We start from the raw sequence: 57,358 nt of genomic DNA, 5'->3' as shown, positions 1-57,358 counted from the left end.
GACCTCCAGCGGCGGCGCCGGCGAAGGCGTACAAGGCGCCGGCGGCCCGGGCGCGATGCCGGCGGGCACCGCGACCTCCGGTTCGTCCGGCACCTCGTCGGGCATGAGCGCCTCGGGCGCGACGGCCACCGGCAACTCGGGCGACAACACGTCGGGCACCGGCGTGCGCTGAGCCAGCCGCGGACGGGCCGGCGCAGGGCGGCCCGGACGTTGTTCGTCTATAATGGCTGCTCGTCCTGACGACCCGACAATAGCACGCGTCAATGCCCTTCGACCTCACCAGACACCTTCCCAAACCCGGAACCCGTTTCGCCCTGCCCCAGCTGCATGGCTCGGCCGATGCCTATGCGCTCGCCGTCGCCGCCCTCGCGCTGAAAGCCAGGAAGCAGATGCTGACCGTGATCGTCGCGAACGCCAGCGACGGCCAGCGCCTGCTCGACGAAATCCCGTGGTTCGCCGAAGGCAAGCTGTCGTGCCACCTGCTGCCCGACTGGGAGACGCTGCCCTACGACGCGTTCTCGCCACACCAGGACCTCGTGTCCGAGCGCCTGGCGACCCTGCACGAAATCCGCAACGGCCAGTGCGACGTGCTCGTCGTCCCGGCGACGACGGCGCTCGTGCGCCTGGCGCCGCCGTCCTTCCTCGCCGCGTACACGTTCTTCTTCCGCCAGGGCGAGCACCTGGACGAGGCGAAGCTCAAGGCCCAGCTGACGCTCGCCGGCTATACCCACGTCACGCAGGTGATGTCGCCGGGCGAATATTCCGTGCGGGGCGGCCTGATCGACCTGTTCCCGATGGGTTCCGCGCTGCCGTACCGCCTCGACCTGTTCGGCGACGAGATCGAGACGATCCGCACGTTCGACGCCGACACCCAGCGCTCGCTGTACCCCGTCAAGGAAGTGCGCCTGCTGCCGGGCCGCGAATTCCCGATGGACGAACAGGCGCGCAGCGCGTTCCGCGGGCGCTGGCGCGAACGCTTCGAAGGCGATCCGTCGCGCTCGACGATCTACCGCGACATCGGCAACGGCATCGCGTCGGCCGGCATCGAATACTATCTGCCGCTGTTCTTCGACGAGACGGCCACCTTGTTCGACTACCTCCCGGACGACGCATCGCTCGCCCTGGTCGGCGACATCGAGGCATCCATCCAGCGCTTCTGGACCGACACGGAGTCGCGCTACAAATTCCTCAAGACCGACCGCGACCGCCCGATCCTGGAGCCGAAGGAGATCTTCCTCGGCACCGAGGACTTCTTCGTGCGGGCCAAGCCGCACGGCCGCTGGGCCATCGCGCGTGACGCGGGCGCGGGCGCATCGGAACTGTCCGCAGCGATCCCCGACATCGCCGTCAACCGCCGCCTCGACGATCCGCTCGCGAACCTGCGCTCGTACCTGATGCAGGCGGCCGGCAAGCGCGTGATGATCTGCGCGGAATCGGCTGGCCGGCGCGAGACGCTGCAGCAGTACTTCAACGAATACAGGCTGGACCTCGCGCCGGTCGAGGGCTTCGACGGCCTGCGCGCGACGGCCGCGCAAGTCGTGCTGGGCGTCGCGCCGCTGCAGGCCGGCTTCGAACTGATGGAAGAAGGCGCCGGTCGCCTCGTGTTCATCACGGAGACGGAGCTGTACGCCGGCTCCGGCCGCCGCGCCGGCAAGAAGAAACAGGAAGCGGGGTCGCAGGTCGAATCGATGGTGCGCGACCTGTCGGAGCTGAAGATCGGCGACGCGGTCGTGCACATCAACCACGGCATCGGCCGCTACATGGGCCTGATGAGCATGGACCTGGGCGAAGGCGAGACGGAATTCCTGCACCTCGAATACGCAAAAGAGTCGAAGCTCTACGTGCCGGTCTCGCAACTGCACGTGATCTCGCGCTATTCGGGCGCCTCGCCGGAAGACGCGCCGCTGCACACGCTCGGCTCCGGCCAGTGGGACAAGGCCAAGCGCAAGGCGGCGGAACAGGTGCGCGACACGGCCGCCGAGCTGCTGAACCTGTACGCCCGCCGCGCCGCGCGCCAGGGCCATTCGTTCGAATATTCGGCCGGCGACTACGAAAACTTCGCCCAGAGCTTCGGCTTCGACGAGACGCCGGACCAGCGCGCGGCCATCGCCGCCGTCATCCAGGACATGACGTCGGGCCGGCCGATGGACCGCCTCGTGTGCGGCGACGTCGGCTTCGGCAAGACCGAAGTCGCGCTGCGCGCCGCGTTCATCGCCGTCATGGGCGGCAAGCAGGTCGCGATCCTCGCGCCGACGACCCTGCTCGCGGAGCAGCACGCGCAGACGTTCTCCGACCGCTTCGCCGACTGGCCCGTGCGCATCGCGGAGCTGTCGCGCTTCCGCACCGGCAAGGAGATCAACAACGCGATCAAGGGCATGGCCGACGGCACCGTCGACATCGTGATCGGCACCCACAAGCTGCTGTCGCCGGACGTGAAGTTCACGCGCTTAGGCCTCGTCATCATCGACGAGGAACACCGCTTCGGCGTGCGCCAGAAGGAAGCGCTGAAGGCGTTGCGGGCCGAAGTGGACGTGCTGACGCTGACCGCGACGCCGATCCCGCGCACCCTGGGCATGGCGCTGGAAGGCCTGCGCGACTTTTCCGTCATCGCGACGGCGCCGCAGAAACGCCTCGCGATCAAGACGTTCGTGCGCGGCGAAGACGGCTCCGTGATCCGCGAAGCCTGCCTGCGCGAACTGAAACGGGGCGGCCAGATCTACTTCCTGCACAACGAGGTCGAGACCATCGAGAACCGCCTCGCCATGCTGCGCGAACTGCTGCCGGAAGCGCGCATCGCCGTCGCGCACGGCCAGATGCACGAGCGCGACCTCGAAAAGGTCATGCGCGATTTCGTCGCCCAGCGCTACAACATCCTGCTGTGCACAACGATCATCGAGACCGGCATCGACGTGCCGACGGCGAACACGATCATCATGCACCGCGCCGACAAGTTCGGCCTCGCCCAGCTGCACCAGTTGCGCGGCCGCGTCGGCCGTTCGCACCACCAGGCCTATGCGTACCTGCTCGTGAACGACGTGCTCGGGTTGTCGAAACAGGCGCAGCGCCGGCTCGACGCCATCCAGGCGATGGAAGAACTGGGCAGCGGCTTCTACCTCGCCATGCACGACCTGGAAATCCGCGGCGCCGGCGAGGTGCTGGGCGAGAACCAGTCGGGCGAGATGCTGGAGATCGGCTTCCAGCTGTATTCCGACATGCTGAACGAAGCCGTGAAGGCGCTCAAGGCCGGCCGCGAACCGGACATGAGCGCGCCGCTGTCGTCGACGACCGAAATCAACCTGCACGTGCCCGCCCTGCTGCCGGCCGATTTCTGCGGCGACGTGCACGAACGCCTGTCGATCTACAAACGCCTCGCGAACTGCGAGGACCAGGGCCGCATCGACGACATGCAGGAAGAACTGATCGACCGCTTCGGCAAGCTCCCGGACGCCGTGAAGGCGCTGATCGAGACGCACCGCCTGCGCATCGCGGCCAAGTCCGTCGGCATCGTCAAGATCGACGCGCACGCGGAAAGCGCCAGCCTGCAGTTCATGGAAAAGCCGCCCATCGATCCGATCAAGATCATCACGCTGATCCAGAAGAACCGCCACGTCAAGCTGGCCGGCCAGGACAAGCTGCGCATCACATCGAACATGCCGGACCTGGCCGCGCGCGTGAACCAGCTCAAGCAGACCATCAAACAACTCCTCGCGTAATCACCCACAAGCAGAACGAATCATGTCCACCAAGCTCGTACTCCAGGGCCCCCAGGCCGACCAGGCCGCGCTCGCGCGCGTCGCCCAACTCGCCCGTCCCGCACGCACCACCGAACTCCACGCACACGCGCTGCGCTGCGACGGTTTCGACGTCACGCCGGAACTCAAGGCGGCCGTCGACGCGGCGGCCCACGCCGCCGGCATCGACGCGACGTTCGTCGATGCCGGCCTGACCCTGGCCGATTTCGGCCTGGTTGCGATGGACATGGATTCGACCCTGATCACCATCGAATGCATCGACGAGATCGCGGACATGCAGGGCCTCAAACCCCAGGTATCGGCGATCACGGAAGCGGCGATGCGCGGCGAACTGGATTTCGCCGAGAGCCTCACGCGCCGCGTCGCGCTGCTGGAAGGCTTGCCGACGTCGGCTTTGGCGCGCGTGTACGAGGAACGCCTGCGCATCTCGCCGGGCGGCGAAGCGATGCTGCTGGGCGTGCAGGCCGCGGGCCTCAAGACGCTGCTCGTATCGGGCGGCTTCACGTTCTTCACCGAGCGCCTCAAGACGCGCCTCGGCCTGGACTACACCCACGCGAACGTGCTGGAGGCGGCGGGCGGCGTGTTGACCGGCAGGGTCGTCGGCGGCATCGTGGACGCCGAGGAAAAGAAACGCACCGTGGAGCGCGTGTGCGCCGAACTGGGCATCGATACGAAGCGGGCGATCGTCATGGGCGACGGCGCCAACGACCTCAGGATGATGGGCGTGTCCGGGCTGTCGGTGGCGTTCCGCGCCAAGCCGGTCGTGCGCGCGCAGGCCGGCGTCGCGCTGAATTTCACCGGACTTGACGGGCTGTTGACCATCCTCGGCTGAACTGGGTGTACAATTAACGCGTGGAAACATTTTAGGAAATCATCATGACTATTTCCTCCCTCACGTCGACGACATCCACGCCGACCTACACGACGCCGAGCCCGCCCTCGACCACGCCGCCGACGCCGACAGCGACGACCAGCGTGGCGATGGCCGCGCTGGCCCAGGAAGCGAGCATCGTGGCGACGCTGGGAAGCGCCCCGTCCGGATTCCAGACGTATGACGCCACCGGCCTGCTGAACCAGGTCGCGGCCGCCAGCAACGCGGCCGCCGGCGCGGCGCCGCAACCGCCCGCCGCGGACGGCACGTCGACCAGCCAGGACGCGTCCACGACCACATCCCCGGCGTCCGACACGTCGGTGTCCGCCGCCGTCCCCGGCGACTGGGGCACGATCCTGAAAGCCAATCCCGCGCTGACGAGCGTCGCGGTCGCCGACGCGGTCGCGCAAGGCATCGTCAATACGATCAACGTCTACGCCTGAGCGGCGCCTGACAGCCTCAAGACACGCCGTCGGCCCCGACGGCGTGCCTACCCACGCCCGCGCGCCGCGCGATCCATCCCCTTCCCCTACTAATCTTTCGAGCAAGATTGTTACATTCCGCGTATATGCATATCCGGAATCCTCATGCTCATCCTGCCCTGTTTCGAGGTCGGCACCTCCGCCATGATGTCCAGAATAGCCGCATTCCGTCTATTTCAACAAGCAAGATTGCCTTGTATGCATCAATTTCACAACAGTATAGACAGGTGACGATTGTGAATACGGTTGAGCGGTCGGTACACTGGCCCACGCCCGGCCAGCACCAAACCGGTGCGGCCGCGTTCGCACAACAACAACCATCGAGAGAATCAGGATGACACAACACCGCGCCGTACCCGCCTTCACCCGCACCTTGCTCGCCTCTTCGCTGTTCCTCGCTTTCGCCCCCGCCTGGTCCCAGAACACGCCCGCCGCGCCGGCCCAGAGCGCCGCCGACGCGGGCATGGCTTCCGTCGTCGTGCTCGGTTCACGCTCGACGGCGCGCACCGCGCTGGATTCGGCCGCGCCCGTCGGCCTGATCAGCGGCAAGGACATGGCGATGGCCGGTCCCGTCGAACTTGGCAAGCTGCTGCAGACGCTCGACCCGTCGTTCAACTTCTCGACCACCTTCATCAGCGACGGCACGGACATCATCCGCCCCGCCACCCTGCGCTCGCTGGGCCCGGACCAGCTGCTCGTGCTCGTGAACGGCAAGCGCCGCCACCAGCAGGCGCTCGTCAACGTGCAGCAGACCATCGGCCGCGGCTCGGCCGGCACGGACATCAACGCGATCCCGATGTCGGCCATCCAGCGCATCGAGGTGCTGCGCGACGGCGCGGCGGCGCAGTACGGCTCGGACGCCATCGCCGGCGTGATCAACATCGTGCTGAAGACCCAGACCAACGAGACGCAGCTGTCCGGCACCGTCGGCGGCACGACCGAAGGCGGCGGCGAGCTGCGCCAGGGCAGCGTCAACAAGGGCTGGACGATCGGCGACGGCGGCTACGTCAACCTGACGGCCGAGGCGCGCTACCGCGGCGAAACGAACCGCGCCGGCGTGGACACGCTGCGCGTCGACCCGCCGCGCGTCACCCAGCGCATCGGCGACAGCCTCGCGAAGGACCAGTATTTCTGGTGGAACTCGGCGATTCCGGTCGCCAGCGACGGCGAAGTCTATGTGTTCGGCGGCGTGTCGCACCGCACCGGCGATTCGTCCGGCTTCTTCCGCTCCGCCGGCGACGGGCGCAACGTGCCGGCCATCTATCCGAACGGCTTCCTGCCGAACATCCGCACGACCGTCAAGGACGCGTCGCTGGCCGTCGGCTACCGCCGCGACCTGCCGAACGACTGGAAGGCCGACGTCTCGATCAACCACGGCCGCAGCGAACTCGATTTCCACGAAAAGGAAACCATCAACGTCAGCTACTGGTACGAACCGAAACCGGGCGGCGGCATCTACGCCGAGTCGCCGCTGGAAGCCGACACCGGCAAGCTGAAATTCAAGCAGACCACGCTCAACGCCGACCTGCGCGGCCCGCTCGACGTGATGGGCCGCAAGGTCAACTTCGCCACCGGCTTTGAATGGCGCCGCGACGGCTATGCGATCGACGCCGGCGATCCGGTCTCGTACCAGTACGGCCGCACGAACAACCCGGCCATCGTCATCAAGGACCAGACGGGCGGCGCGGCCGCATCGGGCACGCAGGGCTTCCCCGGCTACACGCCCGCGACGGCCGTCGACGACGCGCGCCACAACATGGCGCTGTACGCCGACGTCGAACACAACATCACGCCGCAACTGCTGATCGGCGCCGCCGCGCGCTGGGAAAAATACTCGGACTTCGGCAGCACGACGACCGGCAAGCTGTCGCTGCGCTACGACCCGACCCGCCAGGTGGGCTTCCGCGGCACGCTGTCGACGGGCTTCCGCGCGCCGAGCGTGCAGCAGAAGTTCTACAGCTCCGTGTCGACGAACCTGAACAGCGCCGGCGTGCTGACCGAGACCCTGACCGCGCGTGAAGGCAGCGCCGTCACCAAGGCCTTCGGCATCCCGAACCTGAAGCAGGAGACGTCGAAGAACGCGAGCGTGGGCATCGTGCTGCGCCCGGTGTCGAACTTCTCGCTGACGGCCGACCTGTGGCGCATCGACATCGACAACCGCATCGTGTTCTCGTCGAACATCGCGCCGGAATCCGGCGCGTGCGCCACGTCTGCCGCGTGCCCGATCAAGGCGATCCTCGATCCGCTGAAAGTCGGCCAGGCGCAGTTCTTCACGAACGCGATCGACACCGAGACGAAGGGCCTGGACATCGTCGCCGACCACACGACGCGCTGGCCGGGTTCGACCCTGGTGCTGTCCGCGCAGCTGGACTTCAACCGCACGTCGGTGACGGGCCGCCATTCCGATTCGCCGGTGCTGACGGGCACGCAGCTGTTCGACGACTCCCAGGTGACGCTGATCGAACGCGGCCAGCCGCGCCAGCACCACGTCCTGGCGGCCGACTACACGCACGACCAATGGAACGGCAACGTGCGCGCCAACTACTACGGCGAAGTGCAGGGCCAGGGCTTCACGGCCCCGTTCATCCAGACGTGGGACGCCAAGTGGATCGTCGACGCCACCGTGCGCTACAACTTCAGCAAGTCGACCAGCCTGACCGTCGGTGCGAACAACATCTTCAACACGTTCCCGACCAAGTGGGACCCGGTCAAGGCCGCGCCATTCCCGCAGCTGGGCTTCACGTACTGCTGGGAGACCTGCCCGTTCGGCATCAACGGCCGCTCGTGGTCGGCCCGCGTGGACGTCGCGCTGTGACGTCGGCCTGAACCTGCGCGGGTCAGTACGGCCCGCGGATGAAATCGCGCACGTGGGCGCGGTACATGCCGGCGAGCTGCTCGTGCAGCGCCGCCGGCAGCGGCGGCGCTGCAGCCGCGTCCACGTTCGCGCGCACCTGGTCCGGGCGGCTCGCGCCCGGGATCACGACCGACACCTCCGGTTGGTCGAGGACCCAGCGCAGCGCCATCTGCGCCATCGTCATCCCGGCCGGGACCAGCGGCGCCAGCTGCTCGACGGCCGTGATGCCCCGCTCCAGTTCCAGTCCCGCGAACGTTTCTCCCACATTGAACATGGCGCCGTCGCGGTTGAAATGCCGGTGATCGTCGGCGCGGAACGTCGTCGCCCGCGTGATCTTCCCGCCCAGCAGGCCGCTTGCGAGCGGCAGGCGCACGATGATGCCGACCTGTTTATCGGCCGCGCGCGGCAACAGCTCTTCGGCCGGCTTCTGGCGGAAGATGTTGAAGATCACCTGCAGCGACGCCAGTCCTTCCTGCTCCAGGCAGATCATGCCCTCGTCGACGGATTCCACGCTGGCGCCCCAGCGTTTGACGAGACCTTCCTGCTGCAGTTCGCGCAGCCAGTCGAACACGTGGCCCTGGCGCAGCACGTCGGTCGGCACGCAGTGCAGCTGCGTGAGGTCCAGTGCGTCCACCTGCAAGCGCTCCAGCGAGCGCTGGGTCGCTTCGCGCAGCGATGCGCGCGTGTAGCCGTCCGGGTAGATGCCGGCGCGTCCCAGCTTGGTGGCCACGACGATGTCCGAGTCCGTCCCGCCGGCGAGGAAGCGGCCGATCGAGCGCTCGCTGGCGCCGTCGCCGTAGACGTCGGCCGTGTCGATGAAGCGCACGCCGGATTCGATGGCCGTATGCAGCGTCTGCTGCGCCACGTCGTCGTTCCAGTCGTTGCCCCAGCCGCCACCCAGCTGCCAGCATCCCAGGCCGATTTCCGGCACCGTCAGGCCATCCGGGCCCAGTTGTCGTCGTTGCATGGTCTTCCCTCGGTCGTCGTTATCGAGCCGCTACTCTACCCCAGCGCGGCAAACGATGCAGCGTCGTCCAGCGGGAGCGCCATCAGGACCTCGTCGTAAAACGCATCCTTGACGCGCAGCGCGCGCGGCTCGCGGCCGTACGCCGTGAACCCCAGCGATTCGTACAGGGCGAGCGCGCGCGGGTTGTCGGCATTCACCGCCAGGTGCGCCTGCAGCACGCCCTGCGCGCGCGCGTGGGCGCACGCGGCGCTCAGCAGCCGGCGTGCGAGGCCGCCGCGCCGGTGCGCGGGATGCACGTACACGCCCCACAGCGTGGCCTTGTGCGCCACCTGCGCCAGCGGCTCGCGGCGCACCCCGGCGATCGCGACGAGGTCCGTCCCCGCGAACGCGCCGAACACGGCATGCAACGCCGTCGGCGCGATGCGCTCGCGCACCTCGGCCGGCGTGCGCCGCGCCTCTTCCTCGCGCGTGGGCCAGATCGCCAGCGGCGCCTCGACCGTCGCGAGCAGCCGCAATTGCCGGAACGCGGCCCAGTCGTCTTCCTGCAGCAGGCGGACGTCGTGGTTCATAACGGCACCGGCGGTTCGGCATCGGCGGGACGGCGCCGCGCGGCCAGGCTGGCGCTCGTCGCCGCGCCGATCGACGAGGCGACGATGAGGGCGATGGCCAGCCATTGGGCGGCGTCGAGATGCTCGCCGAGCAGCACGAGGCCCATCAGCGCGCCGATGGCCGGTTCCGCGCTGAGCAGCGTGCTGAACGTGTTGGCCGGCAGGCGGCGCAGCGCCACCATCTCGAGCGAATAGGGAATTGCGCTGGACAGCACGGCGACCACGACGCCGACCTCCAGCACCGACGGCGCCAGCAGCGCCGCACCCGCGTGCGCGATGCCGACGGGGGCCGCGATCAGCGCACCGATCGCCGTCCCCCAGCTCGACGCGGCCGGGCCGTAGGCGGCGCTGGCGCGCTTGCCGGCGAGGATGTACACGGCCCAGCAGGCGCCGGCCACGAGCGCGAACGCGATGCCGCGCCAGTCGACGGCCGCCCCGCCGCCGCGCAGCGGCAGCAGCAGCGCGAGGCCGGCACAGGCGACGCCGATCCAGACGTAATCCAGGCGCCGGCGCGACGTCGCCACGGCCACGACGAGCGGCCCCGTGAACTCGACGGCGATGGCGATGCCCAGCGGGACGTACGCGAGCGCCGTGTAGAAGCTGAGGTTCATCGCCCCCAGCGTCAGGCCGTATTGCAGCAGCGCGCGCCTGTCGCCCCGCCCCTTGACGCGCCACGGGCGGAACACGACGGCGAGGATCATGGCGGCGAACGTGAGGCGCATCGCCGTTGCGCCGGCCGCGCCGACGACGGGGAACAACTGCTTGGCCAGCGAGGCGCCCGCCGTCAGCGAGACGAGCGACATCAGGAGGGCGGCGTACGGCACCCAGGCCGACGAGCCGGCCGGCCGCGTACCGGAATGCGTTGAAGAAGACATCGAAAAGCGTAAGCGAGACGGAACCCGACACGATATCATCAAACCGGGCGCGGCTGCCGGCAGGTAAGCTCGGGCTGCGCCAGCGCCACCATTGTTCCGCAAAGTGAACAGGTGTAACAGCCTGTAAATCCGCAGGCGCGCGCCATCCGAATCCGTATAGTTAGCAGGTGAGGAGAACCGCCATGAAAAAGCTCGCCATTATTGCTTCGCTCGCTGCAGCCCTCAGCGGCTGCGCCACGTATTACCCCGCGCCCGCCAACTACGGCACGCGCGCCTACGCCCAGCCGGACGCCAACGGCTGGCAGGTCGTGTCCGTGACGCCGGTCGCGCCCGGCACCGGTGCCGCCGCGGCCGCATCCGGCGACGCCGGCCGCGTGACCTACTCACCGGCCCCGGCCACGGTCGTGACCCAGCCGGTGTACGTCGCGCCGCCCGTCTACGCGCCCGCGCCGGTCTATGCGCCCTACGGGCCCGTGTACGCCGACCCGCTGTGGTATCCGCCGATCTCGATCGGCCTCGGCTTCAGCTGGGGCCACTGGAGCGGCGGCCATCGCGGCGGCTGGGGTCACCGCGGCGGCTGGCACGGCCACCGCTGACACCGGCCCGAATGCCGGTCGGACAAAGGCTGCGCCTCGGCGCGGCCTTTTTTTTATGCGCCCTACCCGCCCTGCCTGACGCTTTCCTTACGCATTTGCATGAATGACGCATGTTGCATCGCGTCACATCAATCGTTTGCCGTTGTTTGATTGCCATTCTACAATCGCCCACGATGGGCCCGGTGCCGATCCTCGGCGTCCCGGCGTAAAACGAGAAGATGACTACGGAGACGGCAATGAATTTCAAAGTGAAGGCATTGGTTGCAGGGGTAGCGCTGGGTTTTTCGACGGCGGGCATGGCGGCGGAGCCGATCAAGATCGGCGTGTCCGGTCCGTTCACGGGCGGCTCGGCGCCGATGGGCGTGTCGATGCGCGACGGCGTCCGCCTCGCCGTGAATGAAATCAATGCCAAGGGCGGCGTGCTGGGCCGCAAGATCGAACTGGTCGAACGCGACGACGAAGCGAAGAACGAACGCGGGGTGCAGGTCGCGCAGGAACTCATCAACAAGGAACACGTCGTCGCCACCGTCGGCTACATCAACACGGGCGTCGCCCTCGCCTCGCAGCGCTTCTACCAGCAGGCCAGGATCCCCGTCATGAACAACGTGGCGACCGGCTCCATCGTCACGAAGCAGTTCGCCAGCCAGCCGGAAAACTACATCTTCCGCAATTCGGCCAACGACACGATCCAGTCCGCGATGATCGTCGAGGAAGCCGTCGCGCGCCGCGGCTTCAAGAAGCCGGCGATCCTCGCCGACTCCACCAACTACGGCCAGCTGGGGCGCGAAGACCTCGAAAAGACGCTCGCGAAAAAGGGCGTGAAGCCGGTCGCCGTCGAGAAGTACAACATCGGCGACGTCGACATGACGGCGCAGCTGCTGCGCGCCAAGCAGGCCGGCGCCGACGTCGTGCTCACCTACGGCATCGGCCCCGAACTGGCGCAGATCGCCAACGGCATGCAGAAGCTGGGCTGGAAAGTGCCCATCGTCGGCAGCTGGACGCTCGCGATGGCCAACTTCATCGACAACGCGGGCAAGAACGGCGACGGCACCCGCATGCCGCAGACCTTCATCCAGAACCCGGACACGCCGAAGCGCAAGGCGTTCATCGACGCCTACGTCAAGGCCTACAACCCGCCGGGCGGCCGCATGCCGTCCGCCGTGTCGGCCGCGCAGGGCTACGATTCCGTGTACCTGCTCGCCGCCGCGATCCAGCAGGCCGGCAGCACGGAGGGACCGAAGATCGCCGCCGCGCTGGAGAACCTGAAGTCGCCGGTGGAGGGCGTCGTCACCACCTACAACAAGCCCTACACGCACACCGACCACGAAGCCATCAACTTCGACAATACCAAGTTCGGCGAAGTGAAGGACGGGCACGTGGTGCAGGCCAAGTAAGCTGCCTGTCGTTCCCGCGCAGGCGGGAACCCAAGTTGCGCGCATCTCGACGGCGCAAGCAAAATTGGGTCCCCGCCTGCGCGGGGACGACGGGGTATGTGTTCACGTATTCATTGACGTATTCATTAACGTAGTCGCGTATTCGTTAGCTGCTTATCCGCGTATTGCCGAACCCTCTGGAGGACTCATGGAGATCCTGCTGCAACTCGTCGTGTCCGGCATCGCGCTCGGCATGATCTACGCCGTGATCGCGTTCGGCTACCAACTGACCTTCGCCACGTCCGGCACCCTCAACTTCGGCCAGGGCGAGGCGCTGATGCTCGGCGCCCTCGTCGGCCTGTCGCTCGTCGGCACCGTCCACGGCGGGCCCTATCTCAGCTACTGGCTGATGATTCCCGTCGTCGTCGCGTTCGGCGCGCTGCAAGGCATGTTCGTCGAATGGATCGCCGTGCGGCCCGCGATCCGCATCAAGTCGGAGTTCGGCTGGATCATGTCGACGATCGCCCTCGCGATCATCTTCAAGAACGTGGCCGAGAACATCTGGGGCAAGGACGTGCTGCCGTTCCCGTCGCCGCTGTCGTCGGAACCGTTCACGGTCATGGGCGCGAACGTGCAGCCGATGCAGGTCGCCGTCGTCGGCGGCGCGCTCGCCATCATGCTGGCCGTCGAAATCTTCAACCGCAAATCCATTTACGGCAAGGCGGTCGTCGCCACCGCCAACGACCGCGACGCGGCGGGCCTCATGGGCATCAACACGAAGATGGTGATCACGTTCTCGTACGCGCTGTCGTCCGCCACCGCGGCCTTCGCGGGCGCCCTGATCGCGCCGCTCACGCTCACGAGCGCCACGATGGGCGCGTCGCTGGGCCTCAAGGCGTTCGCCGTCGCGATCATCGGCGGCCTCACGTCGGGCATGGGCGCCATCGTCGGCGGCATCATCCTCGGCATCGCGGAAACCGCCACGGGCTTCTACCTGTCGACCGGCTACAAGGAAGTGCCGGGCCTCGTCCTGCTGCTGCTCGTGCTCGCGGTGAAGCCGTCCGGCCTGTTCGGCAAGGCCGCGATCAAGAAAGTGTGACGATGGCCACGACAATGAACAAACTGATTCCGGTCGCCGCCGTCGCCGGCATCGCGCTGCTGGCCGCCTTCCCGGTGCTGGTCGCGAACTCGTACTACCTGCACCTCGTCGTGACGATCCTGATCTACGCGATCCTGCTGTTCGGGCTCGACATCGTCGTCGGCTACACGGGCCAGGTGTCGCTGGGCCACGCCGGCCTGTTCGGCGTGGGCTCGTACGTGACGGGCGTGCTGGTGATGAAGCTGGCGGCCGCATGGTGGCTGACGATCCCCGCCAGCATCGCCGGCGCCGCCCTGTTCGGCGCGATCCTCGCCCTGCCCGCGCTGCGCGTGACGGGCCCCTATCTCGCGATGGTGACGCTCGCCTTCGGCACCATCGTGCAAATCCTCATCAACGAGATGACCTTCCTCACCGACGGCCCGATGGGCATCATGCTCACGAAACCCAGCGTGGCCGGCCACGAGCTGACCGAGGTCGAGTTCTACTACGCCGTGGCCGCGCTGATGGTCGTGTCGCTGGTGCTGGTGCACCGGCTCCTGAAGTCGCACATCGGCCGCGCGTTCGAGGCGCTGCGCGACAGCCCCATCGCGTCCGACTGCATGGGCGTCTCGGTCTACCGCTACAAAGTCTACGCGTTCGTCATCAGCGCCGGCTTCGCGGGCCTGGCGGGCAGCCTGTACGCCTACTCCGAGCAGTACATCTCGCCGAACACCTACAACTTCGAGCTGACGATCCTGTTCCTGCTCGCGGTGATCATGGGCGGCCGCAAGACGCGCAGCGGCGCGCTGATCGGCGCCGTGATCGTGGTGATGCTGCCGAGCCTCCTGTCCGACATCGACCTGTTCCGCCAGATTGCGGTCGCCGCCGCGATCCTCGCCGTCGTGGCGGCCGGCCTGCTGCTGGCGCGCCGCAAGACGACCTTCGGCCGCGTCGCCGTGCCCGTGGTGGCCACGCTGGCGATGGCCGTCGTGTCGTACAGACTGGAGAGCATGGTCGACTGGCGCCTGACGATCTTCGGCCTCATGACGCTGTTCGTCGTCTACTATCTGCAGGAAGGCATCGTGGGCTTTTTCCGCGGCCTGCTCGGGCGCGGCCCCGCGCATGCGCAGGCGCTCGCGGACGACGGCGCCGATCCGTTCGCAGGCGTCGCGGCGACGGAAGGCGCGAGTGGCGAACTGCTGCGCGTGCAGCAGGTGCTGATGCAGTTCGGCGGCCTGAAGGCGCTGAACCAGGTCGACCTGACCGTGGCGCGCGGCACCGTGCACGGCCTGATCGGACCGAACGGCTCGGGCAAGAGCACGATGATGAACGTCCTCACCGGCATCTACCGGCCGACGGCCGGCCAGGTCTTCTTTGCCGGCACCGGCATCACGGGCCGCACGCCGGCGCAGATCGCGCTGGGCGGCATCGCCCGCACCTTCCAGAACGTGCAGTTGTTCGGCGAGATGACGGCGACCGAAAACATCCTCGTCGGCCTGCACCACAGCTTCCGCTCGAACGTGTTCGACGCCATGCTGCACACGCCGCGCCGCAAGCGCGAGGAGCTGGCGGCGCGCGCGCGGGCCGCCGCGATCCTGCGCTTCGTCGGCCTCGCCGACCTGGCCGACGAGGAAGCCCGCAACCTCCCCTACGGCAAGCAGCGCCTGCTCGAGATCGGCCGCGCGCTGGCGCTCGATCCGCGCCTGCTGCTGCTGGACGAACCGGCCGCGGGCCTCACGGCGCCCGACATCCGCGAGCTGATGGCCATCATCCGCAAGATCCGCGACCACGGCATCACGATCGTCCTCATCGAGCACCACATGGATGTCGTGATGTCGATCTCGGACACCGTCACCGTGCTCGATTTCGGCCAGAAGATCGCCGAGGGCACGCCGGCGCGCGTGCAGTCCGACCCGCGCGTGATCGAAGCCTACCTGGGCGGCGCGGGCGAGCCGGCGGCGTCCACCACCGCCGCCGTCTGAGGAGACCACATGCTCACCATCGACAACCTGCACGCGGCCTATGGCAAGGTCGAAGTGCTGCACGGGATCTCGCTGGAGGTCCCGAAGGGCCAGCTGGTCACCCTGATCGGCTCCAACGGCGCCGGCAAGACGACGACCATGCGCGCCATCTCCGGCATGCTCAAGCCGCGCGACGGGACGGTGCGCCTCGCCGGCCGCGACATCACCGGCATGGACTCGCACCGCATCGCCCGCGCCGGCCTCGCCCATTCGCCCGAAGGCCGGCGCGTGTTCGCGACGATGACGGTCACGGACAACCTGCTGCTGGGCGCCTTCCCCCGTTTTACCCGCGCCCGGCCCAGGGGCGACATCCAGCGCGACCTGGAGCGCGCGCTGGAACTGTTCCCGCGGCTGAAGGAGCGCCGCACGCAGCTCGCGGGCACCCTGTCCGGCGGCGAGCAGCAGATGCTGGCGATGGCGCGCGCCGTCATGCTGAATCCCGACGTCGTGCTGCTGGACGAACCGTCGATGGGCCTCGCGCCGATCCTCGTCGACGAAGTCTTCCGCATCATCGCGCGGCTGAAGGCGGAAGGCGTCACGATGCTGCTCGTCGAGCAGTTCGCCCAGGCCGCGCTGAACGTGGCGGACTACGGCTATGTGCTGGAGAACGGCAGCATCGCCGTGCACGGGCCGGCCGCGAGCCTCAGGAACGATCCGAAGGTCGTCGCGGCCTACCTGGGCGGCACGCACTGACGGATCGCGTCCGCCAGCACGTCGAGCTCTGCGGGGCTGCTGTACAGGTGCGGCGTGACGCGCACGATCTCGGTGCCGCCGAACTTGCGCACGACGGTGAAGATGCGGTGTTCATCCATCAGGCGCCGTACGACCTCCGCCGCCGGCACGCCGTCGATGCCGAACGCGCCCAGCGCGCAGTGCAGGCGCGGATCGCGCGGCGTGTACAGGGTGACGCCCGGCACGCCGGCCGCCCTGTCCATCCAGCGCCGCGCCAGCCAGCGCAGGCGCGCTTCCTTGTTGCGGGTGCCGATGGCGGCGTGGAACGCGAGCGCGTCCTCGACGGCCATGATGGGCGCGGGCGGCACGGTGCCCACGTGGCCCAGCTTGTCGATGTCGCCGCGCGCGGACGACACGTCGCCGTACAGCGGCGCGATGTCGGCGATGCGGTCGCGCGCGATGTACAGCAGGCCCGTGCCGAGCGGCGCGCCGACCCATTTGTGCAGGTTGTACGCGGCGAACGGCGCGCCGACCTGCGGAATCGTGAAGTCGATCTGCGCGAGCGCATGGGCGCCGTCGACGATGGCGTCGATGCCGCGCCCGCGCGCCAGCGCGGCCAGCCGCGCCACCGGCATGATGCGTCCCGTGCGGTGCACGATATGGGTGAGCAGCAGCACGCGCGTGCGCGGCGTGATCGCCTCCGCGTACAGCGCCAGGACGGCGTCCTCGTCTTCCAGGTCGTGCGGAACGTCGACCTGCATGACGGCCAGGCCACGGCGCCCGGCCAGCATGCGGACGATGTCATGGCTGCTGTCGTAGTCGTGGCGCGCCATCAGGATCGCGTCGCCGGGCGCGAACGGATAGCCCTGCAGCAGGATGTTCAGCGACTCGACGGCGCTGCGCGTGATCAGCAGTTCATCGGGCGCCGCGCCGGTGAAATCGGCCAGCAGCGATTTCACGCGCGCGAGCCGCGCGGGCCAGCGCGTGCGCAGGAAGAACGCGTTCTCGAGGTCGACCTCGTCCTGGTAGCGCCTGAGCGCCGCGCGCACGGGGTTCGCCGGCATGCCGAAGTAGCCGTTTTCGAGGTTGATGAAGTCAGGGGAGCGCGTGTACTGGGCGCGGATGGCGGACCAGTAGGATTCGTCGTCGGGAAGGATGTCGGGCAAGGCGGGCTCTCGGTGTCTGTTCGGGCACTCGTGCCCGCTCGTCACGCCAACATATCACATGCGTCACGCGTTGGCACGGAGTGCCGACGCGAACGCCAACATGCCACTTGCCGCACGCGTGGGCACGGGGTGCCCACCCTACTTCTCGCGGCTGTAGGGTGGGCACAATGTGCCCACGCGTCACGCCGACATACCACTTGCGTTGTACGTGGGCACGGGGTGCCCACCCTACCGCAGGCGCGATCCCAGCGCCAGCGCGGCCGCGAGGTTGCGCGCGGCGCGGCGCAGGTTGTCCTCGGCCGCGGCCAGCGCCTCCGCCACGGAGCACGGCCGCGCGACGGCCGCCACCACCACCTCGATCCCGTGCGCGTGCACGGCATCCGCATCGTTTGCCAGGCTGCCGCCGATGGCGACCACCGGTTTGCCGTGGCGCCGCGCGACCCGCGCCACGCCCATCGGCGTCTTGCCGTTCACGGTCTGGCCGTCGATGCGGCCTTCGCCCGTCACGACGAGGTCGGCGTCGCGCACGGCCGCATCCAGGCCGACGGCCTCCGTGACGATCTCGATGCCGGGCCGCAGCTGCCCGTTCAGGAACACGACCATCGCCGCCGCGATGCCGCCGCCGGCCCCCGCGCCGGGCATCTGCGCGATGTCCTGGCCGAGGTCGCGCTTGACGATGTCCGCGAAGTGCGCGAGCGCGGCGTCGAGCTGCCGCACCATCTCGGGCGACGCGCCCTTCTGCGGCCCGAACACGGCGGACGCGCCGCGCGGGCCGACGAGCGGGTTGTCGACGTCGCACGCGATCCGGAATTCCGCCTCGCGCACGCGCGGATCGAGCCCTGACGCGTCGATGCGGGCCAGCCGTGCCAGCGCCGCGCCGCCCGGGCCGATATCGTGGCCGGCGGCGTCGAGCAGGCGCACGCCGAGCGCCTGCAACATACCGGCGCCGCCGTCGTTCGTCGCGCTGCCGCCCACGCCCAGCACGAAGCGGCGCGCGCCGGCGTCCAGCGCGGCGAGGATGAGTTCCCCCGTGCCGCGGCTCGTGGCCGTGCGTGGATCGCGCAGGTCGGGCGGCACGCCTTCGAGGCCGCTGGCGGCCGCCATCTCGATCACGGCGAGGCCGCCGCCGGCCTCGCCGTAGAACGCGTCGACCGTCTGGCCCAGCGGCCCGGTCACGCGGGCGTCCACGCGCCGGCCGCCGGTCGCGTCGATCATCGCCTGCACGGTGCCCTCACCGCCGTCGGCCACGGGCACCTTCACATAGGTCGCATCGGGCCAGACCTCGCGCATGCCGGCCTCGATGGCGGCGGCCACCTGCAGCGCCGTCAGGCTTTCCTTGAACGAATCGGGGGCGATGACGATCTTCATGGGTTTTCCTTGGTGTCGATGGCCGCAAGGATATACGAGGCCAGGGAAAACCGGCAAAGTATTGCTTCAGCAACAAAAATTCCCCGATGATCCGGTGATCCTCCTGCTGCGCCCGTTCCCGCGCCGGGTGCCCGCGCAACGAGCGAAACCGCCTGTGTCCATGTTCAATGACATCAGTGCGCCGCGCAAGCGATAAGCAGGCTACACGCGGCGAGATCCCCGCCCCCATGAAGCAGCTCGCCAATCATGGCCGTCACGACAACCCGGCTTGCAATATACAGACGCTCGCCACGTACTCGGGACATTTTTTCCTTCAAGGCTTTCGCGGCAAGTTCGCTTTCAAGCTCTTCAATCCGGGTACGCGGCACCGGGTTCCAGTTACGTTGACCATGCTTTTCTTCCAGCTCCCGCGCCTCGTCTTCCAGGCGCATTTCTTCCATTATCTGCGGCAGGATGGACGCGGCGCCCAGCGCTGCAATCCCGGCGCCGCCCCGGTTGACCCAGTGGCCATCTCCGGTGTGCTGGGCAGCAATCAGCGAACATACAATGATCACCACGACCGCGAGCCATAAGAATCGCGCCAGAAAAAGAGCGGGCAATTTATCTGGAACTTTGATCGACATATATGTTCTCCAGATCGATATTCGCTGGATACACTACGCGTTGTTCTTCCTTGCGACGCGCCATTCCGTAATAACGCGCGAAGATCGGGTGAAAACAGTACTCGCCGTCGGTCGCCAGACCGAAACCCGAATCGGCGTTGAAATGGAACTGCCCGTAGCAGTAGCGGCTCTCGTCCATGGGCGGATTGGAAAGATCGCCGCTTTTTGTGGTCGAGCGCCCCAATATACCCATTTCAAACATCGTATCCCAAATGGACACGACGTCGTCTTCAATATTCCTGTTAAAACGGGACTCTATCTTGCGCAAGCTTTGATAGTCACAGATCGGCTCGAGGTCGGGCAATATCTTCCTGGCCTCGGTCAGCAATTTTGGATAAACGTTCCGATACAGTGTCAACATCTGCTCGCCGATGAACCGCTGCGACTCGGTGACCGCCTTCCGCACCAGCTCTCCCTTTACATTTTCGAAAGTCTTATGCTTACGAAATTGCTCGCTGAGGGCCGCGTTAAAAATAAACAATATTTGCCGTGGCAGTAATTGTGTATGACGGATAATGTATGCCAACGCATCCTCGTCATTTCCACATGCATTTCGTATCGTTTCCGGCAGAATAACGCTCAACATTTTATGCAGATCGTCCCGTTTCGAAAAATCCAGGCTCTCCGTCCGCTCATAAAGTGGCCGATCGTGAATCGATGCCGAGGCGCGCAGGCGGTATGCAATCAGATGAACCAGGTCAATTGGTTTCCAGCGCACGCGAAATGACGATGCAAAATCCTTCATCAGATTCGCCGAGCCGGCCGCCATGAAGGACTCGATCTCCTCGGGGACAGAGAAGATAATTTTAATGCGCGAATTATTTGCCTTGATCTTATACATCGCGGGAAACATCCCGCTGAGCGTTTGTGCGAATACGGAATTACGTATGGGATAACGCTCCATGGTGTCGACAAGAAAGAAAAGCTGAGCGTCGCGTTGGTCCAGAAAGCTGACGATCGCGTCCCTGGCATCTTCGGCCATCTGCTGGGCCGCAAGCTTGAGCGGCACGCCCGGAGGGGCTTCCGCATTGATATACCTGTGCACCGGCATTAAATCGGCACGCGTATCATCCTCATGCGCATAATCGTAGAAATAAGTGATAATTTCGTGCCAGAGCGAATCGACCCACAAGTCTCTGTACATCTCGGGCGGAATTAATTCCGGGCTGACTTGCTCTCCCTGCACGTTTCGGCCGACACGGGACACCACCTCGTGAAAATGGGGCCAGGAGTCGATCGCAAGAACGAACTGCGCACCGCGTTGGGGAAGCGGGCGGGCACGGCGCACATCGCCCCGTCGGCTTGCAGCAATCCGTATTTCGGCGAGTGCCGCGGTTTTTCCGGCCCCTTTCCGGCCCAACAACAACATATGGGGTTCGGCCGCGATTTCGCGGAAGGAGCAACCTGATGATCAAGCAGTTTTTCGGCACAGGAATCTTCCATATGCTCCTGTTGAATCGGCCCTAAAGGTTGAGTCAGGTTGAGGACCGCTTGTAGATCGCATACTGGTCTCGGCATTTTCGCCCCCGGATCGTTATCGCATCGGTTCAATCGCGTCATAAAACCTTATGGCCGTTTCATGCTCTCCCCAAGCGCACGCACGTGTCAAGCAACCGCAGGCGACTCCGGATTTTCCCAACGCTCACCCACGATTTGCCGCAATCGGCCGGGAACGAACCCTGAAGAAACGCAAGCGGCGTGTCGACGTTGTTGGCATCGCCGGGCCCATCCGGATCGAAACGATTCGCGGAGGACGCATTCCCATCCGCCGCGCATTCGGAATCGCCGCGCGTCGAATCGCATTGTTTGACGAGGGTTACGAAATGATCGAGGTACCGTGGAATGCGCGCAAAGGCGGCCTGCCTTCAGCCGCCCCGCATCCCGAACAGGTCGTGCGCGTCGAGGATGGCGTACGTGATCTCGGGATGCCGCTCCAGCACCCTGCGCACGGCGGCCGGCACCGACTGGCGCACCTTCTTGCACAGGCCCGGACGGTCTTCCAGCACGATCAGGATGCCGCGCAGGGTGCGCACCTCGTTCGGGCCGGGCGCGATCCGCAGTTCCACCCCGAGGTTGGCGCGGATACGGTCCTGCAGGCGCGTGAGCTCCGCGTAGCTGCCCACGGCGTCGATGCGTTCGAGCAGGCGCTGCTCTTCGCTGCGCGTGAGGCGCAGCGGGCGCAGGTCGGCGTCCGGGTCGGCCAGCAGCACCTCGCGCTCGCAGACGCAGGCGCCAGGGGGACATTCGGTGCGGATGGGTATCGATGCCTGCTGCAACATGGGATCACGCCGTCAACGGATTGCTCGTCCGGGAAAGTAGTGTATATCAATGCGGGCCGTCTTCGGTCCCCGCGGCACAAACGATCGTGTCGAGCACGCCGGCCATGCGCTGCCAGTGCGAGCCTTTCCAGAACACGCCGTGGCAGCGGTCGCACGTGCTGAATTCGTCCCGGGTCGCGGCCACGCGCGGCGGCAGGCGATCGATCACGTCGGCCTTCGCCACGGGACGCAGCGACGCATTGCAGGACAGGCACAGCGTGAACGGGCGCACGCGCTCGGCCAGCCCGAAGCGCTCGACCACTTCCTGCAGCTGCGCTTGCGCCGTCAAGGCGCGCACATAGCAACCGTACTCGATGCCGCGGCGCTTGAGCAGTGCGCGGTCGCGCGTGAGCACGGCACGGCCGTCCTCCAGCGCGATCGCCTCGACCTCCGCGTCATGCAGGGTGTTGCGGTAGATGGTGTCGAACCCCGCCATCCGCAACAGCCGCGCGAGCGCGCCGAGGTGGGCGTCCGCGACGAAGCGCGCGCGGCCCGGCGGGCGCTGGGCGAGGCGCGCCACGTCGGCCACGTCCAGGCTCGTGAAGCGCGGGTAGACGGCGACGCGGTCGCCCTCTTCCAGGATGTCGTCCAGCCCCGCCGGGTCGCCGTTCACGAGGACCAGTTCGACCTCCGTGTGCGGCACGCCCAGCGCCTCGACCATGTGCTTGGTCGTCGCCGCCCGCGCGCACGGGGTCGCGAACGCGTGGCCGCGCCGCTCGCGCGCGAGGAAGTCGTTCAATTCGCCGTAGAAGCGGAACGTCGCGCTGGCCATGGCTCATGCGGCCGCTGAGACATCGACGCCACGCAGCACGTCCAGCGCGTTCGGCACCGAATGGCCCTCGGCCGTGTTGTCGAAGATGCACCAGAGATCCGCGCCCGGCCGCGCCAGCGCCGCGATGCGCTGTTCGACGTCCAGCAGGAAGGCGCGCGGATAGGCCGAGTAGTAGACGCGCGGCGTGCCATGCAGGCGGAGGTAGGACGCGCTCGTCGTCGGCACGTGCGGGCCCGGCTGGCCGGCCGGCGGATCGGCGATCACGCGCGTGACGCCGTGCTCGCGCAGCAGCGTGGTGGCCGCGTCGCCGAACCACGTCGGATGGCGGCCCTCGATCGCGAGCATGCAGGGAAAGCGCGCGCGCAGGCGCGGCAGGAAGTCGGCGACGACCGCCGCATCGAACACGCCGCTGGGCGGCAGCTGGACGAGCACGCAGCCGAGTTTCGGCCCCAGCTCGCCGGCCTCGCGCACGAAACGGTCGAGCAGGTCGTCGGCGTCGACCAGCTTCGCCTCGTGCGTGATCGCCTTCGGCAGCTTGACGGAAAACCGGAAATCCTGCGGCACGCTGGCGGCCCAGCGGGCGTAGGTCTGCGGCTGGTGCGGCCGGTAGAACGACGAATTGATCTCGACGGCCGGGAACACGGCCGCGTAGCGTTCGAGGTGGCTGCCCGCGCCCGGAAAGGCGGCCGCCGCTTCCTTCGGTATGCTCCAGCCGGCGCACCCGATCAGGGGCCGGCCGCTCGCTGTGGATTGCAATTCGCTCATCTGAACCCATGTTGGAGGGCATCCGCCCGGCACCCGATTCTATGCCGAACGAGATGTCCGACGGCGCACGCGCCGCGCCACTACAATATGAACATCACACAGGAGGTACCATGGCCGATTCCCTGCACATCGTCTGTCCGCACTGCGACGCCGTCAACCGCGTGGCGGGCGCGCGCCTGGTCGACCAGCCGGTCTGCGGCAAATGCGCGCAGGCGCTGTTCACGGCCCAGCCCACCGACGTGTCGTCGGCCCGCTTCGACAAGCACGTCGCGCGCAACGACATTCCCGTCCTCGTCGACTTCTGGGCCGCCTGGTGCGGTCCGTGCCGCATGATGGCGCCCGCCTACGCCCAGGCCGCCGGCCGGCTCGAGCCGCGCGTGCGCCTGCTGAAGGTGGACACGGAAGCGTCGCAGGACCTGGCCGCGCGCTACGCCATCCGCAGCATCCCGACCATCGCGCTGTTCGAGAAAGGACGCGAAATCGCGCGCCAGGCGGGGGCGATGGATGCGAACCGCCTGATGGCCTGGGTGCAGCAGTACGCGCGCGTTGCATGACGCGCGGGGCGCGGGGCGCACGCTCGTGCGTTTAATTTACGGTATGTAATTGAACACGACTGGAAGTGTGGCAGCCATGCCGCATTGAGGCATTCACGGCAGATTTTTGTCGCCTTTTTTGCTCATCCTCTCATTGTCCGGCCTAAAATTTTCCACACGGAATTATTTTCCCCCGAGACCCGTACCCTGAGAGTTCCCATGACATCCAGCCCAATGTTGCAGGCGCAGCCTGCCGCGCCGCGCCGCCCGGTTCCAGGCGGCCCGAGTTCCGCTTCCCGCTCCCTGAGCCTGAACGCCAAGATCTGCCTGACCGCGACCGTGCTGGTGATCCTCAGCCTCGCCGCCACGTCGACCGTCACCGGCATCCGCAGCAGCCGCAGCGCCGAGGAATCGAGCATGAAGCTGGCGCGCACGACCGCGCGCGAGGCCGCCGCCGCGGTGCAGGCGCGCATGGGGTCCCACCTGACGACGGTCCTGGGCCTGGCGCGCACCATGCGCACGACCCGCGGCGCCGACATCGCGCTGACCCGCGCCCAGATGAGCGAGATGGTCAAGGCGACGGTACTGGACTCGGAAGACCTGAACGGCTCCACCGTGACCTGGGAGCCCGACGCGCTCGACGGCAAGGATGCCGAGTATGCGGGCAAGGCACCGGAATACGACGCCACCGGCCGGGCCATGCCCTATTACTCGCGCGAAGCGTCGGGCGGCCTGCACGTAGAACCCATCGTGTTCGCGGACAAGCCCCATGCCAACGACTGGTACGACATCCCGAAAAGCACCGGCCGGATCTATATGACCGAACCGCATACCTATCCGATCAACGGCAAGGATGTGGCGATGACGTCCTTCAACGTGCCGATCATGGTCAAGGGCGTATTCAGCGGCGTGGCCAGCGTCGACTTCGGACTGTCGCGGCTGAGCGAAATCCTCGCGTCGCTGAAGGTCATCGACGGCGGCCACCTGGCGCTGGTGTCGAACGGCGGCCTGTACGCCAGCAATCCGGACGCCGCGCGCACCGGCAGGAAGGCCGACGACATCCCGGCTGCCGGCCTGGAGGCCATCCGCCAGGGCCAGACCTATGAATACGCGGATACCCGGGGCGAGGTGCACCTGCTGCAGCCGATCCGGCTGCGGCCCGACATCGCGCCGTGGTCGATCAAGCTCAGCTTCCCGCAGCGCGTGGTGACCGCGGATGCGCGCGACCTGCTCACCTATACGCTGCTGGTGTCGGTGTTGTGCGCCGTGGTGGCGGCGGTCGTGCTGGTGTCCGTGCTGAACCGCCTGACCAAGCCGTTGCGGGTGCTGGGCACGGCGATGGCCGGCCTGGCCGGCGGCAACGCCGACCTCACCGCGCGCCTGGAAGTCAGGGGCAAGGACGAACTGGCCCAGATCGCGGGCGGATTCAACGAATTCGTCGCCAAGCTCCAGCACGTCCTGGCGCGCGTGCGCCACAGTTCGGACAACGTGGCCCTGGCCAGCACCGAAATCAGCCAGGGCAACGCCGACCTGTCGGCCCGCACCGAGCAGCAGGCGGGCGCGCTGGAAGAAACCGCCGCGTCGATGGAGGAACTGACGTCGACGGTGAGGCAGAACGCGGACAACGCACGCCAGGCCAACCAGCTCGCGCAAGGCGCGTCGGAAATCGCCGCCCGCGGCAGCGCCGTCGTCGCCCAGGTGGTGGACACGATGGGCTCGATCAAGGCATCGTCGCAGAAGATCGTCGACATCATCGGCGTGATCGACGGCATCGCCTTCCAGACCAATATCCTGGCGCTGAACGCCGCCGTCGAGGCGGCCCGCGCGGGCGAACAGGGCCGCGGCTTCGCGGTCGTCGCCAGCGAGGTGCGCAACCTGGCGCAGCGCTCGGCCTCGGCGGCCAAGGAGATCAAGGGCCTGATCGGCGACTCGGTCGACAAGGTCGGCGCCGGCAGCACCCTGGTCGGCGAGGCGGGTCATACGATGGAAGAGATCCTCGCGAGCGTGCGGCGCGTCACCGATATCGTCGTCGAGATCAGCGCCGCCAGCGCCGAGCAAAGCAATGGCATCGCGCAGGTCAACCAGGCCATCGCGCAGATGGACGGCACGACCCAGCAGAACGCGGCGCTGGTCGAGCAGGCCGCGGCCGCGTCGGAGAGCCTGCACGACCAGGCGGCACTGCTGGTGTCCCTGGTCGGCGAATTCCGCATCGATGCCGACACCCCGGCGGTTGCCCACGGCAAGCCGCTTCTGTCGCGCCCTGCCAGGAAACAAATCAATGAATAACCGGAAACAAACCGGCGCCGTCATGTTCGCCATCGCCGGCGCCTGCCTCGCATTATCGGCGTCCGGCGCATCCGCGCAGGAAAGCGGCAAGGACCCGCTCAAGTTCGATGGCGCGATCAGGATGTGGGTGGAAGCACTGAGCTGGAACGACCAGCGCAAAGGCACGCCCGAATTCGACACCGCCCGCCTCGGCTTCAAATACGACGACGGCCGCTTCCTGGCGGCGGGACGCGAGCGGTACTACCACTACACGAGCCGTCAGACGGGCGCCAGCAAGGGCGCCGACATGCTGTTCAACGAATATCTGTGGGCCGGCTACCGGTTTGCCGACAAGAGCGAACTGCATGCCGGACAGGAGCGCATGCCGTTCGGCATCCTGCCCTATGCGTCGAATAACTTCTTCGAGTCGATGGCCTGGTATGCCGGCTACGAGGACACGTATGCGATGGGCGTCCAGTATCAGCGCACGATCGGCGGCCTGCACGCCAACGTCGCATTCTTGCCGTCGGACGGCCGCCATCTGCTGTCCTGGACCGACAGCACCGCGGAACTCGACGGGCTGGATTCTGTCCGCTTCAGCAATCACCTGATGCAGAGCTATGGCCGCGAGGAGAAGAATACCTTCGTCGCGCGGCTGGGATATGCCTTCCCGTTCGCCGGCGGGAAAACCGAGCTCGGCGCCTCCGTCCTGGCCGGACAGCTGGCCGCAACGAGCCCGGCGCTCTCCAGCGGCAACCGCCGGGCCGGCGCACTGCATGTGGCCGGCGAATTCGGCAACCTCGGCGTGCAGCTGGAGACGATCAAGTACGACAACGACTTCGATGGGAACGGCTCGCTGGCCGGCAACTGGTACGGCGCCTGCGACAAGGACTGCGTCCTGATCGGTGCGTTCGGCTTCTCGAATCGTCTTGCGGCCAGGGGACACATCGACATCGCGAACCTCACCTATAAAATCCCCGGTTCGATCGGGCCGTTCAGTCAGTTCATGGTCTACAACGACTGGAGCCGGCTCAGGAAATCCGCCGCCGGCTATGCCGACAGCTATCAGAACGTGGCGGGCATTACGTTCGCGTCGGGCGGCTGGGTCATCATCGTCGACGTCGCGAATGCCACGAACCAGCCCTACCTGTCGCCGGGCTTCGGCGACGCCCTCGGCACGGGCGGGGCTGCCAAATCGTCCGGTCATCGGTTCAATGCTAATATCGGCTATTACTTCTGATTTCAGAGGAATAGCATGGCCCAGGAACTCGTCCACGAACGCGGCCTCGAGGATGCCAAGCAGTTCGCGCGCATCCTGTACGTCGCGCACGCGCTCACCTTTTTCTTTTCGCTCGGCACGCTGTCGATCCTGGTGCTGATCGTCAATTACATCCGGCGGCCGGACACTGCCGGGACGATGGTGTACAGCCACCACACGTGGATGATCCGGTCGTTCTGGTTCTATCTGCTGTGGATGGCGGTGGCGGTATGTCTCGCGATCACGCTCGTCGGGATTCCGCTGGCGTGGCTCGTCGGCGCCGGCGCGTGGTTGTGGATGGCGTACCGGATCATCCGGGGCTTTCTCGACCTCAACAACAATCGGGCGATGCCGGTGTGACGGCGGTTACAGCTTGCCGAGCGCCTGCGCGATATCGGCGATGAGATCGTCGGGCGCTTCGAGCCCGATATTGAAACGCACGAGCGCGCCGGCGTCGGCCCAGGCGCGGCGCATCCCCTGCATCCGGTACGGCACGGCGAGGCTGTGCGTCCCGCCCCAGCTGTACCCGATGCCGAACAGGGCCAGGGAATCGACGAACCGGTCGACCTGCTCGCCGCTGTAGCGCGCATCGAAGACGACGGAAAACAGGCCGCCGGCGCCGTTGAAATCGCGCTGCCACACGTCGTGGCCGGGGCAATCCGCGAACGCCGGGTGCAGCACCTTCGCGATCTCCGGACGTCCCTCGAGCCAGCCGGCCACCTTGCGCGCGGCCGCGTCGTGCGCGTCGAAGCGCAGCTTCATCGTTTCCAGGCCGCGCAGCACGAGGTAGGCGTCGTCGGCGCCGACCCCCATCCCCAGGCGCATGTGCGCCATGGCGATGCGTTCGTTGAGGGCCGCGTCGCGCGTGATCACGGCGCCCATCAGCACGTCCGAACCGCCCGACTGGTATTTCGTCAGCGCCTGCATGACGATGTCGGCGCCCACGTCGAAGCCGCGCAGCGCGAGCCCCGCGGCCCACGTGTTGTCCAGCGCGACCGGGATGCCCCTGGCGCGCGCCGCCGCGCAGATCGCGGGCAGGTCCGGCACTTCCATCGACACCGAACCCGGCGCCTCGGTCCAGACCAGCTTCGTGTTCGGCTGGAGCAGGTCCGCGATGCCCGCGCCCACGAGCGGATCATAGAAGCGCGCCGTGACGCCGAAGTCGCTGGCCAGCCAGCGACCCAGCTCGCGCGTGGGGTTGTAGACGTTATCGGGCAGCAGGACGTCGTCGCCCGCTTTCAGCAATGCGAGCAGGATCATCGAGATCGCGGCGAGACCGGACGGCGCCAGCAGGCAGTGCGCGCCGCCTTCGATGGCGGCCAGCCGGGCTTCCAGCGTGAACGTCGTGGGCGTGCCGTGCAGGCCGTAGGTATAGGCCGTCTTGTTGCGCCAGTCGCCCGCGCGCATGCTGGCCACGTCCTTGAACAGGACGGTCGAGGCGTGGTGGATGGCGGTCGGGTAGGCGGCGAAGCCGGCCGGGGGGCGGTAGTCGCTGTGCGTCAGCGTGGTCTGGATGGACAGTTTGGTCACGTCGGGTACTCCACTGCTGTGTTCGTCGTTCCCGCGCAGGCGGAAACCCAGGTTGCAAGCACTGCGGCCGCTCCACCCGTCGTTCCCGCGCAGGCGGGAACCCAAGCAGCATCCAACGCCGCAGCGCCGTATCGATCGCTCAGGCCACGGTCGCCCACAGGTCGTGCGCATCCGCCTTCGTCACGACCACGTCGATGAATTCGCCGACGGCCGGCTTGGCCTTGCCCGGCGCGAGGGCGCGCTTGATGTGCACGACGCCATCGATTTCCGGCGCGTCCGCCGCCGACCTGCCGAGAGCTTCGCGCGGGCCCGCCTCGTCGACGAGCACGCGGATCGTCGTGCCGACCTTCGCCTGCAGGCGCTTGGCCGAGATCTCTTCCTGCAGCAGCATCACGCGCGCGCGGCGCTCTTCCTTGACTTCTTCCGGCACCGGATTCGCGATCGCGTTCGCCGTCGCGCCTTCGACCGGGGAGTAGGCAAAGCAGCCCAGGCGGTCGATCTGCGCTTCCTTCAGGAAGTCCAGCAGGTATTCGAATTCCGCCTCCGTCTCGCCCGGGAAGCCGGCGATGAACGTGGAGCGGATCGTGAGGTCGGGATTCATCTTGCGCCAGGCCTGGATGCGGTCGAGGTTCTTCTCGCCGCTCGCCGGGCGCTTCATGCGCTTCAGGACGTCCGGGTGCGCGTGCTGCAGCGGGATGTCGAGATAAGGCAGGACGTGCTCGCCCATGAACGGGATCACCTGGTCGACGTGCGGGTACGGGTACACGTAGTGCATGCGCACCCACGCGCCGTACTGCCTGGCCAGCTGGCCCAGCGCTTCGGCCAGCTGCGTCATGTGCGTCTTGACCGGGCGGCCGTTCCAGAAGCCGGTGCGGAACTTGACGTCGACGCCATAGGCGCTCGTGTCCTGCGAGATCACCAGCAGTTCCTTGACGCCGGCCTTGAACAGGTTCTCGGCCTCCTGCAGCACGTCGTGGATGGGACGCGACACGAGGTCGCCACGCATCGACGGGATGATGCAGAAGCTGCAGCGGTGGTTGCAGCCTTCGGAAATCTTCAGGTAGGCGTAGTGCTTGGGCGTGAGCTTGACGCCGTGGTCCGGCACGAGATCGATGAACGGGTCGTGCGGCTTGGGCAGGTGCAGGTGCACGGATTCCATCACTTCGGCCACGGCATGCGGACCGGTCACGGCCAGCACCTTGGGGTGCACCTTGGTGATGATGTCGCCGCCGCTCGCGTCCTTCTTGGCGCCGAGGCAGCCCGTGACGATCACTTTACCGTTTTCGGCCAGCGCCTCGCCGATCGCATCCAGCGATTCCTGCACGGCCGCGTCGATGAAGCCGCAGGTGTTGACGATCACGAGGTCCGCGCCGGCATACGACTTGGCGGTCTCGTAACCCTCCGCGCGCAGCTGCGTGAGGATCTGTTCGGAGTCGACCAGCGCCTTGGGGCAGCCGAGCGAGACGAAGCCGACCTTGGGCGGCGTCGCGCTGCCGGTGGCGTCAACGGTGGCAGGGAGGGGATTACGGCGGAGTTCTTGCATTGTCGGATTGCGGCGAAAATTCAGGGCAATCCGCGATTGTACAGGAAGCGGGGGCGGAGGGAAATCGAGGGGCGAAATACAGCGTGTGGTGGCCCGCACCCGCTGCTCGTCGCCCCTGCGCAGGCAGGGGCCCAATTTTGGCGCCGCCGGAATGGTTGCGAAATTGGGTCCCCGCCTGCGCGGGGACGACGGCTGATCGTGTGCGGTACGATTGATCGTGCGCGGTACGACTGATCGTGCGCGGTACGTTACACGTTCACTTCTTCTCGGGCGGCACCCCGAACGGAAACGCGCCGAACATCATCGCCTTGCTCTGGCTCTGCATCTGCTCCTGCATCTGCAGGAACAGGTTCTTGCTCTGGTCGATGTAGTTGTTCATCATGCCCTGCATCATCGGGCCCTGGATGTTCATGAACTGGGTCCACATCTCGGTGCTGAACGGCTTGCCTTCCAGCGCACCCGCGGCCGAGCCGACGAACTTGTTCTGGATGTCGGTGAAGGCCTGCACGTTCTTTTCGAGGTAGGAACCCATCATGCCCTGCATCGCATGGCCGTAGTAACGGATGATCTGGGACAGCACGCCACTGGAGAACATCGGCACGCCGTGCGCTTCCTCTTCGAGAATGATCTGCAGGAGGATGCTGCGGGTCAGGTCTTCGTTCGTCTTGGCATCCACGACCGTGAACTCGTCGGAATCGAGCACGAGTTGCTTCACGTCGGACAAGGTGATGTAAGAACTGGTCTGGGTGTCGTACAGCCGGCGGTTCGGATATTTCTTGATCAGGCGTTCAGTGCTTTTTTTGACACTACTCATCTCATTTCCATGTACAGCGCCGTAGCGCATTTATTATGCGGCGACCGCGGGGATCTCCCGCGGCGTCTCCGATTCCAAGAGGATATCCGCTAAAAATACCACGTTGCGAACGCAGGTGCAGCAATTATTCACTGAGCAACTGAATGATTTATTTCGCAAATACCCTCCGCAGCCGCCTCAATCCGCGCGCGCCTTGACGTAACGGCCCGGCGCCGGCTCGATCGCGGGGAAAGCGGCACTGCCCGGTTGCGCGGGCGGCGCCACGTCCTGGCCGCCGAACTCCGCCAGGAACTTCGCCCATTCCGGCCACCAACTGCCCTTCTTCTCGACGGCGCTGGCGCTCCACTCGGCCGCAGTCTTCGGTCGCGTGCGGCCGCCTTCGCCCACCCAGTAGTTGCGCTTGTTCTTCGACGCCGGGTTGATGACGCCCGCGATATGGCCGGAGGCGCCCAGCACGAAGCGGTTGTTCTTCGGCTTCTTCGGGTTCAGCAGGCCCATCGACGCGAACGCGGCTTCCCACGGCACGATGTGGTCTTCCTTCGAGCCGTACAGGAAGGTCGGGCAATCGATGGCGCCCAGGTCGACCTTCGTGCCGGCCACGGTCAGCGCACCCGGCACCTTCAGCTTGTCCTCGAGATAGGTGTTGCGCAGGTACCAGCAATACATCGGCCCCGGCAGGTTGGTGCTGTCGGCATTCCAGTACAGCAGGTCGAACGCGGGCGGCGTCTTGCCCTTGAGGTAGTTCTGCTGGACATAGTTCCACACGAGGTCGTTGGGACGCAGCGCCGAGAACGTCGTCGCAAGGTCGCGTCCCGGCATCAGGCCGCCGCGCGCCAGCTGCTGCTCGCGCATCTTGACCTGCGTCTCGTCGACGAAGACGTCCAGCACGCCCGTATCGGAAAAGTCCAGCAGGGTCGTGAACAGGCTCAGGCTCGCGGCCGGCTTCTGGCCGCGCGCGGCCAGCACGGCCAGCGCCGTCGCCGCGATGGTGCCGCCCACGCAGAAGCCGAACACGTTCACCTTGTCCTTGCCCGCGATCGCGCGGGTGACGTCCAGCGCGCGGATCGCGCCCTGCTCGATGTAGTCGTCCCACGTCGTGCCGGCCAGGCCCTGGTCCGGGTTGCGCCAGGAGACCATGAACACCGTATTGCCCTGCTCCACCAGGTAGCGGACGAGGGAATTCTCCGGCTGCAGGTCGAGGATGTAGTACTTGTTGATGCAAGGCGGCACCATCAGCAGCGGCACCTCGTGCACTGTCGGCGTCGTCGGCGTGTACTGGATCAGTTGGAACAAATGATTCTCGAACACGACCGCGCCCGGCGTGACGCCGACGTTGCGGCCGACCTCGAACGCGGATTCGTCCGATTGCGAGATGCGGCCCTTTTGCAGGTCGGCCAGCATATTCTGCAGGCCCTTCGTGAGACTTTCGCCCTTGGTCTCGATCATTTTCTGCTGGGCTTCCGGATTCGTCGCGAGGAAGTTGGCTGGCGACATCGCATCGACGATCTGCTGGACGGCGAACCGGACCTTCTGCTTCTCGCGCGGGGGCACCTCGACGGCCTCGGCCAGCGCCATCAGGAACTCGGAATTCAGCAGGTACGACGCGACGCTGTACGCGGACATCGGATTCGCCGTCCACTCCGGCGCGGCAAAGCGGCGGTCGCTGAACGACGGCAGCTTGCCGCCGACGAAATCCTGCCACAGCGTCGTTGCCTTTTGCACGTAATCGTCGCGCAGCGCCTCCAGCTTGCCCTGCGACATGCCTGCGCCGATATCGCCCAGCATCTTTGCCACGGGTGCGAATGCTGCCGTACCGTCGGCACCGTCGGGAAGTTTCATCATCGACTGCCAGGCGGAGGGATCGGTGAATTGCGCGAACGGCGCCATCCAGGGAGCGGCAAGCATCTGCGGGGTAGCATCAGGCGTATTCATAAGGCGTCCATTGTGTAGAATCGATTTGTCGACAGCAACCGGAGCATCGCATGTGGATCGTAGCCATAGGATGGATGTACGTCGTAACCCTGATGGCGGCGACGGAGCCGACTGTGGTTGGCGGCATTATGACTTTTTTCGGCTATGGCGTGTTGCCGTTCTCACTCGTATTTTACCTTGCGGGATCACGGCGCCGGCGCGCCCGCGCGGCCCGGGCCGCAGTGCGCGCGGCGGATGGCCGTGACGATGCCGCAGGCAGCGCCGACGGCGGCTGCCCGCCCTCTACTTCAGCCAGATGAGACTGGCCTGGCGGCCGCTGACGCCATCGCGGCGGTAGGAATAAAACCAGTCGGCCTCGGTCGCCGTGCAGCGCCCGCCCCCGTGCACGCGCGTGACGCCGGCGCGCGCCAGCATGCGGCGCGCCAACAGCGGCATGTCGGCCAGATACTTGTCCGGCCTGCCGGGATACGGCTTGAACGCATCGGCTGCCTGCCCCGGCAGCGCGGCGTCGAAGGCGGCCAGCACATCGGGCCCCACCTCGAACGCGTCCGGCCCGATCGCCGGCCCGAGCCAGGCCGTGATCTCGCCCGCGCCGGCCGCGCGCATGGCGGCGACCGTCTGCCCCAGCACGCCGCCCGCCAGGCCGCGCCAGCCCGCGTGCGCGGCGCCCGCGACCTTGCCGCCCAGGTCCGCGAACAGCACGGGCAGGCAATCCGCCGTCAGGATGGCGCAGACGACGCCCGGCGCCGTCGCGATGCTCGCGTCGCCCGTGCGCACGGGTCCGTCCGGCTGCACGGTTGCCGCATCGACGACGTCGGCGCCGTGGACCTGCGCGATCCATGCGGGCGGCCCCGGCAGGCGTGCCCGCAGGCGCGCGCGGTTGGCCTGCACGGCCTCCGGATCGTCGTCCACGTGCCTGCCCAGGTTCAGGCCCCCGCCACCGCACCCGTCGCCGTACGGCCCCATGCTGACGCCGCCGCGCCGCGTCGTGGCCAGTGCACCGAACGCGTCAGGCAGATCGGGCCACTGGTCCGGCGCGGCCGGATGAATCAGATCGGTATCGAGCAGATGCGGCGGCAAACTGGAACAACTCATCAAATCGCTTCCGGTTCTTCGATCCCGGCTTGTTCCAGAAGTTCCGCAAAATCGTCGGCCAGCGGCACGACCCATTCCATGTGCTCGCCGCTGGCCGGATGCGTGAGACCGAGGCGGCGCGCCTGCAGCGCCTGGCGGTGGAAGAACGAGCGCAGGTGCTGCTTGCCGTACACGGTGTCGCCGACGAGGCTGTACCCCAGCGACTGCATGTGCACGCGGATCTGGTGCGTGCGGCCCGTCTCCAGGCGGCATTGCACGAGGCTGACGGGACGGCGGTCCAGCTCGCCGCTTTCCAGCAGCTCGTAGTGCGTGATGGCGGGTTTGGCCGACGGGCTGTTCGACACGGCCATCTTGACGCGGTCTTTCGGGTCGCGGCTGATCGCCGAGTCGATGGTGCCGTAGGCGCGCGGCGTGCCCCACACGAGGGCCAGGTACTCGCGCTTGACGGTGCGGGCCTGCAGCTGGCGCACGAGGTCGGTCTGGGCCTCCAGCGTCTTGCCGACGACCATCAGGCCGCTCGTATCCTTGTCGAGGCGGTGCACGATGCCGGCGCGCGGCACTGACACCAGTTGCGGGCAGTGGTGCAGCAGGCCGTTCAGCAAGGTGCCCGACCAGTTGCCCGAACCCGGGTGCACGACGAGGCCGGCCGGCTTGTCGACGACGATGATGGCATCGTCCTCGTACACGATGTTCAGTGCCATCGGTTCCGGCGTGTAGGCCGTGTCCTCGGGCGCGGGCTGCGGCAGGACGACGATCGCCTCGTCGCCGTAGGCCGTGCTCTTGCCCTTCGCCGGCTTGCCGTCGACGGTGATGTGGCCTTCGTCGAACCATTGCTGCAGGCGGCTGCGCGAGAATTGCGGCACCAGCCCGGCCACGACCTTGTCCAGGCGCTGGCCGCAGTGTTCGGGCACCAGTTCCAGGGTGATCGGGGAATAGTCGGGGCCGGCCACGCCGGCATCGAGATCGGCGTCGAGGTCCTCGTCCAGGTCGGGGTCGAAAAGGTTTTCCGCCGAATTCGGCGCAGCAGTTAATATCACGTCAGTCCCATCGGCTATAATCAGCCGTTCGTTGAATCTCGGTAAAACTTTCTTGCAATAGAGCTTATGCAAAAAAAATTGTCTGTAATTGTCGTGACTAGCGTCCTGCTAAGTTTGTCAGCTTGCGGTTTGTTGCCGGAAAGATCGGACGAAAACAAGAACGTGTCAGCATCGAAATTATACGCTGACGCGCAGGAGGAAATGGCCGGCGGCCATTACGAAGGTGCGATCAAGCTGTACGAACGCCTCGAATCCAACTATCCGTTCGGCACCTACGCCGCCCAGGCGCAGATGGAAATCGCCTATGCGCACTACAAGGCGCAGGACCAGGCCGAGGCGCTGGCGGCCGTGGAACGCTTCATCAAGCTGCACCCGAACCACCCGCAGGTCGACTATATGTACTACCTGCGCGGCCTGATCAACTTCAACGACCAGATCGGCTTCCTCAGCTTCATCTACGCCCAGGACCCGACCGAGCGCGACCCCAAGGCGACGCGCGAGGCGTTTGCCGCGTTCAAGGAACTGGTCGACAAGTTCCCGAACAGCAAATACGCGCCGGACTCGATCGCCCGCATGAACTACCTGATCGACGCGATGGCGCAGTACGAAGTGCACGTGGCGAACTACTATTATCGCCGCGGCGCCTACCTGGCAGCGCTGAACCGCGCGCAGACGGCCGTGACGCAGTTCAACCAGTCGACCGCGCGCGAGGAAGCGCTGTTCATCATGATCCGCTGCTACGACAAGCTGGGCATGTTCGACCTGCGCGACGACACGCAGCGCATCTTTGCCAAGAATTACCCGGACAGCCGCTTCATGGGCGGCAAGGGCTCGGGCGATGCGCCGTGGTGGAAATTCTGGGCCAAGGCGGGGCCGAAACCGGCGCCGAAGGATGCCGTGCAGTAAGGACGACGATGCCCGCAGCGATGCGGGCTTTTTTTATGGTTGGCGCCGTCGCCTGCGCATGCCGGGGCCAAAATTTTATTGTTGACCCCGTCGCCCCTGCGCAGGCAGGGGCCCAATTTCCACGATCGGCGCGGCATGCCGACGCCGGCGAAGCTGGTGGCATTACTTGGGTCCCCGCCTTCGCGGGGACGACGGGCATCTTGGGTCCCCGCCTTCGCGGGGACGACGGGCATCTTGGGTCACCGCCTGCGCGGGGACGACGGGCATCTTCTGCGCGGGCCGACGGAACGTCAGCTGTCGATCCGCCGCCTGAACACCCACGCCTTGTCCGTCGACACGGCCGCGTCGAACGCATAGCCGTCGACGTCGAACGCCTTCAACCGCTGCACGTCCGTGATCCCGCGCTCGGCCGCGTACCGGGCCATCATCCCGCGCGCCCGCTTGGCGAAGAACGAGATGATCTTGTACTTGCCGTTCTTCCAGTCCTCGAACACGGGCGTGATCACGGGCACGTCCAGCAGCTTCGGCTTGACGGACTTGAAGTATTCTTCCGACGCCAGGTTCACGAGGACCTGTGCCCCCGCGTCCTTCGCGTCCGCATTCAGCGCGGCCGTCACGCGCTCGCCCCAGAAGGCGTACAGGTCCTTGCCACGCGGGTTCGCGAGGCGGGTGCCCATCTCCAGGCGGTACGGGTGCATGCCGTCCAGCGGGCGCAGGACGCCGTACAGGCCGGACAGGATGCGCACCCTGCCCTGCACGTACTTCAGCGCCCGCGCGTCCAGCGTGCGCGCGGCGAGGCCCGTGTAGACGTCGCCGTCGAAGGACATGATGGCCTGGCGCGCGGCGCCATGGTCCGGGTGCCAGTCGGCGTAACGCGTCACGTTCAGCACGGACAGCTGATCCGAGATGTCCATCAACGCACCGATCTCGGCCGGCGACCTGGGTTTCAGGACCCGGATGAGGTCGGCGGCATCGTCGATGAAGCGCGGCGTCGTGCGTGCGCGGGTGGTGGGCGGGGAATCGAGGTCGAGGGATTTGGCGGGCGAAAGAACGATCAGCATTGTTGAAACACGTGCAGCGGGTAAAATTGCTGACATGATACCTGCTCCAGCGAAACCCATCGTCATCGACACCAATGTCTGCCTCGACCTGTTCGTTTTCCGCGACCCGCGTTGGGCGCCGTTGCTGGCCGCCCTCGAGTCCGGCCGCGTGCGCGCCGTCACCCGCGCCGACTGCCGCGACGAATACCGCATCGTGCTGCATTATGCCCACCTGCCCCTCGACGATACGACGCGCCCGCACGCGGCGGACCGCTTCGACGCCCTGATCGAGGTCGTGGCGCCGACGGCCCGCGCGCTGCGCCTGCCCGTCTGCACCGACCGCGACGACCAGAAATTCCTCGAGATCGCCCGCGACGCCGACGCCGCCGTCCTCGTCACGAAGGACAAGGCCCTGCTCAAGCTGGCGCGCCGGACCGCGCGCGAGAACCTGTTCCGCATCATGACGCCCGACGCCTGGGTCAAGACCGAGGCGTCGCCCACGCTAGAATGATCCGACCTTCATCCAACCCGTCCGCACCATGACCACACCCGTCCTGCGATCGCGCCTGCCGGCCGTCGGCACCACCGTGTTCACCCTCATGTCCGCCCTGGCCAACGAATACGACGCCGTCAACCTGGGCCAGGGCTTCCCCGATTTCCAGTGCGACCCGCGCCTGCCGGACGCCGTGGACGCCGCCATGCGCGCGGGCCACAACCAGTACGCACCGATGACCGGCCTGCCCGTGCTGCGCGAGGCCATCGCCGCCAAGCTCGCCGCGCTGTACGGCCACGCGTACGACCCCGACGCCGAGATCACGGTCACGGCCGGCGCCACGCAAGGCATCATCACCGCGATCCTGTGCGCCGTGCATCCGGGCGACGAAGCGATCGTCATCGAGCCGTGCTACGACAGCTACCAGCCGTCGATCGCGCTGGCCGGCGGCGTGGCGGTGCCGGTCGCCATGCGCGTCGGCGCGGACGGCTACAGCGTGCCGTGGGACGACGTCGCGGCGGCCGTCACGGCGCGGACCCGCATGATCGTCGTGAACACCCCGCACAATCCGACCGGGACCATCCTGCGCCAGGCCGATCTCGATGCGCTGGGGGACATCGTGGCCGGAACCGGCATCCTGATCCTGTCGGACGAGGTGTACGAGCACATGGTCTACGACGGCCAGCCGCACGCCTCCGTGAGCCGCCACCCGGTGCTGGCCGAGCGCGCGTTCGTCGTCTCCAGTTTCGGCAAGACGTATCACGTGACGGGCTGGAAGGTGGGCTATGTGGCCGCGCCGGCGCCGTTGATGGCGGAATTCCGCAAGGTCCACCAGTACAACGTCTTCAGCGTGAACACGCCGATGCAGGCCGGCCTGGCCGGCTTCATGCGCGACCCGGCGCCGTGGCGCGACCTGCCGGCGTTCTACCAGCGCAAGCGCGACCTGTTCCGCACGGGGCTGGCGCAGTCCCGCTTCACCTTGCTGCCGGCGGACGGCACGTATTTCCAGTGCGTGCGCTACGACGGGATATCGGACCTGGGCGAGTCGGAATTCGCGCAGTGGCTCACGCGCGAGATCAAGGTGGCGGCGATTCCCGTGGCGGCGTTCTACAGCCAGCCCACGGAGTCGAGGATCGTGCGCTTCTGCTTCGCGAAGAAGGACGAGACGCTGGCGCTGGCGCTGGAGCGCCTCGCCAGGGTGTGAGTCAGCGCCCGAGCTGCTGGATGCGCCGCTCGACGAACCCCAGCAATTCCTCCGACAGTGCGCCGCTCGCGCGCGCCTTCTGGTACGCGTCGAGCGCCTCGCCGTTGCGCTTCTCGGCCTGCAGCGACATGCCGAGGCCCATCCACCACACGCCGTTCGACGGCATGGCCCGCACTGCCTGCTGATACTGCTCGGCCGCTTCGCGGTGGCGCTGCTGGCGCGCCAGCGCGGCCGCCACGAAGGCGTGGTAGTCGGGATCGTTGCCGGCATACGGCAATGTGCGCATCAAGGTATCGATCCCGTTGCCGCCCCGTTCGATCTGCAGGCGCGCCAGCAGCATCGCCATGGCCGGCTGGCGCGCGTCCAGCGTGAGGCCCAGCTGCAGCTGGCGCATCGCCTCGTCGGTGCGGTTCGCTTCGATCAGGAGGCCGACCAGCGTCTGGCGCGCCGCCTCGTGCGTGGGTTCGTACTTGAGCGCCTGTTCGAGCGCGGCCACCGTCTCGGTCATGCGGCCTTCCTGCAGGCTCGCCAGCGCGCGCCGGTAGTCGCCTTCCGCGCGCTGGGCGCCCGTTTCCTGGCGGCCCTGCGCGCCGTGCTTGCCCGTGGCGCCGGCGTCGTCCCGCGCGGCCGCGCGCGCCGCGGCCAGCAGCGCGGCGGACGTCTTCTTCACCGATTTTCCGCGCGCGGCCAGCGCCTGCGCCAACGCGCGGCGGGCCGCGCGCGCTTCCGCGCCGTCCGGCTCCATCGGCGCGACGTCCTGAGGGCGCACGGTGGGCGTCTTCTCGACCGTGCGCGCCGCCGCTTTCTCTTCCTTGCGCGCCGCCGCGAGACGCTTGCGCTCGGCGCGGCGTTCGGCCCGTGTCATGGACGTCGTGGCCGGCGTTTCCTCTGCCCGTTCGGCCGCCTGCGGCGTTGCCGGCGCGGCGCGCGGCGCTTCCACCGGCGCGGCTGCCGGCGCCTGGACCGGCCCGGTGACCACCTGCGGCGCCCGCACGGGGCCCGCGACGACCGGCGCCACCTTGACGGCGGCGACGGGCGCGGGCACGGCAGTCACGGGACGCGGGATGCGATGCAGCTGGGTCAAGGCCAGCCAGCCGAGCGCGCTCGCGGCGAGGGCGCCGCCGACCCCGCCCGCGATCGCGCGCCAGTCCGGCCGGTACGGTTCACGCGCGACAGGCTTCACCTGGCCCGGCAGTTCGCCGTCCTGGGGCGTGCCGCGCGCGTCGAGGTCCTGCAGCATCTTGTTAATCAGGCTCATTCCGGCTCCCCGTCAATGGCTCAGTGCCCACGCCAGGCCCGCCGCGGCGCCGGCCAGCACGGCCAGCAGCGCGGCCCTCGGCCACAGGCGGCGCCGGCTCGTCGCGAGCGTGTCGCGCGCGGCCGCGCTCACGTGCGCGCGCGCGACCTGCTGGCGCCCCTGGCCATAGCACAGCATCATGGCCTTGTGGGCGAGGATGTTGACGAGGCGCGGCACGCCGCCGCTGGCCGCGTACAGGCGCGCCACCGCGGCGCGCGAAAACAGGCGCGCGCCATCATACCCCGCCACGCGCAGGCGATGCGCCACATAGTAATCGAGGTCGTCGCGCGACAAGGGGCCGAGGTGGTAGTGGAACGTGATGCGCTGCGCCAGCTGGCGGATCGACTGCAGCTCCAGCTTGCGGTTCAGTTCCGGCTGGCCGAACAGGACGATCTGCAGCAGCTTGCGCTTTTCCGTCTCCAGATTCGTCAGCAGGCGCAGCGCCTCCAGCGTCTCGACGGGCATCGCCTGCGCCTCGTCGAGGCACAGCAGCACGCGCTTGTCCGCGGCCGCGAGGTCCAGCAGCCGGTGCGTGATCGCCTTCAGCACCGCGTGCTGGTCGGCGTCCTTGTCGTAGCCGACTTCCAGCTCGTCCGCGAGTGCGAGCATCAGCGTGCGCGGTTCCAGGTACGGGTTCGGGATGTAGGCGGTGACGAACTCGGGCCCCAGCGTCGCCATGAACTTGCGGCACAACAGGGTCTTGCCGGTGCCGACCTCCCCCGTGATCTTGATGAAGCCTTCGCCGGTGCGCGCCGCCACGAGCAGCGTATTCAGGGCTTCCTGCGAATGCGGGCTGCCGAAGAAGAAGCTGGTGTCGGGGGTGATCCCGAACGGCAGCTCGCGCAGGCCGAAGTGCGCCGTGTACATTCAGCGGTTCCCCCGGGCGCGCGGGTCGAGCTGCTCGATGCGGCGGTTGGTATCGAGCAGGTCGTCGTTCCAGTTGTTGACGCCTTCGACGATCGTCGGCTTGATCAGCACGACCAGCTCGCGCTTCTGGTTCACGCGCTTCTTGGCGCCGAACAGCGAGGACAGCACGGGCACGCTGCTGGTGCCCGGCACCTGCGAATCGTCCGCCGTGGACGACTGGCGCATCAAGCCGCCGATGGCCACGACCTGGCCGTTCTGGCCGCGCACGATGCTGTCCAGCTCCGACGTGGCCGACGCGGCCAGCGGCAGGTTCAGGCTGCCGGCCGTGCCCAGATTGACCGATTTGTTGATCGTCGAGACCTGGCTCACGGACGGGTGCACGTGCAGCAGGATGTTGCCCTTGTCGTCGATCTGCGGCGTGACGTCGAGCACGACGCCGGAGAAGAACGGCTGCAGCGTCACGCTCGGGGACACGGTGTTGCCGGTCGTCGTGGAATTCGTCGTCGTCTGCACGCCGGTGACGTAGAACTCGTCCGTGCCGATCTTGAGCACGGCCTTCTGGTTGTTGACCGCGGCCACGCGGGGGCTGGACAGCACGTGCACGGTGCCCTGCGTTTCGAGGAACGAGATCAGCGCGGCGAAGTTCGCCGTCTGCACGGCGAGGCCGAACATCGAGCCGGCCGTCCCCGCCGCATTCGACAGCGAGAAGCCGCTGCTGGCCGACAGGCCCGTGCTCGGATCCGTGATCGTGCCCGGCTGGCCGCCGCCGAACGGCAGCGGCGTGAGCGCGGCGCCCGGCGCGATGATGCCGCCCGAGACGCGGTTGTCGTGACCGCTCCTGATCGACGCGAACGAGGCCCAGTTGACGCCGCTCTGGTAACTGTCGTTCAGCTCCACCTCGAGGATCTTCGCTTCCAGGATCACCTGGCGGTCGACGGCGAGCTGCGTGGCCTTCAGGTAGGCGTCCACGTTGCGCAATTCGTCCGGCATGGCGCGGATCACGAGCACGCCCGACTGCGGGCTCACGACGACGCTGCGGCCGCCCTCCTTCGAGCCCACGATGGCTTCGATGGACAGTTTCAGGTCGCCCCAGAAATCGTTGGCGGAGGTGGTCGCGACGTCCGTGCTGTCCATCTGCGAGTTGCCCTGGCCGTTCGGATTGTTGCCGTTGTTGTTCTGGTTGTTGCCGTTGTTGTTCTGGCCCTGGTTGTTGTTGCCGTTGCCGTTCTGGTTGTTGACCGCGTTCGCCACCGACGTCGACGACACGCGCGTGTTCGACATGCCCGCGCGCTTGCCGACCAGGTAGTTCACGTGGAACATCTTGGTCTGCATCGTCAGCGGCTTGATCGAGATGCGCGTGCCCTCGATCTTGTAATCGTAGCCGTACATCTCGCGGATCGCGTCGAGCGTCTCCGGCAGGGTGACGTCCTTGAGGTTCGCCGTGATGGTGCCGGCGACGTCGGGATGCACGAGGATGTTGTAGCGCGTGCCGGCGACGATCGAGCGGAAGAACTGCTGCGCGGGCACGTTGTTGAAGGAGACGTTGAAGCGCTCTTCCAGCGCTGGCCGCGCCTTCGGCAACTGGGTGGCCAGCGCGGCGGCCGGCGGCAGCAGCGCGTCGGCGACGGCCGCGTCGACGGCCGGCGCGCCCGCCGGACGCGCGCTCGCGGCGCCGCGCACTTCGCCCTTGATGGCGTCGTAGGTCGTCGTGCTCGGCGTCGTCTGGCAGCCGGACAACGCCAGCACGGCGGCGGTGAGCGCAGCCAGGGTACGCATCGGGATACGCTTGTCGTTCATCCTCATCCTTTATCAGCGCCGCGCGGTACGGACAGGGGTCTTGCCGTCCGCGGCCTGCGCGTACAGGCGCAGCACGTGGCGCTCGCCGCCGCGCACCAGTTCGACTTCGTTCGCGTCGATGCGCGCGACCTTCGCGCCGTGGAAGCTGTCGCCCGGCCGCACCGTCTCGCCGTCGATCACGGCCAGGTGGCGCCCGCCCGCCGCGCGCCCGATCAGGATCGACTGCAGCTGCGGACCGCTGCCGGCGGCCGCGGGACCGCCCATCGCCGGCGTCGCGGCAGCGGGCGGCCTGGTCGGATCCTGCAGGCCTTGCGCGAACGCGCCGGCGGCGCATGACATCGTGCACAGCAAGGCGCAGAACGCCGCGCCGAGGGCGCGCTTGGTCGTCGTGATCACAGCTTCATCCATTTGGGGTCCAGGCTCAGGGTGTACAGCGTCAATGTGAGGCGCACGTTCGGATAGTCTTCCGCGTCCAGCTGCGCCTTGCCCCAGAACAGCTGGGTGGGCAGCGTCTCGAGCGCATGCATGTAGTCGACCATGTCGAGATAGCTGCCGCGCACCGTCAGCTCGACGCCGTGGCGGTACAGCAGGTCGGGCGACTTCACGACGGGCGGCGTGGCGGCCGGCGCGGCCGGTGCGCCGGCCGTCGGCGCGGCGGGCGGCGCGGTGCCGTCGTTCAGCGTCGTCACGGGCAGCGTCTTGAGCGACACGAGCTTCAGGCGGCCGTTCGCGCGCAGGATCGATTCCAGCAGCGGCGCGATGCGCTCCGGCGGCACGAGGCCTTTCTGCATCGTGCGCAGCTCGTCGCTCGTGCGCGCCGTCTCGGCACGCAGTTCGCCGAGGCGCTTGCGCAGCGCGACGTTCGGATCGTTGCCGTACGCGCGCGCCTTCGATGCGATGTCGGCGGCGATGCCGTCGACCGTGATGCCCTGTTGCTGCAACGTCGAGCGCAGCGTCGCTTCCTTGTGCGACAAGGGCGCGAACACGAAGGTATTCGAGAGGAACACGAGCACGACGACCGCGGCGCCGAACGCCATGATGCGTTCGCGCGGCTGCAGCGCTTCCACGCGCGCCGTGAACTGGTGCCAGCGGCGCTTCATTGCTGGCCTCCGGCGCTCGCGCCGCCGGACGACGCGGCGGCCGACTGCAGGCTGAATTCGACGTACGGCGCGGGCGCATCGGTCTCCTTGCCGTCGGCGCCGCGCACCTTGACGGCGCTCCCCTGGCCGATCTGCATGCTGCCGACCGGCATGCCCTGCAGCACGCGTTCGTTGCGCAGGCGCGCCAGGTAGCCCGGCACGAGGGCGGGATCGAGGGCGCGGCCGCGCACGCCGATGTCCACGCCGGCGCCGGCGATGGAGACGCCCGTCAGCCACAGGCCGTCGACGCTCTGGCGCGCCAGCGCGCGGAAGTATTCGGCATAGCCCTGGGTATTGCCCAGGTCCCCGTGCGCGATCACGTCGGCCACGCGGCGCAGCGCGTCGTGCTCGGCCTGCGCGTCGGCCAGCTCGGCTTCGAGCCGGCCGTCCTTCGTGCGCGGCGCGAATTCGGCGGCGGCGGCTTCCAGGCGCTTCTGCGCCTGCTGCACGCGGTCCTCGCCGCGCGCGACTTCGGCCTGCAGGCCCATCACACGCACCTTGGCGTAGACGCCGGTCCCGACGAGGCCCAGCACGAGCACGCCCAGCGCGGCGGCCATCGCGTTGACGGAGAAGATCTTCTTCTGCGGCTGGAAAGCAGGATTGAAGAGGTTGATCTGCTGGCTCATGCGGCGCCCTCCTCCTGGCGCAGCGCGGCGCCGATGGGCACGAAGAAGCGCTGCTGGCGTGCCGGGTCCGCGAGGTCGGGGACGCGCTCGAGGTCGAGCAGCGTGGCCAGGTCCAGCGTCTCGACGCGGGTGTACAGGTTGCTCGACAGGTATTCTTCCAGGCCCGTGGCGCCGGTCGGCGCCAGCACGAGCTTGGCCACGCTGATGAACGCGAACTGGCGCTCGAAGTTGTCGAGGGACCGCTGCAGCTCCAGCGTGATCTTGTCGAAGCTCTGGTGCTTGCGGTCGTGGTCGTCGTCGAGGACCTGGGCCACCGTCACGTCGATGCGGCGCGACAGATACAGCTCGCCGCGCCACGACACGGTCAGGAGGCCGCCGTCCTCGCCGAACGACAGCATGGCGACGCCGCGGCCTTCCGGCTCCAGCAGGGCCGACACGTTACGCTGGGCCATCTCGGGGATGTCGATCACGCGCAGCTTGACCTTGGCCGCGTTGAACAGCTTCTGGCGCGCGGCGATCACGCCGTTGCGCGCGGCGATGGCGAATACGCTTTGCTGCGGACGCACGACCGCGTTCGGGTCGAGCGGGATGTCGAGGACGTCGAACGTGGCCTCGTCGATGGGGAAGTCGAGGATGTCCTTGAGGCGCCAGCGCATCGCGCTTTTCAGTTCCTCGCGCGGGACGTTCGGCGATTCGACCGACATGAACTGGTAGTCGCCGCCCGCCAGCACCGTCGTGCAGCGGTGGTTCGCGCTGTGCATCTCCCTGGCGGCCTTGTCGAGTGCATCGGCGGACGGCGTGCCCGGGAAGAAGACGGCATGCGTCACGGCCGGCTTCGCGCCTTCCGTACCGCCACGGCGCACGCTGGCCGCCGCGATCCCGTCGCGCTGCGGCACCATGGCCAGCCAGGCTGCATTGTTCTGTGCTTTACTGAAAAAACCCATGCGTGGCGATGGTATCCGTGACTGAGTCGAGATAGAAGAGCTAGAGGCTTGATTATATTCAAGCGGGAGGAAAATCCGATACCAAAATTTTACTCTGAGAGAATATTTTCGGTTTTCCGTGTGGAACTACTAATGGGTGTGGTCAATACGCTGCATTCATTGGAGGCGCTACCCGGCGCCCCAATGAGAAACGGCGCCGAAGCGCCGTTTCTCAAGGCCATGCCAGGCGGCGATTATTCGCAGTCGGCCGCCGTCAGCGTGCCCGTCGAGCCCAGCGTGATCGTCGGGCCGGACGTTGCCGAGGTCGGCTCCTTGTACTTGACGTAGCACTTGAGGCCCGTCGGCGAGCTGGCGGCGCTCTTCGGGACGATCATGATCTCGTCGGCGGCCGTCGACACCGAGTTCGCGTCGTTCGGATGGCTCGGGGGATAGACCTTGTAGTCACTCGACAGGCCGGCGGCGTCGCCCAGGCCGGTGTCCGCCCTCGGGTAGCCGGAAGCGAAGGCCGTCTGGTAGGTGATCGTCGCGCTTTCCACCGCCAGCGTCGTCAGCGCCGTGCCGGTATTGACCAGATATTTGCCATGGGCCATCGCAGCCGTCGCGGCCAGGGAGCCTTTCGCCGCCTGCAGGCTGGCAAGGCGTGCATCGCCGCCCAGGCTGGCAAACTTCGGCAATGCCGTCGCCGCCAGAATGCCCAGGATCACGATCACGACGATCAATTCGATCAAGGTGAAGCCGCCCTGCGCATTGTTCTTGATACTTGCTTTCATGCTCTCTCCGATGATGATGCGGCGTCCACGCCGCGTGGGTTGTGGTTTAACGACTGCCTTGCGTATCGACTTCGTTCAGCGCAAGGCTCATCGCGGGCTTCCCCGCGACTGTGACATTTCGCGTTAATTCTACCTTGAACGCGGGCAATTCCGATTTACCCGAGGCAAATCTTTCTCGTTCCGAGGTGACATAGACAAGGGTTTTGTCGCGCGGATCGAACACCCACCCGTTGCGTGCCACGCGACCCTGTGCGGATAGTGCGAATTCACCGAGGTAATTCGCCGGGGGCCGCGCCAGCAGGCGGATGGGATTCTCCTGCGCGAGCGCCGCCAGCGCCTCCGTGCGGCCCTGCGCCAGCGCGCGCGCCGCCTCGACCTGCAGCGCCGTGCGCAGCGCTGCGACGGTCTGGCGCGTTGCCGCATCTTCGGCCGCGCGGCGGTAGCCGTCCAGGCGGTGCAGCAGCACGGCGCACAGCGCGGCGGTGACGGCGACGACGAGCGCGAATTCCAGCAGCGAGAAGCCGCGCGGGCGCGTATGTCCGGTGCTTGCCATGGTGGTCCTCATGTCAGTGATGCAGGGCTGCCTTGCCCAGGTCCCAGATCGGCAGGAAGATGCCCAGCGCCAGCACGAGCACCATCGCACCGAGGAAGGTGATCAGGATCGGCTCGATCTGGCTGGACAGCGTCTTGAGTTCGTAATCGACTTCGCGCTCGTACATCTGCGCGATCTCGTCCATCAGGTCGTCGAGCGACCCGGATTCCTCGCCCACGGCGATCATCTGCAGGACGATCGGCGTGAACACGTGGGCATTGGTCGCCGTGCGCAGGATGCTTTCGCCGCGCTCGACGCCGTCGCGCATCTGGTCGAGGCGCAGCGTCAGATAGGCATTGTCGGCCGTCTGCGCGACGACCGTGAGGGCTTGCACGATCGGCACGCCGCTGCGGATCGACAGCGCGAAGCTGCGCGCGAAGCGGGCCATCGTGGCCTTGTGGATGATCTTGCCGGCGATGGGAAAGCGCAGCTTGTAGCGGTCCCACGTGAGGCGGCCCGCCGCCGTGCGCGTCCAGGCGCGGAAGCCCATGAACGCGGCCACCGCCGCGCCGGCCATCACGGGCCAGTAGTCGACCGTGAAGCGCGACGTCGCGATCAGGATGCGCGTCATCAGCGGCAGTTCGGCGTGGAAGCTCTGGAAGACCTTCTCGAACTGCGGGATCACGAACACGTTCACGACGACCATCGCCGCGATCATCGCGACGATGACGAACGTGGGGTAGCGCAGCGCGGTCTTCACCCGGTCGCGCATGTCGCGGTCGAATTCGAGGTGGTCGAACAGGCGCAGGAACACGTCTTCCAGGCGGCCCGTCATCTCGCCCACGCGCACCATCGACAGGTAGAACGGGGTGAAGCATTCGGTGTGGCGGCGCATCGCCGTCGACAGTTCGCGGCCCGCGTCCAGCGATTCGCGCAGGTCCTGGATCACGCGCGCGAAGCTTTTGTTGGTCGCCGACTCCTGCAGCCCGGCCAGCCCGCGCATGATCGGCACGCCGGACTTCAGCAGCGTGTAGATCTGGCGGCTGAACAGCTGCACGTCGATCGAGGTGACCTTCTGGCGCGTCAGCCGCTGCCACAGGCCTTCGCCGGCGTCGCCGCCGCCCGACGTGGCCTTGCGGGTGGTCGGGGTGATGTCCAGCGGGGTGACGCCGGTGCCGGACAGCTGGTCGGCCACGGCGGCGCTGTCGGCGCCTTCCAGCACCCCCTGCATCAATTCGCCGCGCGCGTTGCGGCCTTTATAGGCAAAGAACGGCATGGGTGCTTATCAGTCGTCCATCTGGTTACTAATGCGCATGGCTTCCGCGACCGTCGTGCGGCCCTGGATCGCGAGGCGCACGCCGCTGCGGCGCAGCGTCTCGCCGCGCATCTCGGCATGCGCCACTTTCAGGAAGTGCCCGGGGTCCGGATGGTTCGCGGCCTCGTTGACGGCGCGCGTCATCTCCAGCAGTTCGTACACGCCCGTCCGTCCGCGGTAGCCCGTGCCGTTGCAGTGCGAGCAGCCGCGCCCGTGGAAGAACGGCACCGTCTCGGCGCGGTCGCCCAGTTCGGCGCGCAGCCAGGCGCGCTCCGGCGCCGGCAGCGGGTACGGCTCCGAGCAGCTTTCGCAGATCACGCGCACGAGACGCTGCGCCAGCACGGCCTGCAGCGACCCGCTCACCATGTAGCGCGGGACGCCCATGTCCATCAGGCGCAGCGGCGTCGATGCGGCGTCGTTCGTGTGCAAGGTCGACAACACCAGGTGGCCCGTCATGGCGGCGCGCAGGCCGATCTGCGCCGTCTCCTGGTCGCGCATCTCGCCGACCAGCACGATGTCCGGGTCCTGGCGCAGCGCCGAGCGCAGCACGCGCGCGAAATTCAGCTCGATCTTGTCGTTGACCTGCACCTGGTTGATGCCGGACAGCCGGTATTCGATCGGGTCCTCGACCGTGATCAGCTTCTTCTCCACCGAGTTCAGCTCGGCGAGCGCGCTGTACAGCGTGGTCGTCTTGCCGGAACCCGTCGGCCCGGTTACGAGCACGAGCCCGTTCGGGCGCTGGACGATGGCCCGGAAGCGCTCGACCAGCGCGGCCGGCATGCCGATCGCATCCAGGCGCAACGTGGTGCCGACCTGGTTCAACAGACGCATGACGACGGATTCGCCGTACTGCGTGGGCATGGTCGAGATACGGACGTCGATGCGCTGGTTGCGCACCTTGACGGCGAAGCGGCCGTCCTGCGGCAGGCGCTTTTCCGAGATGTCGAGGTCCGCCATCAGCTTCAGGCGCAGCGCCAGCGGCGTCGCGATCTTGATGTCGGCCTCGGTCTGCAGGTGCAGCACGCCGTCGATGCGGAAGCGGATCTGCAGGCGGCCGTCCTGCGGTTCGATGTGGATGTCCGATGCGCGCACCTGGGCGGCGTCGTCGAACACCGACTGGAGCAGCTTGACGACCGGCGCTTCTTCCAGCCCGGAGTTGGCGGACAACGCGCCGAAGTCGACCGACGTCGTGTCGCCCAGGTCCTGTTCCAGCTCGCGCGCGAGGCCCGTGATCTCGCCCGTGCGGCGGTAGATGCGGTCGATCGCCTGCAGCACTTCCGTCTCGTTGACGACGGCCAGTTCGACGCCCTTCTTCAGCAGGCGCGCGATCTCGTCGTAGGCAAACAGGTCGGTCGGGTCGGAGACGCCGACGAGCACCGTGTCGGCGCGGTCTTCCAGCACCAGCGCCCGGAAGCGGCGCGCCTGCGTTTCCGGCAGCAGGCGCACGACGTCCTGGTTGATGTTGTAGAACTTGAGGTTGAGGTAGGGGATGCCGAGCTGGCGCGCGAGCGCGCCGGAAATCTGCTCTTCCGTGACGAAGCCGCTCTCGACGAACACGCGGCCCAGCTTGCGGCCGCTGCGCTTCTGGTCGGCCAGGGCCTGGTTCAGCTGGTCTTCCGACAGCAGCTTTTGTTGCACCAGGATTTCGCCAAGTCGGACTTTTTCGGGCCGCGCCATACCACCTCTTCGATCAATGTAGGACTAGTCCTGCATTGTATGTCACAGGAACGAAAAATTAACCTAGAGAATGACTTTACGTAACGCAAAACGTATCGTCGGCGCGACTCCATGCCTATCCGGCATGCCAGGCAAGAAACAGTGTTGTCAAAATTCGGGGTCAGAGCCCTGTTTCGATCAATTGCCACGAATCGGGCTCTGACCCCGAATTTACGGGTTGCGGGACAGGAATCGTGTTGTCGGCATCAAGGGGGTTTGCCGCTCGCGCCTGCTGGGCTACCATGTCTTATGGCGCCGCGTCGGCTGCGCACCCTTCGCGGAGCTTGCAGTGCAGTTGTTACAACGTCGTTCGCTACCTTCCATTCGCGCCAAGCTGGTGACGCTCGTGCTGGCGTGCGCCCTGCCGATCCTGATCGGCTACCTCGTATTCGCCACCGACGCCGACAAGCGCGAACGGGCCCACATCGCCGAGGATGCCGAAATGATCGCGCGCGCGCTGGCGGCGGCCGTCGACCGCGACCTCGCCAACGGCGAAACCGCGGCGCGCACCCTGGCCAACCAGGCCAACCTGGCGAACGGCGACCTGGCCGCCTTCCACACGGCCGCGCGCCGGCTGCTGCGGCCCGAATTCCCCGCCTACGCCGTCGCCGTCAGCGCGCCGGACGGCACCGTGCTGCTGGACACGCGCCACACGCTCGGCAGCGTCCTGCCCCCGCGCGGCAACGAAGCGGACGTGCGCACCGTGTTCAATACGGGCGACACGGTCACGTCGGGCCTGCACCGCGGCGACGCCACGCAGCCATGGGTGATTTCGGTCGCGGTGCCGGTCTGGCGCGGCGGCAAGGTCGCGTATGCGCTGACCGTCGAGCTGCGCCCGCGCCGCCTGCAGGAACTGCTGGCGAACCAGAACCTGCCGCCGCACTGGACCGCCCTCGTGTTCGACAACCACCGCAAGCTCGTCGCGTTCCGCGGGCACACGCTGCACGCGATCAGCGACACCATGCGTCCGGAACTGGCGCGGGCGCTGGCCAACCGGCCGCTCGGCCTCGTCGAGCTGCTCGACCACGGGCCGCAGCCGATGTACGCGGCCTATGCGCGCACGCTCGGGCACGACTGGGCCGTGGCGATCGGCTTCCCGCGCCACGCGGCGCGCGAGATCCTCGGCCCCGATCCCGCCACCACGCTCGCGTGGATCGCCGTCATGCTGGCCATCAGCCTCGGCGCCGCCTGGCGCATCGGCGACTCGATCGCGCGCTCGGTGCGGGCCCTGACCGAGCCGGCGGCGGCGCTCGGGCGCGGCGAGGCGCTCGTCATCCCGCCGCTGGCGATCCGCGAAGCGGCGACCGTCGCGCGCGCGCTGGGCAAGGTCGAGGGCGAACTGCAGCAGTACCGCGCCGGCCTCGAATCGCTCGTGGCCGAGCGCACCAACGAGCTGCAGCGCTCCTCCGCCATGCTGGCCACCGTGTATGCCACGGCGCCCGTCGGCCTGGCCTTCGTCGACCGCAGCCTCAAGGTCGTCATGATCAACGACTACCTGGCGGCCGTGAACGCGCTGCCGGCCAGCGCCCACGTCGGCCGCACATTCCCCGAACTGCTGGGTGAACGGGGCGTCCACATCGAGAAGCCGTACCGCCAGGTGCTCGCGTCGGGGCGGCCGCTGATCGAGGTCGAGGACAGCGGCGACACCCCCGCGCAACCGGGCGTGTTGCGCCACTGGATCTGCAGCTACTACCCCGTGTACGGCCCGGAGCGCGAGCTGGTCGGCATCAACGCCGTCGTGCTCGACATCACGGAGCGCAAGCGCGAGGAACAGCGCAACCGCGACAACGAGGAGCTGTTCCGCACCCTGTTCGAAGGGTCGGGCGACGCCCACGTGCTGATCGCCTACGGGGCCGGCTTCCTCAGCGCCAACCAGGCCGCGATCGACCTGTTCGGCTGCGCCGGCGCGGACGAATTCCTCGCGATGGCGCCGGCCAGCAGCTCGCCCGAACTGCAGCCGAACGGGCGCCGCTCGGACGACATGTGGAACGAGGCGATGCGGCGCGCACTCGACACGGGCGGCAGCCGCTTCGAATGGATCTACCGGCGCCGCGACGGCTCGCAGTTCCACGCCGACGTGCTGCTCAACAGCGTCGACATCGGCGGCCGCGGCATCGTGCAGGGCACCATCCGCGACATCAGCGCCCGCGTGGAGACGGCCGCCGCGCTGCGCGCCGCCAGCCGCCGGCTGGAAGAGAGCGAACGCATGATCCGCACCGTGACGGACCACCTGCCCGCGCTCGTCGGCTACTGGGACGCGGACATGCGCTGCCGCTTCGCGAACAAGCCCTATTGCGACTGGCTCGAGCGTTCCTCCTCCGACATCGTCGGCCGCCACATGCGCGAGCTCGTCGACGAGGAACAGATCGCGGAAGTGCAGACCTACCTCGACGGCGTCCTGCGCGGCGAGCGCCAGTTCTTCGAACGCAGGCTGCACCGCAAGGGCTCCGGCAAGGTGATCCAGGCGTGGGGCAGCTACATCCCCGACATCGATCCGGACGGGCAGGTGCAGGGTTTCTACATGCTGCATGCCGACATCACGGAACTGAAACGCACGCAGTCGCGCCTGGAGGAAGCGCTGCACGCGGCCGAAGCGGCCAGCAGCGCCAAGGGCGAATTCCTCGCCAACATGAGCCACGAGATCCGCACGCCGATGAACGCCGTCATCGCCCTCGCGCGCCTGCTCGAGGAGGCCGACCTGGGCCGGCGCGAGCGCGGCTACGTGGCGCGCATGCAGATGGCCGCGAAGTCGCTGCTGTCGATGCTGAACGACGTGCTCGATTATTCGAAGGTGGAAGCGGGCCAGCTGGTGCTCGAGCAGACCCCGTTCGCGCTGGACGACGTCCTGTCCAGCATCGCCGCGATGTCCGCGACGGGCGCCTGGAACAAGGGCATCGAGCCCGTGTTCGCGGTCCATCCCGACGTGCCGGCCCGCCTCGTGGGCGACCCGATGCGGCTCGGCCAGGTGCTGCTCAACCTCGTCAGCAACGCGATCAAGTTCACGGAGCGGGGCGAAGTCGTGCTGGCGATCGACCCGGTGGGCCGCGACGGCGACCGGATCGCGCTCGGCTTCACCGTGCGCGACAGCGGCATCGGCATCGCGCCCGAGCAGCAGCAGCGCATGTTCGAGGCGTTCTCGCAGGCCGACACCTCCACGAGCCGCAAGTACGGCGGCACGGGCCTGGGCCTGGCGATCAGCCGGCGCCTCGTGCGCCTGATGGGCGGCGAGCTGCGGGTGGACAGCGCGCCGGGCCGGGGCGCCACGTTCCGCTTCGCCGCCTCGTTCGGCACCGCGCCGGACGCCGCGGCGCCGGTCCATCAAGCGAATGCGCCGCTGCGCGTGCTGGTGGCGGACGACAATGCGAGCAGCCGCGCCGCGCTGGCCGGGCTGCTCGCGGCGCGCGGGTGGCACGTCGCGACGGCCGCCAGCGGCGCCGACACGCTCGCGCTGCTGCGTGCCGAAGGACCGTTCGACGTCGCGTTCATCGACAGCGTGCTGGGCGACCTGGACGGCGCCTCCGTGATCGCCTTCGCGCGCGCCGACCGGGCCATCGCCCTGCCCCGCTGCGCGCTGCTGGCCGCCGATCCGGAGCGCGAACGCGTCGATGCGGTGGCGGCCGACCTGCGCATCGACGCCGTGCTCGCGAAACCGTTCACGCCGGGCGCGCTGGCCGACGTGCTGGCGGAACTGCACAGCGGCGCCCCGGCGCCGGCCCCGCACCGCACGGCGCCGCTCGGCGGGCGCCTCGCCGGCATGCGCGTGCTCGTCGTCGAAGACAATCTGCTCAACCAGGAAGTGGCGAACTACGTGCTCGTGCACGCCGGCGCCAGCGTCGATTTCGCGGCGAACGGCCGCATCGCCGTCAGCATGCTGGGCGAACATTCGGCCGGCAATGCGGCGGCCCAGTACGACGCCGTGCTGATGGACTTGCAGATGCCCGTGATGGACGGTTTCGAAGCGACGGCCGCGATCCGCGCGATGGGCCTCGACCGCCTGCCCGTGATCGCGATGACGGCCAACGCCCTCGACGAGGACCGCCGCCGCGCCCGCGCCGCCGGCATGAGCGACTACCTCGCCAAGCCGATCGACGTGGACGAACTGGTGGACATGCTGAGCCGCCTCACGGGCCGCCCGGCGGCGCCCGCGCCCGACGCCGCCGACGCCGCCGGCACCGCGCCGGCGTCCGGACCGGCCGCGCCGGCCTACCTGCCCGGCATCGACCTGAAGGCGACGCTGCCCCGCTTCGGCGGCAGTTTCGCCAACTTCGCCGCCCTGTTCAAGCGCTTCGAAAGTTCGCAGGGCGGCGCCGTGTCCGACATCCGGGCCCTGCTCGACGCGGGCGACCGCACCGCCGCGGGCCAGGCCGCGCACCGCCTGCGCGGCGTGGCCGCCAACCTGGGCGCGACGGACGTGGCCGGGCAGGCGCTGGAACTGGAGCGGGCGCTGCGCAGCGAGGACGCCGCGGCGCTCGCGCTGCGCCTGGCCCGCCTCGAGGCTGCCCTGCGGATCGTGCTGGACGCGGCGCGCGACCTCCCGGCCCCGCAACCGGCGGACGCGGCACCGGCACAGGCGGAAGATAGCGCTACCTTGCGGCGCGAGTTGGCGCAGCTGCTCGATTTGCTCCACAATAACAACATGAAAGCGATGGCGCAGTTCGAGACGCTGCGTCCCGCCCTCGCCCGGCTGGAGCCCGGCGCCGTGGCGCCGCTGGCGGACGCGGTGGCGACGCTGCGCTTCGAAGAGGCGGCGCAGCTGGTGCGCGCGCTACTGGACACGAAGGAGGATGCATGAGCTGGACCGATATGGCCTTGAACGGCCGCATCCTGGTGGTCGACGATGCGATGGAAAACATCCAGATCCTGCACGGCGCCCTGCAGGACGAGCACGAAGTCCTGTTTGCGCTGGACGGTCCGCGCGCGCTCGACATCGCCCGCACCCAGCAGCCCGACCTGATCCTGCTGGACGCCGTGATGCCGGGCATGGACGGTTATGCCGTCTGCAAGGAGCTCCTCGCGGCGCCCGAGACGAGCGACATCCCCGTGATCTTCGTGACCGCGCTGAAGTCGCCCGAGGACGAGACGCGCGCGCTGGGCGCCGGCGCCGCCGACTTCATCAGCAAGCCCGTGAACGCGGCCGTCGTGCGGGCGCGCGTGCGCACCCAGCTCACCGTCAAGCGCCAGCGCGACGCCTTGCGCGCCCTGATCCTCACCGACGCGCTGACGGGCGTGGCCAACCGCCGCGCCTTCGACGAACGCCTCGACGCCGAATGGCGCCGCTGCGGGCGCGCCGGCCTGCCGGTGGCGCTGATCCTGGTCGACATCGACCATTTCAAGCTGTACAACGACCACTACGGCCACCAGGCCGGCGACGCGACCCTGATGCAGTTCGCGGCGGCGATGCGCCGCGCCGCCGCGCGCACGCAAGACCTCGTGGCCCGCTACGGCGGCGAGGAATTCGCGGTCCTGCTGCCGCAGCTGGACAGCCGTGGCGCCACCGGCGTGGCGCACCGGCTCATGGCGGAACTGGAGCATCTGGGCATCCCGCACGAGGCCTCGCCGACGGCTGCGTACCTGACGGCCAGCATGGGCATCGCGTGCATGGTGCCGGGCGAGCACAGTCTCCCGGCCGACCTGATCCAGGTCGCGGACGCCCTGCTCTACCAGGCCAAGGCCGAGGGCCGCAACCGCTTCCGCCTCGGCGGCGCGGAATGCATCGGTTGATACCCGGAACCGTACCCGGCTTCGCTCCCGCGCAGGCGGCCGCGCGCGACCTGCACGCGTCGCGACGGCGCGCGCAACTTGGGTCCCCGCCTGCGCGGGGACGACGATTCGCAGATCGCGGTCTCAGGCGTAGCGGCGCACGAGGAATTCGGCCACGCAGACCGGCTTCGTGCCGCCCTCGCGTTCGACCGTCACGGCCAGCGTGAGCTGGCTGGACCCCGCTTCTTCGTCCAGCGCCGCCAGCACGATCGCCCCGCGCACACGGCTGCCGGCCGGCACCGGCGCGGGAAAGCGCACCTTGTTCAGCCCATAGTTCACGACGAGCTTCGCATCGACCATCACGAGCACGTCGGCCAGCATCGACGGCAGCAGCGACAGCGTGAGGAAGCCGTGCGCCACGGTCGTGCCGAACGGCGATTCGCGCGCGCTGCGGTCCGGGTCGACGTGGATCCACTGGTGGTCGTCGGTGGCGTCGGCGAACGTGGCGATGCGCTCCTGGCCGACCTCGAACCAGCGCGAGCGGCCGAGCTCCGTGCCCACGAGGGCCTTCAGCGCATCCAGCCCGCTCACTTCGTGCAATGCCTTAGCCATCGCGCGCCTCCCCGCCGGGCCGGCGCCCGAACATGCCCATGCCCTCGACCGTGCACACGGTCTCGCCATGCTGGTTGATGGCGACCCACTTCGACCAGACGACGCCGCGGTCAGGCTTGGACGCCGACGCCTTGACCTGCACGGTCCGGTAGCGCACGTTCAGCGTGTCGCCCGCGCGCACGGGCGCGAGCCAGCGCACGCCATCCAGGCCGGGCGAGCCCATGCTCGACGATCTGCCGAGCAGGCCGTCGACGACGAGGCGCATCATCATGCCGCACGTGTGCCAGCCGCTGGCGATGACGCCGCCGTAGATCGAGTGCGCGGCCGCATCCCGGTCGACGTGGAACGGCTGCGGATCGTAGTCGCGCGCGAACGCGACGATCTCCTCTTCCGTGACGGTGCGCAGGCCCAGGTCGATGTCCTGGCCCGGCTCGAAATCCTCGAAATACCAATACGCCTTCATGCGACCTCCCCGTCAATGAAGCCCGGCTGCGCGATGAAGCGGGCCAGGTGATGGTCGCAATCGCCCAGGGTCAGTTCGAACGTCGACAGGCGCTTGAAATAATGCGAAGCGGGCAGCTCGTCCGTCACGCCCATGCCGCCGTGCAGCTGGACCGCCTGCTGGCCGACGAAGCGCGCGGCCTGGCCCACGCGGTACTTGGCGGCCGAGACCGCGCGGCGGCGCTCGGCCGCGTTGCCGCCGCCGGCCTCGCGTGCGTCTTCCGCGACGCGCACGGCCGCCAGCAGCGCCATCGAACGGGCCTGCTCCAGGTGCACGTACATGTCGGCCATGCGGTGCTGCAGCGCCTGGAACTTGCCGATCGGGACGCCGAACTGCTGGCGCGTCTTGAGGTAGTCGAGCGTCGCGCCGAACAGGGCGTCCATCGCGCCGAGCGCCTCGGCGCACAGCAGGGCCGCACCGTAATCGGCCGCCGCTTCCAGGATGTCCCAGCCGGCGTCCGCCGTGCCGATCACGGCGGCGGCGTCCACGCGCACGTCGCGCAGCAGCACGTCGGCGGCGCGCTGGCCGTCCAGCATGCGCACGTCCCGCGTGACGACGCCCGGCGCATCCGCCGCGACCGCGAACAGGGTGATGCCCGCCTCGTCGCGCTGGCCGCCGGCGCTGCGCGCCGACACGACCAGCACGCCGGCCTGGGCGCCGTGCAGCACGACCTTCTTTTCGCCGTCGAGGC

Annotated in this window: 50 protein-coding genes (1 of these 50 running past the window's edge); 19 read left to right on the top strand and 31 right to left on the bottom strand. The window is 67.7% G+C overall.

The genetic code is table 11. The features are described 5' to 3' along the window. From ASC93_RS19230 to ASC93_RS19210, 5 genes are all read left to right on the top strand, one after another. Window positions 1-172 carry the 3' portion of a hypothetical protein gene (locus tag ASC93_RS19230; protein WP_056445912.1) on the top strand. The gene continues 128 nt to the left of window position 1, outside the view, so 172 of the gene's 300 nt are visible here — the last part of the coding sequence; its start codon lies off the left edge, out of view; it ends in the stop codon at window positions 170-172. A 91-nt stretch (window positions 173-263) separates the two neighbouring features. Beyond that, window positions 264-3,713 (top strand): transcription-repair coupling factor, encoded by a 3,450-nt coding sequence (gene mfd, locus ASC93_RS19225; RefSeq protein WP_056445909.1) that lies wholly within the window; start codon window positions 264-266, stop codon window positions 3,711-3,713. 22 nt (window positions 3,714-3,735) lie between these two features. Beyond that, entirely contained in the window at window positions 3,736-4,584 is an 849-nt protein-coding gene (serB, locus tag ASC93_RS19220) for a phosphoserine phosphatase SerB (RefSeq protein WP_056445907.1), read from the top strand. 44 nt (window positions 4,585-4,628) lie between these two features. Next, complete coding sequence (locus ASC93_RS19215; protein WP_157202010.1) at window positions 4,629-5,066, top strand: hypothetical protein; 438 nt, start codon at window positions 4,629-4,631, stop codon at window positions 5,064-5,066. A 373-nt stretch (window positions 5,067-5,439) separates the two neighbouring features. Further along, window positions 5,440-7,920 carry a TonB-dependent siderophore receptor gene (locus ASC93_RS19210; RefSeq protein WP_056445898.1) on the top strand — a complete coding sequence of 827 codons (2,481 nt, stop codon included), beginning with the start codon at window positions 5,440-5,442 and terminating at the stop codon, window positions 7,918-7,920. 22 nt (window positions 7,921-7,942) lie between these two features. Here the strand turns inward: ASC93_RS19210 and ASC93_RS19205 are convergent, their stop codons facing one another. From ASC93_RS19205 to ASC93_RS19195, 3 genes are read right to left on the bottom strand one after another with little or no spacing between them, the layout of a single operon-like run. Then, window positions 7,943-8,926 (bottom strand): aldo/keto reductase, encoded by a 984-nt coding sequence (locus ASC93_RS19205; RefSeq protein WP_056445896.1) that lies wholly within the window; start codon window positions 8,924-8,926, stop codon window positions 7,943-7,945. Window positions 8,927-8,961: 35 nt separating this feature from the next. After that, complete coding sequence (locus tag ASC93_RS19200; RefSeq protein WP_056445893.1) at window positions 8,962-9,495, bottom strand: GNAT family N-acetyltransferase; 534 nt, start codon at window positions 9,493-9,495, stop codon at window positions 8,962-8,964. Further along, on the bottom strand, window positions 9,492-10,409 hold the full coding sequence (locus ASC93_RS19195) for an EamA family transporter (protein ID WP_056445890.1): 918 nt from the start codon (window positions 10,407-10,409) through the stop codon (window positions 9,492-9,494). Before ASC93_RS19195 ends, ASC93_RS19200 begins: the two co-directional genes overlap by 4 nt. A 182-nt stretch (window positions 10,410-10,591) precedes the next feature. On the opposite strand from ASC93_RS19195, the gene ASC93_RS19190 reads away from it, so the two are divergent. The 5 genes from ASC93_RS19190 (at window position 10,592) to ASC93_RS19170 (ending at window position 16,170) form a co-directional block, all read left to right on the top strand. After that, on the top strand, window positions 10,592-11,005 hold the full coding sequence (locus tag ASC93_RS19190; protein ID WP_056445887.1) for a hypothetical protein: 414 nt from the start codon (window positions 10,592-10,594) through the stop codon (window positions 11,003-11,005). Window positions 11,006-11,241: 236 nt separating this feature from the next. Then, entirely contained in the window at window positions 11,242-12,399 is a 1,158-nt protein-coding gene (locus ASC93_RS19185; RefSeq protein ID WP_056445884.1) for an ABC transporter substrate-binding protein, read from the top strand. Between the two features lie 187 nt (window positions 12,400-12,586). Continuing rightward, on the top strand, window positions 12,587-13,477 hold the full coding sequence (locus ASC93_RS19180) for a branched-chain amino acid ABC transporter permease (protein WP_056445881.1): 891 nt from the start codon (window positions 12,587-12,589) through the stop codon (window positions 13,475-13,477). Window positions 13,478-13,491: 14 nt separating this feature from the next. Then, complete coding sequence (locus ASC93_RS19175) at window positions 13,492-15,438, top strand: ATP-binding cassette domain-containing protein (RefSeq protein ID WP_056446074.1); 1,947 nt, start codon at window positions 13,492-13,494, stop codon at window positions 15,436-15,438. Between the two features lie 9 nt (window positions 15,439-15,447). Further along, entirely contained in the window at window positions 15,448-16,170 is a 723-nt protein-coding gene (locus tag ASC93_RS19170) for an ABC transporter ATP-binding protein (RefSeq protein WP_056445878.1), read from the top strand. Here ASC93_RS19170 and ASC93_RS19165 read toward each other — a convergent pair. The 7 genes from ASC93_RS19165 to ASC93_RS19135 form a co-directional block, all read right to left on the bottom strand. Then, entirely contained in the window at window positions 16,149-17,315 is a 1,167-nt protein-coding gene (locus tag ASC93_RS19165; protein WP_056445875.1) for an aminotransferase class V-fold PLP-dependent enzyme, read from the bottom strand. The genes ASC93_RS19170 and ASC93_RS19165 overlap by 22 nt on opposite strands. Before the next feature lie 228 nt (window positions 17,316-17,543). After that, a complete protein-coding gene (locus ASC93_RS19160) occupies window positions 17,544-18,683 on the bottom strand; it encodes a glycerate kinase (protein WP_056445872.1) in 1,140 nt (379 codons plus the stop codon). 173 nt (window positions 18,684-18,856) lie between these two features. Beyond that, window positions 18,857-19,306: a hypothetical protein gene (locus tag ASC93_RS19155; protein ID WP_157202009.1), complete on the bottom strand. Its 450-nt coding sequence runs from the start codon at window positions 19,304-19,306 to the stop codon at window positions 18,857-18,859. After that, window positions 19,284-20,714, bottom strand: coding sequence for a hypothetical protein (locus ASC93_RS19150; protein WP_056445868.1), 1,431 nt, complete (start codon window positions 20,712-20,714; stop codon window positions 19,284-19,286). The genes ASC93_RS19155 and ASC93_RS19150 overlap by 23 nt, the downstream gene beginning before the upstream one ends. Before the next feature lie 496 nt (window positions 20,715-21,210). Next, window positions 21,211-21,624, bottom strand: a complete 414-nt coding sequence (locus ASC93_RS19145) for a hypothetical protein (protein ID WP_200958364.1) — start codon at window positions 21,622-21,624, stop codon at window positions 21,211-21,213. Window positions 21,625-21,670: 46 nt separating this feature from the next. After that, the gene (locus ASC93_RS19140; protein WP_056445866.1) at window positions 21,671-22,435 is read right to left on the bottom strand and encodes a Mut7-C RNAse domain-containing protein; all 765 of its coding nucleotides are present in this window, start codon (window positions 22,433-22,435) and stop codon (window positions 21,671-21,673) included. Between the two features lie 3 nt (window positions 22,436-22,438). Further along, window positions 22,439-23,200 carry a DUF72 domain-containing protein gene (locus tag ASC93_RS19135; protein WP_056445863.1) on the bottom strand — a complete coding sequence of 254 codons (762 nt, stop codon included), beginning with the start codon at window positions 23,198-23,200 and terminating at the stop codon, window positions 22,439-22,441. Between the two features lie 110 nt (window positions 23,201-23,310). Here ASC93_RS19135 and trxC point away from each other — a divergent pair, with 110 nt between their 5' ends. The 4 genes from trxC to ASC93_RS19115 all read left to right on the top strand — a co-directional run bounded on the left by trxC (window position 23,311) and on the right by ASC93_RS19115 (window position 27,616). Further along, window positions 23,311-23,754, top strand: coding sequence for a thioredoxin TrxC (gene trxC / locus ASC93_RS19130; protein WP_056445860.1), 444 nt, complete (start codon window positions 23,311-23,313; stop codon window positions 23,752-23,754). A gap of 198 nt (window positions 23,755-23,952) precedes the next feature. Continuing rightward, on the top strand, window positions 23,953-26,019 hold the full coding sequence (locus ASC93_RS19125) for a methyl-accepting chemotaxis protein (protein WP_229412797.1): 2,067 nt from the start codon (window positions 23,953-23,955) through the stop codon (window positions 26,017-26,019). Continuing rightward, window positions 26,012-27,238, top strand: a complete 1,227-nt coding sequence (locus ASC93_RS19120) for a hypothetical protein (protein ID WP_056445857.1) — start codon at window positions 26,012-26,014, stop codon at window positions 27,236-27,238. The genes ASC93_RS19125 and ASC93_RS19120 overlap by 8 nt, the downstream gene beginning before the upstream one ends. Before the next feature lie 15 nt (window positions 27,239-27,253). Beyond that, entirely contained in the window at window positions 27,254-27,616 is a 363-nt protein-coding gene (locus ASC93_RS19115; protein WP_056445854.1) for a hypothetical protein, read from the top strand. A 6-nt stretch (window positions 27,617-27,622) separates the two neighbouring features. Here ASC93_RS19115 and ASC93_RS19110 read toward each other — a convergent pair whose 3' ends face one another. The 6 genes from ASC93_RS19110 to ASC93_RS19085 form a co-directional block, all read right to left on the bottom strand. Beyond that, entirely contained in the window at window positions 27,623-28,786 is a 1,164-nt protein-coding gene (locus tag ASC93_RS19110) for a cystathionine beta-lyase (protein WP_056445851.1), read from the bottom strand. Between the two features lie 139 nt (window positions 28,787-28,925). Continuing rightward, complete coding sequence (gene rimO / locus ASC93_RS19105; RefSeq protein ID WP_056445848.1) at window positions 28,926-30,329, bottom strand: 30S ribosomal protein S12 methylthiotransferase RimO; 1,404 nt, start codon at window positions 30,327-30,329, stop codon at window positions 28,926-28,928. Window positions 30,330-30,585: 256 nt separating this feature from the next. Continuing rightward, window positions 30,586-31,143, bottom strand: a complete 558-nt coding sequence (gene phaR / locus ASC93_RS19100; RefSeq protein ID WP_056445844.1) for a polyhydroxyalkanoate synthesis repressor PhaR — start codon at window positions 31,141-31,143, stop codon at window positions 30,586-30,588. 177 nt (window positions 31,144-31,320) lie between these two features. After that, complete coding sequence (gene phaC / locus ASC93_RS19095) at window positions 31,321-33,075, bottom strand: class I poly(R)-hydroxyalkanoic acid synthase (RefSeq protein ID WP_056445841.1); 1,755 nt, start codon at window positions 33,073-33,075, stop codon at window positions 31,321-31,323. Window positions 33,076-33,357: 282 nt separating this feature from the next. Then, window positions 33,358-34,170, bottom strand: coding sequence for a peptidoglycan editing factor PgeF (gene pgeF, locus ASC93_RS19090; RefSeq protein WP_082548159.1), 813 nt, complete (start codon window positions 34,168-34,170; stop codon window positions 33,358-33,360). Beyond that, window positions 34,170-35,207 carry an RluA family pseudouridine synthase gene (locus tag ASC93_RS19085; RefSeq protein WP_056445838.1) on the bottom strand — a complete coding sequence of 346 codons (1,038 nt, stop codon included), beginning with the start codon at window positions 35,205-35,207 and terminating at the stop codon, window positions 34,170-34,172. The genes pgeF and ASC93_RS19085 overlap by 1 nt, the downstream gene beginning before the upstream one ends. 66 nt (window positions 35,208-35,273) lie before the next feature. On the opposite strand from ASC93_RS19085, the gene ASC93_RS19080 reads away from it, so the two are divergent. Next, window positions 35,274-36,113 carry an outer membrane protein assembly factor BamD gene (locus ASC93_RS19080; RefSeq protein ID WP_056445835.1) on the top strand — a complete coding sequence of 280 codons (840 nt, stop codon included), beginning with the start codon at window positions 35,274-35,276 and terminating at the stop codon, window positions 36,111-36,113. A gap of 290 nt (window positions 36,114-36,403) precedes the next feature. On the opposite strand, the gene yaaA is transcribed toward ASC93_RS19080, so the two are convergent. Beyond that, window positions 36,404-37,174 carry a peroxide stress protein YaaA gene (gene yaaA / locus ASC93_RS19075; RefSeq protein ID WP_056445832.1) on the bottom strand — a complete coding sequence of 257 codons (771 nt, stop codon included), beginning with the start codon at window positions 37,172-37,174 and terminating at the stop codon, window positions 36,404-36,406. Between the two features lie 34 nt (window positions 37,175-37,208). Here yaaA and ASC93_RS19070 point away from each other — a divergent pair, with 34 nt between their 5' ends. Both ASC93_RS19070 and ASC93_RS19065 read left to right on the top strand, forming a co-directional pair. Continuing rightward, window positions 37,209-37,664, top strand: a complete 456-nt coding sequence (locus tag ASC93_RS19070; RefSeq protein ID WP_056445829.1) for a putative toxin-antitoxin system toxin component, PIN family — start codon at window positions 37,209-37,211, stop codon at window positions 37,662-37,664. Between the two features lie 28 nt (window positions 37,665-37,692). Next, on the top strand, window positions 37,693-38,850 hold the full coding sequence (locus ASC93_RS19065; RefSeq protein ID WP_056445826.1) for a pyridoxal phosphate-dependent aminotransferase: 1,158 nt from the start codon (window positions 37,693-37,695) through the stop codon (window positions 38,848-38,850). Between the two features lies 1 nt (window position 38,851). Here ASC93_RS19065 and ASC93_RS19060 read toward each other — a convergent pair whose 3' ends face one another. The 11 genes from ASC93_RS19060 to ASC93_RS19010 all read right to left on the bottom strand — a co-directional run bounded on the left by ASC93_RS19060 (window position 38,852) and on the right by ASC93_RS19010 (window position 49,814). Continuing rightward, on the bottom strand, window positions 38,852-40,108 hold the full coding sequence (locus tag ASC93_RS19060; RefSeq protein WP_056445823.1) for a M48 family metallopeptidase: 1,257 nt from the start codon (window positions 40,106-40,108) through the stop codon (window positions 38,852-38,854). 12 nt (window positions 40,109-40,120) lie between these two features. Then, window positions 40,121-41,014, bottom strand: a complete 894-nt coding sequence (locus ASC93_RS19055; RefSeq protein WP_056445820.1) for an ExeA family protein — start codon at window positions 41,012-41,014, stop codon at window positions 40,121-40,123. Then, the gene (gene mshL, locus ASC93_RS19050; protein ID WP_157202008.1) at window positions 41,015-42,811 is read right to left on the bottom strand and encodes a pilus (MSHA type) biogenesis protein MshL; all 1,797 of its coding nucleotides are present in this window, start codon (window positions 42,809-42,811) and stop codon (window positions 41,015-41,017) included. It abuts the gene before it with no gap. Window positions 42,812-42,823: 12 nt separating this feature from the next. Further along, a complete protein-coding gene (locus ASC93_RS19045) occupies window positions 42,824-43,219 on the bottom strand; it encodes a hypothetical protein (RefSeq protein ID WP_229412796.1) in 396 nt (131 codons plus the stop codon). Next, complete coding sequence (locus tag ASC93_RS19040) at window positions 43,204-43,911, bottom strand: hypothetical protein (protein WP_056445817.1); 708 nt, start codon at window positions 43,909-43,911, stop codon at window positions 43,204-43,206. The genes ASC93_RS19045 and ASC93_RS19040 overlap by 16 nt, the downstream gene beginning before the upstream one ends. Then, a complete protein-coding gene (locus ASC93_RS19035; protein ID WP_056445814.1) occupies window positions 43,908-44,576 on the bottom strand; it encodes a PilN domain-containing protein in 669 nt (222 codons plus the stop codon). The genes ASC93_RS19040 and ASC93_RS19035 overlap by 4 nt, the downstream gene beginning before the upstream one ends. Continuing rightward, window positions 44,573-45,520 carry a pilus assembly protein PilM gene (gene pilM, locus ASC93_RS19030; RefSeq protein ID WP_056445811.1) on the bottom strand — a complete coding sequence of 316 codons (948 nt, stop codon included), beginning with the start codon at window positions 45,518-45,520 and terminating at the stop codon, window positions 44,573-44,575. The genes ASC93_RS19035 and pilM overlap by 4 nt, the downstream gene beginning before the upstream one ends. A gap of 233 nt (window positions 45,521-45,753) precedes the next feature. Further along, the gene (locus ASC93_RS32635; protein WP_056445807.1) at window positions 45,754-46,290 is read right to left on the bottom strand and encodes a type II secretion system protein; all 537 of its coding nucleotides are present in this window, start codon (window positions 46,288-46,290) and stop codon (window positions 45,754-45,756) included. Window positions 46,291-46,336: 46 nt separating this feature from the next. Further along, complete coding sequence (locus ASC93_RS19020) at window positions 46,337-46,843, bottom strand: type II secretion system protein (protein WP_056445805.1); 507 nt, start codon at window positions 46,841-46,843, stop codon at window positions 46,337-46,339. A 13-nt stretch (window positions 46,844-46,856) separates the two neighbouring features. Next, the gene (locus ASC93_RS19015; protein ID WP_056445802.1) at window positions 46,857-48,098 is read right to left on the bottom strand and encodes a type II secretion system F family protein; all 1,242 of its coding nucleotides are present in this window, start codon (window positions 48,096-48,098) and stop codon (window positions 46,857-46,859) included. Between the two features lie 9 nt (window positions 48,099-48,107). After that, the gene (locus ASC93_RS19010; protein WP_056445799.1) at window positions 48,108-49,814 is read right to left on the bottom strand and encodes a GspE/PulE family protein; all 1,707 of its coding nucleotides are present in this window, start codon (window positions 49,812-49,814) and stop codon (window positions 48,108-48,110) included. A 328-nt stretch (window positions 49,815-50,142) separates the two neighbouring features. Here ASC93_RS19010 and ASC93_RS19005 point away from each other — a divergent pair, with 328 nt between their 5' ends. Continuing rightward, complete coding sequence (locus ASC93_RS19005) at window positions 50,143-54,645, top strand: PAS domain-containing protein (protein ID WP_229412795.1); 4,503 nt, start codon at window positions 50,143-50,145, stop codon at window positions 54,643-54,645. After that, on the top strand, window positions 54,642-55,574 hold the full coding sequence (locus ASC93_RS19000; RefSeq protein WP_056445793.1) for a diguanylate cyclase: 933 nt from the start codon (window positions 54,642-54,644) through the stop codon (window positions 55,572-55,574). The genes ASC93_RS19005 and ASC93_RS19000 overlap by 4 nt, the downstream gene beginning before the upstream one ends. A 123-nt stretch (window positions 55,575-55,697) precedes the next feature. Here ASC93_RS19000 and ASC93_RS18995 read toward each other — a convergent pair whose 3' ends face one another. The 3 genes from ASC93_RS18995 to ASC93_RS32275 form a co-directional block, all read right to left on the bottom strand. Next, window positions 55,698-56,165, bottom strand: a complete 468-nt coding sequence (locus ASC93_RS18995; protein ID WP_056445790.1) for a MaoC family dehydratase — start codon at window positions 56,163-56,165, stop codon at window positions 55,698-55,700. Further along, window positions 56,158-56,628 (bottom strand): MaoC family dehydratase, encoded by a 471-nt coding sequence (locus ASC93_RS18990; protein WP_056445786.1) that lies wholly within the window; start codon window positions 56,626-56,628, stop codon window positions 56,158-56,160. The genes ASC93_RS18995 and ASC93_RS18990 overlap by 8 nt, the downstream gene beginning before the upstream one ends. After that, window positions 56,625-57,358: acyl-CoA dehydrogenase family protein (locus ASC93_RS32275; RefSeq protein ID WP_267874959.1), on the bottom strand; the 734-nt coding region annotated here is incomplete at its 5' end. The genes ASC93_RS18990 and ASC93_RS32275, both read right to left, overlap by 4 nt.

The organism is Massilia sp. Root335 (assembly GCF_001425685.1).
GTDB lineage: Bacteria > Pseudomonadota > Gammaproteobacteria > Burkholderiales > Burkholderiaceae_D > Telluria > Telluria luteola.
This window is presented reverse-complemented; position numbering and strand designations above follow the sequence as displayed.

Coding starts and splice junctions, on each gene's coding strand:
- phaC (WP_056445841.1), bottom strand. CDS start 33,075: ATGAATACGCCTGATGCTACCCCGCAGATGCTTGCCGCTCCCTGGATG.
- ASC93_RS19210 (WP_056445898.1), top strand. CDS start 5,440: ATGACACAACACCGCGCCGTACCCGCCTTCACCCGCACCTTGCTCGCC.
- pilM (WP_056445811.1), bottom strand. CDS start 45,520: ATGGGTTTTTTCAGTAAAGCACAGAACAATGCAGCCTGGCTGGCCATG.
- ASC93_RS19200 (WP_056445893.1), bottom strand. CDS start 9,495: ATGAACCACGACGTCCGCCTGCTGCAGGAAGACGACTGGGCCGCGTTC.
- ASC93_RS19175 (WP_056446074.1), top strand. CDS start 13,492: ATGAACAAACTGATTCCGGTCGCCGCCGTCGCCGGCATCGCGCTGCTG.
- ASC93_RS19040 (WP_056445817.1), bottom strand. CDS start 43,911: ATGAAGCGCCGCTGGCACCAGTTCACGGCGCGCGTGGAAGCGCTGCAG.
- ASC93_RS19070 (WP_056445829.1), top strand. CDS start 37,209: ATGATACCTGCTCCAGCGAAACCCATCGTCATCGACACCAATGTCTGC.
- mfd (WP_056445909.1), top strand. CDS start 264: ATGCCCTTCGACCTCACCAGACACCTTCCCAAACCCGGAACCCGTTTC.
- ASC93_RS19160 (WP_056445872.1), bottom strand. CDS start 18,683: ATGAAGATCGTCATCGCCCCCGATTCGTTCAAGGAAAGCCTGACGGCG.
- ASC93_RS19135 (WP_056445863.1), bottom strand. CDS start 23,200: ATGAGCGAATTGCAATCCACAGCGAGCGGCCGGCCCCTGATCGGGTGC.
- ASC93_RS19215 (WP_157202010.1), top strand. CDS start 4,629: ATGACTATTTCCTCCCTCACGTCGACGACATCCACGCCGACCTACACG.
- ASC93_RS19015 (WP_056445802.1), bottom strand. CDS start 48,098: ATGCCGTTCTTTGCCTATAAAGGCCGCAACGCGCGCGGCGAATTGATG.
- ASC93_RS19145 (WP_200958364.1), bottom strand. CDS start 21,624: ATGTTGCAGCAGGCATCGATACCCATCCGCACCGAATGTCCCCCTGGC.
- ASC93_RS19170 (WP_056445878.1), top strand. CDS start 15,448: ATGCTCACCATCGACAACCTGCACGCGGCCTATGGCAAGGTCGAAGTG.
- ASC93_RS19010 (WP_056445799.1), bottom strand. CDS start 49,814: ATGGCGCGGCCCGAAAAAGTCCGACTTGGCGAAATCCTGGTGCAACAA.
- ASC93_RS19020 (WP_056445805.1), bottom strand. CDS start 46,843: ATGGCAAGCACCGGACATACGCGCCCGCGCGGCTTCTCGCTGCTGGAA.
- ASC93_RS19180 (WP_056445881.1), top strand. CDS start 12,587: ATGGAGATCCTGCTGCAACTCGTCGTGTCCGGCATCGCGCTCGGCATG.
- ASC93_RS19155 (WP_157202009.1), bottom strand. CDS start 19,306: ATGTCGATCAAAGTTCCAGATAAATTGCCCGCTCTTTTTCTGGCGCGA.
- serB (WP_056445907.1), top strand. CDS start 3,736: ATGTCCACCAAGCTCGTACTCCAGGGCCCCCAGGCCGACCAGGCCGCG.
- rimO (WP_056445848.1), bottom strand. CDS start 30,329: ATGCAAGAACTCCGCCGTAATCCCCTCCCTGCCACCGTTGACGCCACC.
- ASC93_RS19115 (WP_056445854.1), top strand. CDS start 27,254: ATGGCCCAGGAACTCGTCCACGAACGCGGCCTCGAGGATGCCAAGCAG.
- ASC93_RS19150 (WP_056445868.1), bottom strand. CDS start 20,714: ATGTTGTTGTTGGGCCGGAAAGGGGCCGGAAAAACCGCGGCACTCGCC.
- ASC93_RS19195 (WP_056445890.1), bottom strand. CDS start 10,409: ATGTCTTCTTCAACGCATTCCGGTACGCGGCCGGCCGGCTCGTCGGCC.
- ASC93_RS18990 (WP_056445786.1), bottom strand. CDS start 56,628: ATGAAGGCGTATTGGTATTTCGAGGATTTCGAGCCGGGCCAGGACATC.
- phaR (WP_056445844.1), bottom strand. CDS start 31,143: ATGAGTAGTGTCAAAAAAAGCACTGAACGCCTGATCAAGAAATATCCG.
- ASC93_RS19055 (WP_056445820.1), bottom strand. CDS start 41,014: ATGTACACGGCGCACTTCGGCCTGCGCGAGCTGCCGTTCGGGATCACC.
- ASC93_RS19065 (WP_056445826.1), top strand. CDS start 37,693: ATGACCACACCCGTCCTGCGATCGCGCCTGCCGGCCGTCGGCACCACC.
- yaaA (WP_056445832.1), bottom strand. CDS start 37,174: ATGCTGATCGTTCTTTCGCCCGCCAAATCCCTCGACCTCGATTCCCCG.
- ASC93_RS19125 (WP_229412797.1), top strand. CDS start 23,953: ATGACATCCAGCCCAATGTTGCAGGCGCAGCCTGCCGCGCCGCGCCGC.
- trxC (WP_056445860.1), top strand. CDS start 23,311: ATGGCCGATTCCCTGCACATCGTCTGTCCGCACTGCGACGCCGTCAAC.
- ASC93_RS19000 (WP_056445793.1), top strand. CDS start 54,642: ATGAGCTGGACCGATATGGCCTTGAACGGCCGCATCCTGGTGGTCGAC.
- ASC93_RS19185 (WP_056445884.1), top strand. CDS start 11,242: ATGAATTTCAAAGTGAAGGCATTGGTTGCAGGGGTAGCGCTGGGTTTT.
- ASC93_RS19035 (WP_056445814.1), bottom strand. CDS start 44,576: ATGAGCCAGCAGATCAACCTCTTCAATCCTGCTTTCCAGCCGCAGAAG.
- pgeF (WP_082548159.1), bottom strand. CDS start 34,170: ATGAGTTGTTCCAGTTTGCCGCCGCATCTGCTCGATACCGATCTGATT.
- ASC93_RS19045 (WP_229412796.1), bottom strand. CDS start 43,219: ATGGATGAAGCTGTGATCACGACGACCAAGCGCGCCCTCGGCGCGGCG.
- ASC93_RS18995 (WP_056445790.1), bottom strand. CDS start 56,165: ATGGCTAAGGCATTGCACGAAGTGAGCGGGCTGGATGCGCTGAAGGCC.
- ASC93_RS19080 (WP_056445835.1), top strand. CDS start 35,274: ATGCAAAAAAAATTGTCTGTAATTGTCGTGACTAGCGTCCTGCTAAGT.
- ASC93_RS32635 (WP_056445807.1), bottom strand. CDS start 46,290: ATGAAAGCAAGTATCAAGAACAATGCGCAGGGCGGCTTCACCTTGATC.
- ASC93_RS19060 (WP_056445823.1), bottom strand. CDS start 40,108: ATGAGCCTGATTAACAAGATGCTGCAGGACCTCGACGCGCGCGGCACG.
- ASC93_RS19205 (WP_056445896.1), bottom strand. CDS start 8,926: ATGCAACGACGACAACTGGGCCCGGATGGCCTGACGGTGCCGGAAATC.
- ASC93_RS19140 (WP_056445866.1), bottom strand. CDS start 22,435: ATGGCCAGCGCGACGTTCCGCTTCTACGGCGAATTGAACGACTTCCTC.
- mshL (WP_157202008.1), bottom strand. CDS start 42,811: ATGAACGACAAGCGTATCCCGATGCGTACCCTGGCTGCGCTCACCGCC.
- ASC93_RS19190 (WP_056445887.1), top strand. CDS start 10,592: ATGAAAAAGCTCGCCATTATTGCTTCGCTCGCTGCAGCCCTCAGCGGC.
- ASC93_RS19120 (WP_056445857.1), top strand. CDS start 26,012: ATGAATAACCGGAAACAAACCGGCGCCGTCATGTTCGCCATCGCCGGC.